This is a genomic window from Clostridium bowmanii (assembly GCF_018861315.1).
In the GTDB taxonomy this organism is placed as follows: domain Bacteria; phylum Bacillota; class Clostridia; order Clostridiales; family Clostridiaceae; genus Clostridium_AD; species Clostridium_AD bowmanii.
This window is the reverse complement of the sequence record NZ_JAHLDL010000018.1, coordinates 1-57,671: the sequence shown is the minus strand read 5'-3', so window position 1 is coordinate 57,671 and position 57,671 is coordinate 1. Positions and strand designations below refer to the sequence as shown.

General features: G+C 31.0%; 51 protein-coding genes, 1 tRNA gene and 2 riboswitches (1 of these 54 running past the window's edge). Of the genes, 41 read left to right on the top strand and 11 right to left on the bottom strand.

Going from position 1 to position 57,671, the window contains the following annotated elements; genetic code table 11:
- On the top strand, positions 1 to 643 hold the end of the coding sequence (locus KPL51_RS13250; protein WP_216162283.1) for an ATP-binding protein. Its footprint begins 2,753 nt before the window's first position; only the last 643 of its 3,396 coding nucleotides appear in the window; the start codon falls outside the window, past its left edge; it ends in the stop codon at positions 641 to 643.
- Positions 644 to 732: 89 nt separating this feature from the next.
- On the opposite strand, the gene KPL51_RS13245 is transcribed toward KPL51_RS13250, so the two are convergent.
- Both KPL51_RS13245 and KPL51_RS13240 read right to left on the bottom strand, forming a co-directional pair.
- A complete protein-coding gene (locus tag KPL51_RS13245; protein WP_216162280.1) occupies positions 733 to 1,350 on the bottom strand; it encodes a TlpA disulfide reductase family protein in 618 nt (205 codons plus the stop codon).
- A gap of 139 nt (positions 1,351 to 1,489) precedes the next feature.
- The gene (locus KPL51_RS13240; RefSeq protein WP_216162277.1) at positions 1,490 to 2,194 is read right to left on the bottom strand and encodes a cytochrome c biogenesis CcdA family protein; all 705 of its coding nucleotides are present in this window, start codon (positions 2,192 to 2,194) and stop codon (positions 1,490 to 1,492) included.
- 352 nt (positions 2,195 to 2,546) lie between these two features.
- On the opposite strand from KPL51_RS13240, the gene KPL51_RS13235 reads away from it, so the two are divergent.
- From KPL51_RS13235 to KPL51_RS13225, 3 genes are all read left to right on the top strand, one after another.
- Positions 2,547 to 3,470: a DUF2156 domain-containing protein gene (locus tag KPL51_RS13235; RefSeq protein WP_244998078.1), complete on the top strand. Its 924-nt coding sequence runs from the start codon at positions 2,547 to 2,549 to the stop codon at positions 3,468 to 3,470.
- 111 nt (positions 3,471 to 3,581) lie between these two features.
- Positions 3,582 to 4,130, top strand: a complete 549-nt coding sequence (locus KPL51_RS13230) for a GNAT family N-acetyltransferase (RefSeq protein WP_216162274.1) — start codon at positions 3,582 to 3,584, stop codon at positions 4,128 to 4,130.
- Positions 4,131 to 4,470: 340 nt separating this feature from the next.
- A complete protein-coding gene (locus KPL51_RS13225) occupies positions 4,471 to 5,319 on the top strand; it encodes a DMT family transporter (protein WP_216162271.1) in 849 nt (282 codons plus the stop codon).
- A gap of 233 nt (positions 5,320 to 5,552) precedes the next feature.
- Here the strand turns inward: KPL51_RS13225 and KPL51_RS13220 are convergent, their stop codons facing one another.
- Positions 5,553 to 5,801: a hypothetical protein gene (locus KPL51_RS13220; RefSeq protein WP_216162268.1), complete on the bottom strand. Its 249-nt coding sequence runs from the start codon at positions 5,799 to 5,801 to the stop codon at positions 5,553 to 5,555.
- A 322-nt stretch (positions 5,802 to 6,123) separates the two neighbouring features.
- Here KPL51_RS13220 and KPL51_RS13215 point away from each other — a divergent pair, with 322 nt between their 5' ends.
- Complete coding sequence (locus KPL51_RS13215; RefSeq protein ID WP_216162265.1) at positions 6,124 to 6,807, top strand: LiaF transmembrane domain-containing protein; 684 nt, start codon at positions 6,124 to 6,126, stop codon at positions 6,805 to 6,807.
- A 167-nt stretch (positions 6,808 to 6,974) separates the two neighbouring features.
- Here KPL51_RS13215 and KPL51_RS24055 read toward each other — a convergent pair whose 3' ends face one another.
- Both KPL51_RS24055 and KPL51_RS13210 read right to left on the bottom strand, forming a co-directional pair.
- Positions 6,975 to 7,106: a hypothetical protein gene (locus KPL51_RS24055; RefSeq protein ID WP_263628335.1), complete on the bottom strand. Its 132-nt coding sequence runs from the start codon at positions 7,104 to 7,106 to the stop codon at positions 6,975 to 6,977.
- Between the two features lie 133 nt (positions 7,107 to 7,239).
- Positions 7,240 to 7,662 (bottom strand): hypothetical protein, encoded by a 423-nt coding sequence (locus KPL51_RS13210; protein WP_216162262.1) that lies wholly within the window; start codon positions 7,660 to 7,662, stop codon positions 7,240 to 7,242.
- Between the two features lie 295 nt (positions 7,663 to 7,957).
- Between KPL51_RS13210 and KPL51_RS13205 the strand changes: the two genes are divergently transcribed.
- Together KPL51_RS13205 and KPL51_RS13200 are read left to right on the top strand one after the other, a co-directional pair.
- Positions 7,958 to 9,349, top strand: coding sequence for an amino acid permease (locus tag KPL51_RS13205; RefSeq protein WP_216162259.1), 1,392 nt, complete (start codon positions 7,958 to 7,960; stop codon positions 9,347 to 9,349).
- 174 nt (positions 9,350 to 9,523) lie between these two features.
- On the top strand, positions 9,524 to 9,811 hold the full coding sequence (locus tag KPL51_RS13200) for a hypothetical protein (RefSeq protein WP_216162256.1): 288 nt from the start codon (positions 9,524 to 9,526) through the stop codon (positions 9,809 to 9,811).
- 265 nt (positions 9,812 to 10,076) lie between these two features.
- Here KPL51_RS13200 and KPL51_RS13195 read toward each other — a convergent pair whose 3' ends face one another.
- Positions 10,077 to 11,180: an AI-2E family transporter gene (locus KPL51_RS13195; protein ID WP_216162250.1), complete on the bottom strand. Its 1,104-nt coding sequence runs from the start codon at positions 11,178 to 11,180 to the stop codon at positions 10,077 to 10,079.
- Between the two features lie 326 nt (positions 11,181 to 11,506).
- Between KPL51_RS13195 and KPL51_RS13190 the strand changes: the two genes are divergently transcribed.
- The 6 genes from KPL51_RS13190 to glpK all read left to right on the top strand — a co-directional run bounded on the left by KPL51_RS13190 (position 11,507) and on the right by glpK (position 20,363).
- On the top strand, positions 11,507 to 12,118 hold the full coding sequence (locus tag KPL51_RS13190) for a 50S ribosomal protein L25 (protein ID WP_216162247.1): 612 nt from the start codon (positions 11,507 to 11,509) through the stop codon (positions 12,116 to 12,118).
- A 561-nt stretch (positions 12,119 to 12,679) separates the two neighbouring features.
- Entirely contained in the window at positions 12,680 to 14,167 is a 1,488-nt protein-coding gene (locus tag KPL51_RS13185) for an MBOAT family O-acyltransferase (protein ID WP_216162244.1), read from the top strand.
- Between the two features lie 13 nt (positions 14,168 to 14,180).
- Positions 14,181 to 15,236: a hypothetical protein gene (locus tag KPL51_RS13180; protein ID WP_216162241.1), complete on the top strand. Its 1,056-nt coding sequence runs from the start codon at positions 14,181 to 14,183 to the stop codon at positions 15,234 to 15,236.
- A gap of 164 nt (positions 15,237 to 15,400) precedes the next feature.
- The gene (locus tag KPL51_RS13175) at positions 15,401 to 16,840 is read left to right on the top strand and encodes an MDR family MFS transporter (RefSeq protein WP_216162238.1); all 1,440 of its coding nucleotides are present in this window, start codon (positions 15,401 to 15,403) and stop codon (positions 16,838 to 16,840) included.
- Between the two features lie 737 nt (positions 16,841 to 17,577).
- A complete protein-coding gene (locus tag KPL51_RS13170) occupies positions 17,578 to 18,645 on the top strand; it encodes a GerMN domain-containing protein (protein WP_216162235.1) in 1,068 nt (355 codons plus the stop codon).
- A 227-nt stretch (positions 18,646 to 18,872) separates the two neighbouring features.
- Entirely contained in the window at positions 18,873 to 20,363 is a 1,491-nt protein-coding gene (gene glpK, locus KPL51_RS13165) for a glycerol kinase GlpK (protein WP_216162232.1), read from the top strand.
- Here the strand turns inward: glpK and KPL51_RS13160 are convergent.
- Together KPL51_RS13160 and KPL51_RS13155 are read right to left on the bottom strand one after the other, a co-directional pair.
- The gene (locus KPL51_RS13160; RefSeq protein ID WP_224854074.1) at positions 20,335 to 20,565 is read right to left on the bottom strand and encodes a hypothetical protein; all 231 of its coding nucleotides are present in this window, start codon (positions 20,563 to 20,565) and stop codon (positions 20,335 to 20,337) included. The genes glpK and KPL51_RS13160 overlap by 29 nt on opposite strands.
- Before the next feature lie 120 nt (positions 20,566 to 20,685).
- A complete protein-coding gene (locus KPL51_RS13155; protein ID WP_224854077.1) occupies positions 20,686 to 21,111 on the bottom strand; it encodes a hypothetical protein in 426 nt (141 codons plus the stop codon).
- Between the two features lie 211 nt (positions 21,112 to 21,322).
- Positions 21,323 to 21,434: riboswitch (TPP riboswitch) on the top strand.
- Positions 21,435 to 21,566: 132 nt separating this feature from the next.
- Here KPL51_RS13155 and thiW point away from each other — a divergent pair.
- The 7 genes from thiW to KPL51_RS13120 all read left to right on the top strand — a co-directional run bounded on the left by thiW (position 21,567) and on the right by KPL51_RS13120 (position 28,418).
- Positions 21,567 to 21,962, top strand: a complete 396-nt coding sequence (gene thiW / locus KPL51_RS13150; protein ID WP_216162229.1) for an energy coupling factor transporter S component ThiW — start codon at positions 21,567 to 21,569, stop codon at positions 21,960 to 21,962.
- Between the two features lie 28 nt (positions 21,963 to 21,990).
- The gene (thiD, locus tag KPL51_RS13145; protein WP_216162224.1) at positions 21,991 to 22,815 is read left to right on the top strand and encodes a bifunctional hydroxymethylpyrimidine kinase/phosphomethylpyrimidine kinase; all 825 of its coding nucleotides are present in this window, start codon (positions 21,991 to 21,993) and stop codon (positions 22,813 to 22,815) included.
- A complete protein-coding gene (cytX, locus tag KPL51_RS13140; protein WP_216162221.1) occupies positions 22,808 to 24,022 on the top strand; it encodes a putative hydroxymethylpyrimidine transporter CytX in 1,215 nt (404 codons plus the stop codon). Before thiD ends, cytX begins: the two co-directional genes overlap by 8 nt.
- Positions 24,001 to 24,837, top strand: coding sequence for a hydroxyethylthiazole kinase (gene thiM, locus KPL51_RS13135; RefSeq protein WP_216162218.1), 837 nt, complete (start codon positions 24,001 to 24,003; stop codon positions 24,835 to 24,837). Before cytX ends, thiM begins: the two co-directional genes overlap by 22 nt.
- Positions 24,827 to 25,453, top strand: coding sequence for a thiamine phosphate synthase (thiE, locus tag KPL51_RS13130; RefSeq protein ID WP_216162215.1), 627 nt, complete (start codon positions 24,827 to 24,829; stop codon positions 25,451 to 25,453). The genes thiM and thiE overlap by 11 nt, the downstream gene beginning before the upstream one ends.
- A gap of 260 nt (positions 25,454 to 25,713) precedes the next feature.
- Entirely contained in the window at positions 25,714 to 26,931 is a 1,218-nt protein-coding gene (locus KPL51_RS13125; RefSeq protein ID WP_216162212.1) for a 6-phosphofructokinase, read from the top strand.
- Between the two features lie 113 nt (positions 26,932 to 27,044).
- On the top strand, positions 27,045 to 28,418 hold the full coding sequence (locus tag KPL51_RS13120) for a C40 family peptidase (protein WP_216162209.1): 1,374 nt from the start codon (positions 27,045 to 27,047) through the stop codon (positions 28,416 to 28,418).
- Positions 28,419 to 28,475: 57 nt separating this feature from the next.
- Here KPL51_RS13120 and KPL51_RS13115 read toward each other — a convergent pair whose 3' ends face one another.
- Entirely contained in the window at positions 28,476 to 29,705 is a 1,230-nt protein-coding gene (locus KPL51_RS13115) for an alanyl-tRNA editing protein (protein WP_216162207.1), read from the bottom strand.
- Between the two features lie 258 nt (positions 29,706 to 29,963).
- Between KPL51_RS13115 and KPL51_RS13110 the strand changes: the two genes are divergently transcribed.
- The 19 genes from KPL51_RS13110 to KPL51_RS13020 all read left to right on the top strand — a co-directional run bounded on the left by KPL51_RS13110 (position 29,964) and on the right by KPL51_RS13020 (position 53,047).
- Positions 29,964 to 31,181 (top strand): NAD(P)/FAD-dependent oxidoreductase, encoded by a 1,218-nt coding sequence (locus KPL51_RS13110; RefSeq protein ID WP_216162203.1) that lies wholly within the window; start codon positions 29,964 to 29,966, stop codon positions 31,179 to 31,181.
- A 207-nt stretch (positions 31,182 to 31,388) separates the two neighbouring features.
- On the top strand, positions 31,389 to 31,805 hold the full coding sequence (locus tag KPL51_RS13105) for a MaoC family dehydratase (protein ID WP_216162200.1): 417 nt from the start codon (positions 31,389 to 31,391) through the stop codon (positions 31,803 to 31,805).
- 297 nt (positions 31,806 to 32,102) lie between these two features.
- Entirely contained in the window at positions 32,103 to 33,791 is a 1,689-nt protein-coding gene (locus KPL51_RS13100) for a sigma-54 interaction domain-containing protein (RefSeq protein ID WP_216162197.1), read from the top strand.
- A 435-nt stretch (positions 33,792 to 34,226) separates the two neighbouring features.
- A complete protein-coding gene (locus KPL51_RS13095) occupies positions 34,227 to 35,783 on the top strand; it encodes an acyl CoA:acetate/3-ketoacid CoA transferase (protein WP_216162194.1) in 1,557 nt (518 codons plus the stop codon).
- A gap of 64 nt (positions 35,784 to 35,847) precedes the next feature.
- On the top strand, positions 35,848 to 37,224 hold the full coding sequence (locus tag KPL51_RS13090) for a GntP family permease (RefSeq protein WP_216162191.1): 1,377 nt from the start codon (positions 35,848 to 35,850) through the stop codon (positions 37,222 to 37,224).
- Positions 37,225 to 37,447: 223 nt separating this feature from the next.
- Positions 37,448 to 37,876, top strand: coding sequence for a bis(5'-nucleosyl)-tetraphosphatase (locus KPL51_RS13085; protein ID WP_216162188.1), 429 nt, complete (start codon positions 37,448 to 37,450; stop codon positions 37,874 to 37,876).
- Positions 37,877 to 37,999: 123 nt separating this feature from the next.
- Entirely contained in the window at positions 38,000 to 39,922 is a 1,923-nt protein-coding gene (locus KPL51_RS13080; RefSeq protein WP_216162185.1) for a PrkA family serine protein kinase, read from the top strand.
- Positions 39,923 to 39,926: 4 nt separating this feature from the next.
- Positions 39,927 to 41,102: a sporulation protein YhbH gene (gene yhbH / locus KPL51_RS13075; protein WP_216162182.1), complete on the top strand. Its 1,176-nt coding sequence runs from the start codon at positions 39,927 to 39,929 to the stop codon at positions 41,100 to 41,102.
- A gap of 7 nt (positions 41,103 to 41,109) precedes the next feature.
- A complete protein-coding gene (locus KPL51_RS13070; protein WP_216162360.1) occupies positions 41,110 to 42,477 on the top strand; it encodes a SpoVR family protein in 1,368 nt (455 codons plus the stop codon).
- 218 nt (positions 42,478 to 42,695) lie between these two features.
- Positions 42,696 to 44,471 carry a penicillin-binding transpeptidase domain-containing protein gene (locus KPL51_RS13065; protein ID WP_216162179.1) on the top strand — a complete coding sequence of 592 codons (1,776 nt, stop codon included), beginning with the start codon at positions 42,696 to 42,698 and terminating at the stop codon, positions 44,469 to 44,471.
- Between the two features lie 148 nt (positions 44,472 to 44,619).
- Positions 44,620 to 45,642, top strand: coding sequence for a CPBP family intramembrane glutamic endopeptidase (locus KPL51_RS13060; protein ID WP_216162176.1), 1,023 nt, complete (start codon positions 44,620 to 44,622; stop codon positions 45,640 to 45,642).
- Between the two features lie 115 nt (positions 45,643 to 45,757).
- Positions 45,758 to 45,856: riboswitch (purine riboswitch) on the top strand.
- A gap of 96 nt (positions 45,857 to 45,952) precedes the next feature.
- Complete coding sequence (gene add / locus KPL51_RS13055; RefSeq protein WP_216162173.1) at positions 45,953 to 46,954, top strand: adenosine deaminase; 1,002 nt, start codon at positions 45,953 to 45,955, stop codon at positions 46,952 to 46,954.
- A 382-nt stretch (positions 46,955 to 47,336) separates the two neighbouring features.
- Entirely contained in the window at positions 47,337 to 48,473 is a 1,137-nt protein-coding gene (locus KPL51_RS23535; RefSeq protein ID WP_216162170.1) for a (Fe-S)-binding protein, read from the top strand.
- Between the two features lie 296 nt (positions 48,474 to 48,769).
- Complete coding sequence (locus KPL51_RS13045) at positions 48,770 to 48,934, top strand: hypothetical protein (protein ID WP_216162167.1); 165 nt, start codon at positions 48,770 to 48,772, stop codon at positions 48,932 to 48,934.
- A 106-nt stretch (positions 48,935 to 49,040) separates the two neighbouring features.
- Entirely contained in the window at positions 49,041 to 49,502 is a 462-nt protein-coding gene (locus KPL51_RS13040; RefSeq protein ID WP_312888634.1) for a rhomboid family intramembrane serine protease, read from the top strand.
- Between the two features lie 190 nt (positions 49,503 to 49,692).
- Positions 49,693 to 50,259 (top strand): HD domain-containing protein, encoded by a 567-nt coding sequence (locus KPL51_RS13035; protein ID WP_216162358.1) that lies wholly within the window; start codon positions 49,693 to 49,695, stop codon positions 50,257 to 50,259.
- A 101-nt stretch (positions 50,260 to 50,360) separates the two neighbouring features.
- Positions 50,361 to 51,395, top strand: a complete 1,035-nt coding sequence (locus KPL51_RS13030; RefSeq protein WP_216162163.1) for an aldose 1-epimerase — start codon at positions 50,361 to 50,363, stop codon at positions 51,393 to 51,395.
- A 236-nt stretch (positions 51,396 to 51,631) separates the two neighbouring features.
- Positions 51,632 to 52,099: a YbaK/EbsC family protein gene (locus tag KPL51_RS13025; protein ID WP_216162161.1), complete on the top strand. Its 468-nt coding sequence runs from the start codon at positions 51,632 to 51,634 to the stop codon at positions 52,097 to 52,099.
- 645 nt (positions 52,100 to 52,744) lie between these two features.
- A complete protein-coding gene (locus KPL51_RS13020; RefSeq protein WP_216162159.1) occupies positions 52,745 to 53,047 on the top strand; it encodes a hypothetical protein in 303 nt (100 codons plus the stop codon).
- A 54-nt stretch (positions 53,048 to 53,101) separates the two neighbouring features.
- Here KPL51_RS13020 and KPL51_RS13015 read toward each other — a convergent pair.
- A tRNA-Ala gene (locus KPL51_RS13015) sits at positions 53,102 to 53,177 on the bottom strand.
- A 353-nt stretch (positions 53,178 to 53,530) separates the two neighbouring features.
- Here KPL51_RS13015 and clpB point away from each other — a divergent pair.
- The gene (clpB, locus tag KPL51_RS13010; protein WP_216162157.1) at positions 53,531 to 56,128 is read left to right on the top strand and encodes an ATP-dependent chaperone ClpB; all 2,598 of its coding nucleotides are present in this window, start codon (positions 53,531 to 53,533) and stop codon (positions 56,126 to 56,128) included.
- A 70-nt stretch (positions 56,129 to 56,198) separates the two neighbouring features.
- Here the strand turns inward: clpB and KPL51_RS13005 are convergent, their stop codons facing one another.
- A complete protein-coding gene (locus tag KPL51_RS13005; protein WP_216162155.1) occupies positions 56,199 to 57,020 on the bottom strand; it encodes an alpha/beta fold hydrolase in 822 nt (273 codons plus the stop codon).
- Positions 57,021 to 57,314: 294 nt separating this feature from the next.
- On the opposite strand from KPL51_RS13005, the gene KPL51_RS13000 reads away from it, so the two are divergent.
- Entirely contained in the window at positions 57,315 to 57,554 is a 240-nt protein-coding gene (locus KPL51_RS13000; RefSeq protein WP_216162153.1) for an Ada metal-binding domain-containing protein, read from the top strand.
- Positions 57,555 to 57,671 lie beyond the last annotated feature (117 nt).

The window sequence follows — 57,671 nt, the reverse complement described above, 5'->3', positions numbered from 1 at the left end:
TCAAAATTCACTAAGGTTACTCAGACTTATAAATAATATAATAGACACAACTAAAATAGAAGCAGATTATATAAGTCTTCAACTAAAAAATGGAGATATAGTCTATGTTGTAGAGGAAATATCACAATCTGTTGCAGAGTATATAAAAAATCATGGCATATCCCTTATTTTTGATACTGATGTTGAAGAAAAAACAATTGCTTTTGATGAAGAAAAAATTGAAAGAATTATGTTGAATTTACTATCAAATGCAGTTAAATTTACGAAGGAAGATGGAAGCATTTTTGTTAATGTTTATGATAAGGGCGATTTTGTTGAAATATCCATAAAGGATACAGGTATAGGAATTGCAAAAGACAAGCTGAAATTTATTTTTGAACGTTTTGCGCAAATTGATAAATCTACATCAAGGCAGAATGAAGGCAGTGGAATAGGGCTTGCTTTAGTAAAATCTCTTGTTGAAATGCATGATGGTGAAATTCATGTATTAAGTGAAGAAGGAAAGGGAAGTGAATTTATTATAACACTACCAGTTAGAAAAGTAGAAACCACGCAAGAAGAAAATAACCTTAAAAATAAAGAAGTATATGAAACAAACTATGAAGAAAATTTATCAATAGAATTCTCTGATATATATAAATAGTTTTATTGCATTTTTAAATTAAGATAAGTAAAAACCCCACTGAAAATTAATGATAATTTTCAGTGGGGTTTTGTACAGCTTTTGTTAATTTATAATTTGCTAATGTTAACTTTCATTTGTTCTAGGGTCATGCCACCTCTTGTAGAGGAGACAATATTACCGGCCTTATCAATAAAGAAGGAGGTTGGAATTGCAGCAATATTATATTGAGCTGCTATACTCTGATTTGAATCCAATAAAACAGTAAAGTTATATTTATTCTTTTCCATAAAAGATTTGGCAGTGGAATTGTCTTCGCCAATATTTACAGCCAATATAACTAAATCAGTGTCCTTAGTTTCCACCTGTAATTTTTCAATATCAGGCATTTCGGCTTTACAAGGAGGACACCAACTTGCCCAAAAGTTTAGAAATACTTTTTTTCCTTTAAAATCACTAAGAGAAACTTCTTTACCATTCAGATCTTTTAGTTTGAAATTCAAGGCTGGAATCTTATCAGCCTCAGAACTTTTAGCAGTGGAAGAGGCAGTGCCTGTAGTGGCATTTTCAGTGGTGGAACTTGCACTTGGTTTTGTATTATTAGTTGTGAGATTTTCTTTGGTAGTTGTGTTTAAATCTTTACCTTTGCTTTTGTTATAATTAGTTACAGTATAAATACTTATGCCAAATACTAAAACAAATACTAAGGGCCAAATTATTTTTTTCATGATTAATCCTCCCATTAAATTATTAATTGTATTATCACCTATACAAGTGATAACATTCGCTTATGAAATGTATTAAATCATCTCCTGCGGAGCTGCAATTTTAACGACTTCAGAAGGAAACTCTCCTTGTGAAATGTCGTTAAAAGTTGAAAAAATTCAAATACCTACTTAAAATATTAACTTTGTTTGTGAAAATCAAAATACCCATTGTCACTAATAGTATTCCACTGATAGTGGATATTACAGGCAAATATTTTGAAATTGTGTGCTTGTGCTTTGTAAAGCTACCGATAGCCAGGGCGGTTAGTATAAAAGGAACAGCAAGGCCTAATGAATATACTGAAAGAAGAAGGACCCCTTTATCTATGGTTTCAAAACTGCTAGCATATGTAAGAATAGAGGATAAAATAGGTCCTATGCAAGGTGTCCAACCTGCGGCGAAAGCTATTCCCATAAGTATAGAGCCAAACTTGCCACCACCTTTATTAAAAGAAAAAAATCTTTTTTCTCTATAAAGTAGTTTGATTTTTAATAAACCAAGTGTGTGAAGACCGAATACTATCATTAACGAACCACTGATTTTTCTAAAGATGTTTTGATTTTTAATCAAAAGTTTGCCTAGGGTTGTAATAGAAGCACCCATCAAAATGAAAATAATAGAAAATCCAATGACAAAACCGAAAGATTTATATAATATATTTAACTTAGCTTTTTTATCATCTAATTCATTAATGGCTGTTCCAGTTAAATAACTAATGTAGGCTGGAACTAGTGGTAAAACACATGGGGACAAAAAAGAAAGTAGTCCTGCTGAAAAAGCTAATATAAGACTAATATTGTTCAACTATAAGTCACCTCCTAGGATATTAATAAAATAAGGGTATTTAACCCATCCTTAAATTGATATAGTGAAATTATATCATAGCATCATATCATATTATATGAATAATATGATAATATATTAATAAAATATATTAGAACTAAACAAACGTGAAATCCAGTATATATTTTTCTGAAATCGGTTAATATAAACATAGAAAAAAATTAAGAAGTGTTATAACTTAATGGTATCTATTTTGTAACTATGATTCTTATAAGTATCTACTTGCAAAAAACAAACAAACAGTATAAAATAGTAAATGAATGTAAAAATATGATAATATTTATGGTATATTTTAAGGGGAAAGGTTGAGATTATGATTTTTAAAAGGCTTACAATAGAAGACAAGAATACATTGGAGGAGTTTATATATCCGTATAAATTCCTAAGTTGTGAATATTCTTTTACAACTTTATATATATGGAGAGAGGCTTGTGATATTTGTTTTAATATTTATAAAGGAACTCTAATAATAAAGAAAAAAGACTTTGAAGGAAGATACTATTTTATGCAACCTTTGGGTTACAACAAAGAAAATCTTAAAGAAATAATAGATGCACTAATGGCGTACAAGACAGAAAACAATATGGATTACTTATTCAAGGATCTTGATGAAGTGTTTATGGAAGAAATAAGCGACATATATGATGATGTTAAGGATATTTGTATAAAAGAAGATAGAGATAATTTTGATTATTTATATGAAGCTGAAAAGCTTATAAAGCTTTCAGGTAAGAAGCTCCATGGTAAAAAGAATCATTATAATTCTTTTATAAAAAATTATAATTATGAAGTTAAGGACATTAAAGGTACAGAAATAATCAATGATGTTATAATTGCAGCAGAAAATTGGTATGAAGGCAATGATGATGACGATGATATGCTTTATTATGAATTACAGGGAATAAAAGATGTTCTAAAAAACATACAAATTATAAATATTAAGGGCATAGCTGTTTATGTAGATGGAAAAATAGTGGCATTTAGTTTAGGAGAAAAATTAAATGATAATTTGGCAGTAATTCATATTGAAAAGGGAGATATGGGTTATAGTGGTGTGTACAGTTTTATTAACAAAACATTTATTGATAGATGTTTTAGTGATGTTAAGATAATTAATAGAGAACAAGACTTAGGGATTGATGGTCTTAGAAAATCTAAGTTATCTTATCACCCATATAAATTAGAGAAGAAATATATTTTTAGTTTTTCTAAATGTTTAGTTGGTGATGTGTTATAAATAGATTAGCGTATACGCTAGTCTATTTTTATAGGATAAAGTATTTTAACTACACTTCAGCACCATAGGTGATTATTTAATATTAAATAAAACTAGAGGGAAGGTAATAAAATGAGAAATCTTTTGATGGGAGAAGAAATAAAACTTACTTCTATAAACCAGCAAGATGTTTTGGAATTGCAAAAGTGGTTTACCGATGTAGCCTTTATGCGTTATTACGATATAGTAAGTGCAATTCCTAAAAATTTGGAAGAGGTACAGGAGTCACTTAGTGAAGTAAGAAAATCTAATACAGCTTATATTTTTGCTATTAAAAATCTTAAACAAGAAGAATTTATTGGAGTTACAGGATTTGAGGATATATCTTGGACTAATGGAACTGCTATAATATACATAGGTATTGGTGGAGAAAAACATAGGGGTAAAGGTTATGGAATGGAAGCTCTTAAATTAACTATGGAGTTCGGATTTCAAGAACTAAATTTCCATAAAATACAGCTTACTGTTCTTCAGTACAATGAACCTGCTATAAAGCTATATGAAAAATTGGGATTTAAAAGAGAAGGAGTTTATAGAGAATTTATTCATAGAGATGGAATTCGATATGATATGTATTTATATGGAATATTGAGGCCGGAATGGGAAGCCTTTACCATTTAAAAAATAATAAGTCAAAAGATTTTTTGTGAAAAAATTAAAAACACAGTAGAGCAAGTATAAAATCTACTGTGTTTTTCTCTCCTTTACTAAATCTTCGTTATTATGGTGTCCTTAAGAGTTATAATTATACTAAATATTAAGCTATTTAATAAATATTGTTAAAAGTGGTTATTAAATCTTATAAAAACCTTAAATAATTTAAAACTATAAATCTTTGAAGGAATTTCAATCTATTTGTAGAATGTATTTTATAATAAGTATAATTATTATAAAATTAAATTATTGAATATCTTAAATGGCAGAGTTCAAAGAAAAATAAAGCAAAGAAGGGTGTGTGTTTATGAATACAAAGAATAAAAATCTTACACAAATTCACTTTGCGGTTTTCTTGTTTGGAATAGCCGGATTATTTGGAAAGTTGCTTTCATTGCCACCTATGATAATTGTACTAGGCAGAGTTTTCTTTTCAAGTATTTTTTTATTGATCATTATGCTTTTTCTTAAGAAAGATATAAAATTAAAAAAGAAAAAAGACTATCTTTACCTAGGAATAATGGGATTTATATTAGCAATTCACTGGAGTGCTTTTTTTAAGTCCATCCAGGTGTCAACGGTGGCAATAGGGCTTCTGATATTTTCTACGTTTCCTGTTTTTGTTACTTTTCTTGAACCTTATTTTTTTAAAGAGAAAATTAAAACAAAAGATATTGTAATTGCGATTATTACACTAATGGGAGTAGCGCTTGTAGTGCCAAAGTTTAAGTTAGGTAATAATTTAACGGAAGGGGTCTTGTGGGGAATATTGTCTAGTTTTACTTACGCAGTCCTTTCAATGCTTAATAGAAAATATGTGAAAGAATATTCAAGTATAGTTATTGCTTTTTATGAACAATTTGTGGCTACACTTGTGTTAATTCCTTTTCTATTTTTAATAAGACCCGTATTTAAACCTATGGATATAATATTACTTGTTGTATTAGGTGTTGTTTTTACTGCTATATCTCACACATTATTTATTAATGGTCTGAAAAATGTTAAAACACAAACAGCGGGTATTATTTCTAGTTTGGAACCAGTATATGGAATCATTTTTGCCTTGCTTGTAATTGGAGAGATACCAACCACAAGAGAAATTTTAGGTGGCATTATTATTTTAGGCACTGCTTTTTATTCAACTATAAAATCATAATAAGTTATTAATTAAATTTCCATCATTTCTGGATTTAACCTCAGTGGTTAGACTTAGACAGTATCCACTAAAAAACATGTCTTGATAACCGCTGCTTAAAGAATAAAACTTTTAAAAAATCAGCAACAGGGATTGGAAGATAAACTTTCAATCCCTGTTGCTGAAAAATTAAGAAATATATGTGTTATTAATGGACTCTGCAAGAATAGCTAGTCTTTTGAACTAAGTCTTTTTTATGAGAATTTTTTATCTTCTGGACTTTCACTTAAAGGGTCTTCACTATTAATATTAGGCATGTTAGCTGAATACATGTTAGGATTAATAGGCAAATTAATTATGCCAGGCATATACATGTTAGGGTTGCTAGACATACTAATCATGTTAGACATATTAGATAAACTGAATATATCCTCGTTTAGTATATCCTCTTCAGAGCGTGTATCTTCGGGTTCTTCTGTGTCTTTAAAAATTTTCTCATTCATAAATATTCTCCTTCCCAATATATGGACTATGCTTAATATATGATTAGGGTGATGATGTTTTTTTTGCTGTCATCATATATCTCCTTTATTAGAATTTATAGTGCCCATTAGATATTTTACTTATACTAAAATTGCATTCTGATATTAGCTTTCCTAATTTATTTGTAATTATGGACTTTCAACGAATAATTTTAAAATAGTAAAAAAAACCATATAATGGTATAATAAATTACATATAATAAAAAGTATATAAAATTCAAGGGGGCTTAATAGTCTTTAATCGCCCTTAAGAAATTGTAAAAAATAGAAGGGGGAAATTACTATGAAAGGTAAATTTTATTTGGGTATCATTTTTATACTATTGGGCATCGGATCATTATTTAACCAATTAGGACTTTGGAACTTAGGTCATATAATATCAATGTGGTGGCCACTTATACTAATAGGTGCAGGAGTAAGTCAGTTAAGTACAAAACCTGTGTCTAAAACTTCAGGAGTCACACTTATAGTGATTGGTGCACTATTTCAAATGCGAGAACTTAATGTTATTACAGTTAGTCTGGTAAGATTTTTTTGGCCTGCTATAATTATAGCTATTGGTGTGTCAATGTTAGTACCTAAAACTTTAAAAAAGGAAAATTATGAATTTAACAAAAGTAAAGTTGACGAAGATGTGGTAGATAATTTATCACTTTTTTCAGGTGTAAAAACAAGAAATATTTCTAAAAACTTTAGGGGTGGCAGTCTTGTTGCTATTTTTGGAGGAATTGATTTGGATCTTCGAGATGCTTTTATATTAAACGAAGGAGCAAGACTTGATGTTACAGCAGCCTTTGGTGGAGTAAATATAATAGTTCCAGCAGAATGGAAGGTTGAAGTAAATGGTATTCCTGTTTTTGGAGGATGGTCTAATAAGACTAAAGGTAAAAATTATGTTAATCCAGATGCGCCAGTTTTAACGATACATTGTTTTGCAGCTTTTGGGGGAGTAGATATAAAAAATTGAGTAAATCATTAAGGTTCGGCATGTAGGATGTTCTGATAGTAGAGCATTTGTTAACAGGCTCTAAGCTTATTCCATGAAAAATCCCCTAACGCACTTATTCGATATCCTGTCTCAGAAGTGCTAGAAGGCCGTCCTGGACTTCTTACGGGTACTTTTCATTGCATAAGCTAAGAGCCTAAATCCGAATATTGCTCTTCTTTAATTTCTTCTTTAGGTAATTTTAAAATTTGTTGTATTGTCCACTCATAATCTTTGGTTGTATTAAAATCTCGGTATATTCCGTTTAGTACATATTTCATATCTTCAATATCTCCTGATAATTTATATGATCTATTTGCCATCTTCATTGCTTTGTAGATGTCTTTACCTATATATTTTCCTGTGTTTTTAATATCATAGCGTACTCCTATTTTGTATATTCGGGTTAGTACCTTAAGAACTATCTGAAAGAATAATATATACATTCCCTATATAATACTCGTTTTTTTGTTCTATAGGTCTTTGCCCAATAGCCTTCGCCTCAGCATAATCTTTTGCAAGCATTAAATAAAACATACTATATTTCTTTGCTATAAAATTCATTTCCTTATTTGTAGATTTTAAACCATCATCTATTAGTTTTTTGCTTTTATCATGTTCTCCTAAGGCAATATGAATATCTATAAGTCTTTTATAGGATTTGAGATATGATTCATTGGTAGGGTAATTTTTATAAATTTCTTCATAATATTTAAGTGCGTTATTAACTATTTCAAAAGTAACCATTTTATTGCTATAGCTACTTCCAAATTGTGTTATTACATACATGCCTAAAACATCCTCATGTGGAGCAATTTGATTTGCAATTTTAAACATTGTATCTGCTATTTTATTAGAAAATGGAATCAGATTTATATAACACTTATATAAAATTTTTGAATAATTATCTCGTTTTTACAGTGAAAATATGCTATATTAATATATATTTAAATAATTATATAAATACTTGATTTTACATTACTTCAATAATTACACAATAAACATAGAATGTATGACTAAGGAATATATATAATTAAATACCATTGTTTATAGCTTGTAGTTTATATGGACAATCATATAAGCTGTAAACTATAGTAAAAGATTTTGTGCACAATAATAAGGAGGGCATATTATGAGTAAAATCAATGATGTTAATGATTCGGGAAATGTGAAGTTAAAGAGGGAGCTTGGTCTAGCCGCCGCAACTGCTATAGTTGTAGGAAACTGTATAGGTTCAGGTATTTTTACTTCTGCGGCATCTCTAGCGGCCGCATCAAATCCTAAAACTGCTATGCTTGCTTGGATAATTACAGCTATTGGATCACTTCTAATTGCATTAAGTTTTGCTAGTCTTGGAACTGCTATGCCAAGAACAGGGGGGCCGATTGTATATACTAGAGCTGCTTTTGGTAATTTTGCAGGGTTCCTAATTGCTTGGACCTATTGGATAGGTGCTTGGGTAGGAAATGCCGCTATTATAACTGCTTTTATGCTTTATTTCACTTACTTTTTTCCAGGGGCAACAACTCCATTATTGGCATTTTTAATTACTTCAGCAGTGTTATGGTTTTTCACAATTGTAAATATTCTTGGTGTTAAAGGAGCAGGAATGGTTAGTATTGTAACAACAGTACTAAAAATAAGTGCTTTAGTGGTATTTGTAGTAATTGCAGGCATGCATTTTAACCCTGATATGCTTAGTACAGTTTCTAGTGCTGAGGTTTCAGGAATGGGTACCTTACCAGCAGCAATTGCAATTGCATTGTGGGCTTTTGTAGGTATTGAAAGTGCAACGGTTCCAGCAGGAGAAATTAAAGATCCAGAAAAAAACATTAGAAAAAGTACAATTTATGGCACACTAATCGCAGCAGCCGTATATTTAATTGTTTCAATAGTTGCCATGGGTGTTCTAGATCAAGCTACTTTAGCCGGTTCAAAAGCACCTCTTGCAGATATAATTAACGCAGCAACTGGTGGGACTTGGGGTGGAAACTTTATAGCAATAGGTGCTATAATATCCACTTTAGGAGCTACTTCAGGATGGGTATTAACAACTGCTAGAAGTGCATTTGGAGCTGCTCAGGACAAATTGTTTCCAGAAGTATTTGGGAGAGTACATCCAAAATATAAGACCCCTGTTATTTCACTTGTAATAAGTGGTGTTGCAGCGAATATACTTCTTATACTAAACTATGTAGGCTCATTAAATGCAGCCTTTAACTTTATGCTATTGCTTGCTACATTGGCATTTTTGCCTGCTTATGCTTTTTCGGCAGCAGCAGATATAGTGCTTTTAAAGAAACATTCAATAGATTTTAATATTTGGAATTTTTTAAAGAATTCTTTTGTAGCATTGCTTGCTTTTGCATATTCTATATATGCAATTTATGGAACGGGCTCGCAGGTGGTAATGTATGGGTTTATACTTATGTTGGTAGGTATTCCAGTTTACTTATACATGATGCTTCAAAATAATAAGATAGACAAAAATGTTGATGAGTTAAGAAAAAAAATGTTGAGCTAGATATCTTATAGGGTTCTGTTTTAAATAGTAATTAAAGAAAATGCCATTGTAATTTCGAAATTACAATGGCATTTTTATGTTATAATTGGGAACCTGTATTGGTAACTATTAACCTTGGTGTGAGTTCAATTTTTGTGTTATACTTTAATAAGACTAGAATTAGGAGGCAAAATAATGGCAAATATATTGATGTTTTCAAAAAAACAATTAGATAAAACACTAAAAAATTTCGCGAAGAAGGAAAGCTTGGGGTCTAATGACACAGCTGAGTGGATAAGACTCATAAATGATTTTGTATATGAATTTGGGTTAAAGTCTGAAGTTAACGAAGAAGATAAACTTTCTATAACTACTAATAAGGAAGAGCAAGTTGTGATTGAAAAAATGATGTATGCATTAGAAGGAACAAAAACTTCTTTGACTTACATTTTTGATGGTAATATTACATATATGGAAGAGTAGACATGGAAAAATATTTACTGAAATTTTGTTTATAAATTTTCATTTGTTAACAAATGTTTTTATGCGCAAAAAAAGTATATATTACGTATAATGCATTGAAGCGAGCTTTAGAACTTCTTATTTTATTTTTAATTGATATGCGTTAAGAAAAATATATGTTTCAGCGAGGCAGCGAGTTTATATTTTTTAGCAGATTAATTAAAAATAAAATTAGTAGTTCTTAGCGAAGTGAATGTATTAATAGTAATATATACTTTTTTCTTTTTTATTTAATTTGTTTGTTTTCAGTTTTTTTATCCATAAATTCTTCTAATAATATCTTTATTAAGGCTATAGTTGGAACTCCAAGTAACATTCCTAAAATCCCGAAAAGTCCTCCACCCAGAACAATTCCGAGTATTATAAGAAGTGGACTAATACCAACCTTATCTCCAATAATCTTTGGTTGTATGAACCATCCATCGATGTTACTTAAGGTTACAACAAATAGTATTAACTCTACAGACTTTATGGGACTAAAGAATAATGTTATTATAGTAGCTGGCACCATTCCCATGATGTTTCCAAAGTAAGGAATCATATTTGTTACCCCTATTACTAAACTAAAGGGTAGTGCATAAGGAATTTTTAATAGCATAAATCCAATGAAAGTAATGGTAGCAAAAATGATAGAATCTATTATTTTTCCGATAAAATATTTTTTAAAAGTAGTATTAACTATTTTGGCGAAATTAATTAACTTATGAGCATGTGTATCATTTAAGATGGAATAAATGAACTTTTTGAAATTAAATATAATGGATTCTTTATCAATTAAGTAGTAAATTGAAATAACTATTCCAGACATTAATTTTAAAAATAAAGAACTAAAGCCCATGAGGTAATCAATTATAATTTGTAAACCTGGTGCAAAATATGTGGATATGTCTTTATTGAAAGTAGTAAGGTAGTCTTTTAAATAAGAGGCAATATCGAATTTGTTTAATAGTTTATTTTCAGATAGAATATTAGTAGACCATTTATACGATTTATCTGCAAATTCAGGAATATTATCAAATAAGTCCACTGCACTTTTAATAAGATTAGGAGTGACCAAAAATATTATTGTGAATATTAGACCTATAAATAATGTGTAAATTATGCCTATGCAATAAATTCTTTTTATTTTTGTTTCCTTTTCAATATATACCATAAGTGGATTAAGTAAATAAGCTATAAAAAATCCCCAAATAAAATAAGTAAGTAAAGAAGAAATTTTATTAAATATTGAACCTATATTTTCAATGTTATTTACTATTCTAAAAAGAACAAAGGTGATTATAATCATAGGGATAAGCTGTATATAGGGTATTTTTTTATATGGAATCAATGTAATTCCTCCAATCAATATATATATATCTATGATTATATCAGTTAAAAAGAATTAATTGAAGTGTTTTTTAGGCTACTGGTATATTTGTATTACAAAACTCATAAAATAATGAATAACTTCTGTTTGCAAATATGTGCTATAATAGAAGTATGTTTTAATTACTAATGTTACCTTTTGAGTAATAAAGTTGATTTTTCATTTATTTATAAACGAATATAATATAGTATGAAAATTATTATTGGTAACATATGTATGCAAAAGAGTAAGCAAAAGGGCTTTATAAGCCAAAGAATGGCTTTATAAGCCAAGAGGAGTGTATTATTATGGAAAAAGTTATTTTAAATGCATTTGAAAGAGTTCCAGGAAAGAAAAAATTTAACGAAGAAGGTTTTATTGCAGGTATAATTTATGGCGATGTTGAAGAACCAATATCTGTAAAGTTTGAATTAGTACCTCTAAAAAAGATTCTTGGAAAACATGGTTCTAATGCGAAAGTATGGGTTAAATACGGAGAAGACAAGAAATTTGGATTTGTAAAAGAAATTCAAAGACATCCTGTATCAGCAAAAATTAACCATATAGACATACAAATTGTTTCTACAGATCATGAAATAAAATTACAATTACCTATTATTTTTAAGGGTGAAGAGAATGTTTTAGACAATCTACTTCAATTGCAAGTTCATAAATCTGAAATAGATGTTTTTGGAAACATGGCTTTAATGCCTGATTCAGTAAGTGTTGATATATCAGATAAAAAACTTGGAGATACAGTTACACTAAAAGATTTTGATTTAGATGAAAAAATAAAAGTCACTGATGAAGAAGATCAAATATACGCAGCTATAATTCCAATTAAAGAAGTAGTTGAAGAAGAGGAAGAAGCAGTTGTTGAAGAACCTATTGTTGCTACTGAACCTGTAGTTGAGGCTTAATTAGATTATTTTATCTAATATCATATAGCATATACAACATAAAGCTTATAAGAGTGTTGATGAGAACTGTGTTTTCATCAACACTCTTATTTTTGCGCTCTCTTGTAAATTAATCAATGAAACAAGTTGCTACAACTACGAAAGAACAAGAGGCAGGAATTAAAAATGTATCAAAAACTGTAGAATAATTAGAAGAACGGGTAATTGTATTAGATAAAATAGCAGGCAAATTTACAGTATAAAAAAATCAGTCAAAGGTTATGTTCATAATTCATTATCATATGTGACATGAAATTGTCACATATAAAGTTTATTATAATAATATAGGAACCCCCTATAAGCCCCTTGTAAAATAGATGTTAAAGGTTAGCACTGGCTTAAAGTTAGTGTTATTTTTTTAGCTTAAAATAATTTAATTATATTTAAATTTTAATTTTACTTAATAATTGTAAGCATAATATACTTGTAGTTATAATACATTTATTGCTATAATAGTGAAGTTAATATAATTTGTAGGATTATGTCTATAAACATCACTAACAAAAGAAAGAAGGTAAATGGATGCAGTTTACATCAATAACTTTTTTAATATTTTTTCTAGCTATCGCTACTATATATTTTGCAATTCCAAATAAATTTCGATGGCTCTGGTTGTTAATATGTAGTTATTGCTTTTATATGAGTGTGAACCCTAAATATGCAATATTTATAGTAATATCTACTATTATTACGTATTTAAGTGGATTATTAATAGAAAATGCAAATAAGCTAAGTAATGAAAAAAAATCAAGGCAACTTAAGAAATTCTGGGTTTTTGCCTGTCTTTCTAGTAATTTAGGCATTTTACTTTTATTTAAATATTATAACTTTTTTAACACCAGTTTAACACGAGTACTAAATATATTTAGTATATCATTTCATATGCCATATTTTAGATATTTATTACCCTTAGGAATATCCTTCTATACTCTTCAAGCCATAAGTTATCTTGTAGATGTTTATAGAAAAGATGTTGAAGCAGAGAAAAACATTGGAAAATTTGCACTGTTTTTATCATTCTTTCCTACCGTGGTATCTGGACCTATTGAAAAATCCAAGAATATGATACATCAGTTTGATGAAAAACATACTTTTGATTATGATAGAGTTAAAAATGGTCTTTTGTTGATGTTATGGGGTGCTTTTGTAAAACTAGTAGTAGCAGATAGATTAGCAGTACTTGTTAATACTGTTTATAGTAACCCTAACGATTATAAAGGGTTAGCCACAGTAATAGCCACTGTATTTTTCACTTTTCAAATTTACTGTGATTTCATGTCCTATTCAGATATAGCAAGAGGGGCAGCTCAGATTTTAGGCTTTAAAGTAACTAATAATTTTAAACAACCTTACTTGTCCAAATCAATAAAACAATTTTGGAGTCGTTGGCACATTTCACTTACTAGTTGGTTTAAGGATTATTTATATTTTCCACTAGGTGGGAACAGGCGTGGCAAATTAAGAACTTATTATAATATTATGATTGTATTTTTAGTAAGTGGTTTATGGCACGGAGCTACCACAAATTTTATTATATGGGGCGGGCTTCATGGATTTTATCAAATTTCAGCCTATCTTCTTAAACCGATAAAAGAAAAGGCAATAAGAACTTTTAAAATTAAAACAGAAGTATTTAGCTGCAAATTAGGTCAAATGATAATTACATTTATGCTTGTTAATTTTGCATGGATATTTTTTAGAGCTACTTCATTTTTAGGTGCTATAACAATAATTAAAAACTCTTTTTATTTTAACCCTTGGATGCTTACAAATGGTTCTATATTTAAATTAGGATTAGATTTAAAGGACTTTTTAATTGTAATTATTGGTTTAGTTTTAATTATAATAGTAGATATTATGCAAAGAAGAATAAGTTTAAGAGATCAACTATCGAGACAAAATATAATGTTTAGATGGGTTATATACTTAGTTGTAGTTCTAGTTATCTTAGTCTTTGGAATGTATGGACCAGGATATAGTATGCAACAGTTTATATATTCACAATTTTAGGAGGACACTTTCCATGGTTAAAAAAGCTTTTTTAAAAGGGTGTAGTTTTGCTATTACATTGCTAGTAATTATTATGGCTCTTAATTCCATTTTTATCATAAAATCAAACCATCGTGAGAAGTTATTACAGGGCATATATGGTAATACAGAAGACCAATTGGATGTTGTATTATTAGGGTCTAGCCATATGAATAGTGGAATAAGTCCTAATATATTATGGAATCAATATGGCATAACCAGCTTTAATTATGCTACTGGCGGTCAACCAATAGATGTGACCTATTATATACTGAAGGATGTTATAAAATATCATAAAAATCCAATTGTTGTAGTAGATCTATATTATTTAGGCTTAACTGACGAGTATGGGGCTGAGGGATATGTAAGAAATGTTTTGGATAACGTAAAGTTTTCATTTAATAAACTAGATGCTATTATTAACTGCACACCCAGAAACCAATGGCTTAACTATATATTTCCAATTTTCAAATATCATGACCGTTGGAAGGAGTTAACAAAAAATGATTTTGAGTTTGATCCAACAAATGCTTATTATGAAAAAGGATTTGATGCTGGAATTGTTGAGTATGGAAAAGAAAACACTTCAGATACGTTAGCGACAGGAACGGTGGACCTTTTACCAAAGCCTGAAGAATATCTGAATAAAATTATTGCCCTATCCAAAAAAGAAGGTTTCAAATTAATTTTCACCTCTACTCCTCATGATTATAATAGTACGGCTACATCAGATCATTGGGAGACAGAACCTGCTAAGATGTTTAATAAGGTAGCAGAAATTTCAAAAAATAATAACATCCCCTTCATTAACTATAACAAAATGACAGATGAACTTGGGTTTGATTTTAAAACAGACATGTTTAATACAGGTCATCTAAATATTTCTGGTTCTAGAAAAGTAAGTTCCAGTTTAGGAGGATTTTTAAAAGAAAACTATACCATAACTGATCATCGTACTGATACAGAATTTAAAAAATGGGAATCTGATTACCAGAGATATTTAAAAGCACAACAAACACTTATTGATAATGAAGAAAATAAATCTAAATAATACATTTTATACGCAAAAAAAGTATATATAGTAATATATACTTTTTTTCTTTTTATTTACAGTGCAAATTTTATGGATTAATGATAAAATAGTATTTGTCGTTAATTTTTTGCAGGCATTAAATAGAAATGATAATCATTACATTAAAGGAAGGGACACAAAGGATGGAATCGAAAAAAACAAGTATAGTCATTGCATTAATGGTATCAATGTTTCTTGCAGCTGTAGAGGGAACAGTTATAACTACCGCCATACCCACTATAGTTAAAGAATTAAATGGATTTCAGCTAATAAGTTGGGTTTTTGCAGCTTATTTATTGACATCGGCTATTTCAACACCGATATATGGAAAATTATCTGATTTATATGGAAGAAAAAATATTCTTTCTATTGGAATAATAATTTTTTTGATAGGGAGTTGTCTTTGTGGAATATCGCAAAGTATGTACCAGCTTATAGCTTTCCGTGCAGTTCAAGGACTGGGAGCAGGAGCAATATTCACAGTTACCTATACGATAATAGGTGATATTTTTACATTGGAGGAAAGACCAAAGATTCAAGGATGGTTAAGCACAGTATGGGGAATAGCGAGTTTAACTGGACCTTTTTTAGGCGGATTTTTAATAGAAAATCTTTCATGGAATTGGATCTTCTTTATAAATGTACCTTTTGGGATAATATCCATAGTGCTTTTACAAAAGAATCTAATTGAAACTTTTGAAAGAAAGAAACATAGCATAGATTATGTAGGGAGTTTGTTATTTTCACTTGCAATTATAACTTTTTTACTAGGAATTTTATCTGGTGGAAGAAATAATATTTTAATAGCTTTAATGGTTACAATTGTAATATTAATCCTATTTTATTTTGTGGAAAAAAGTGCAGAGGAGCCTATTATACCTTTTGAGATTTTTACAAAAGCTAGCACTATAGTAAATGGTATAACCTTTTTAGCAGCAGGAATCTTAATAGGAGTGGAGGTTTACTTACCTATATATATGCAAAACATTTTAGGATTTGGTGCTACAGTTTCCGGAGTGTCTATGGCACCGATGTCTATGGCATGGCTTCTATCTTCATTTATTTTGTCAAAAGCCATTCCTAAATATGGGGAGAGAATAGTAATTGGGATATCCACTCTCATTTTGCTTATTAGTTGTGGATTTCTATCAACTTTGAGCATTGAATCCCCACTAATATCGGTTATAGCTTATGGGTTTATTATGGGATTAGGTTTTGGTGGAGCTTTTACTACATTAACAATAGTAATACAGGAATCTGTGGGACATAGCAAAAGGGGAGCAGCTACAGCTGCGAATTCTCTGTTGCGTACACTAGGACAAACTATAGGTGTAAGCATTTTTGGAAGTATATTAAATACCAATATAGTTAAATATTTTAATGATTTAGGAATAAAGGGTATACAACCAGACAATTTGTATTCTCAGTCAACTTTAAGTAGTGGAGTGAGTCTCCATCAGATAAAGTTATCTGTAAATTCAGGTCTTCATGAGGTGTTTATGGCATTTATCATAATTGCTTTAGCATCCCTTGCACTTTCTTTCATATTTAATGCAAATTTAAAAAACAGTATCTTAGAATAATAAAGCCTCCTCAAAAGGGGGTGATTTTTTTTGACCATTTCCCCATATAGATGTTATAACAAGTCTTGTTGTGGCAGCTGTAAATATATGAAACCTAATAATTGTCAGAATAATTCACTAACTATTCATAATGTTAATTAGTAATAGCTATTGACAAATTTCAAGAAGGCTTGTATACTAAAGTTACACAAAGAAGAAAGCTTTCCATTCAGAGTGTGTATCAAAATATTAAAAAACAATAAAATAATCTTAAAAAAGAAAGGGTGTGGCCCAAAAATTAATAATATTAAAAAAACTTTTATTTTAAATGAAAGCGGGGTGGTTACACCAAGTATAAGAAACTAAATTGGTTTGTATATTGAGAAGAATTGCATCAAATATTGTATCAAAATTGCTGAATCAGCGGAAGTAAGAAAAAATTAAAAGTTACCCGTACCAATTAAACCTTAAGAGTTTAAAAACAACAATATTAAAAACAATATTATTTATGAGCGGGAAATTGTTAGGAGAAAGTTATTGAAAGAAGATTTTATTAGGAAATAGAAGCTAACCCCATCGGGATTAATATATGGGTAATTAGCTTCTATTTTTTTGTGCTCTTTTTTTGGTGTATGTTGTGAAATAGAGAAAGTTAAGGCTAAACTTATATGGTAAAAAATTTGTTTTAAAAGTGATATTGGAATAAAAGTTTAGAAGATGTATAATAATATTAAAATAAGCCTAAAGGAGGAAAGAAAATGAAGAAGCTTGTGCTAATTACTAGCTTGATCCTTTCACTTGTATTACTAAGCAGTTGCTCAGACAAGAAGGCTGTGGTTCCTGTGCCTAGTGAAGTGAAAACAGTTCCAATTGTAACTCAGGTGGCACCTACCATTAAGGATTATTTTTCTTTTAGTGAAAACTCTGAATATGTGTATGAGGGTAAGGGAAATGAATATGCATCTTATAATGTTTTTGTAGATTATTTAACTGGAAATCGCGTTCAACTAAGATCTAATAATGGTGGTACAGAAACTGTTAAGGTGTTAGAGAATAAAGATGGAAAGTTGACAATGCTTTTAGCTAAATCTGAATGTTATTATAGAGAAAATTTAACCCAAAACCCTAGCAATAATGAAGAAATCTTATTGAAAGAACCATTAATAAAAGGAACCACTTGGACACTCTATGACAATAGAAAACGATATATATCAAATGTGGATGTAGAAGTTACAACACCTTTGGGCAAATATAAAACACTTGAGGTTACTACAGAGAATAAAGAAGGTAAGAATTTAGACTATTATGCACCAAATGTTGGGTTAGTTAAAACAGCATTTGTTATAAAAGATGCTGATGAGATTACTTCTGTTTTAAGCAAAGTAGAAAAAGAGAGTCCATTAACTCAAAAAGTAAAATTTTATTATCCTAATGCAATTGATGAAAAACTATATTTTGTAAATAAGGAACTTTCTTTTAAAACAAACGATATAACAAAGATTATTTTTGAAAAGGCTTTTAAAGATTTACCTAAAGGGGACTTTGGAAAAGTACTTGGCCCTAATGTTAAAATAAAAAGTCTTTATTTAAATAAGGATAATACGGTTTATGTGGATTTCACAAAGGAATTGGTTAGTGAAATGAATGCAGGCTCCGGATATGAAGGCATGATTCTGCAGTGTATTACAAATACTCTTGGCGCGTATTATGGTGTAGATAAAGTATACATTACTATAGAAGGCATGCCTTACTCTTCAGGACATATTATGATGAAAAAAGGTGAGTACTTTACTGCAAATTATAAAAATAGTGTGGAATTAAAATAAAACGGACTATGATAGTGAATAAATGAGCTTGTTTTATTTAGTCAAAGGAAACCATTTACATTGCAAAAGGTTTAATAATCAGTTATACTTAATTCAGTAATAAATAATAAAAGGCAAAGAATATGAGCCGCGTTATTATAAAGTGTTATGCTTTATTTTGATGGGCTTTTTTTATGTATTAAATTGTAAACGGTTCAATAGGACTAATTAAAAAGGAGTTTTTCACAATGGCTAAATATATAATGGCACTAGATCAAGGGACAACAAGTTCAAGATGTATTCTATTCGATAAAAAGGGGCTTATTGTAACCTCTGCACAAAAGGAATTTACTCAGATTTTTCCGAAAGCAGCTTGGGTAGAACATGATCCAATGGAGATATGGTCAAGCCAAATTAGTGTTGCAACGGAAGCGATGGCTAAAGTTAATGCTACGGCATCTGATATAGCAGCAATAGGAATTACAAATCAAAGAGAAACAACTGTGGTTTGGGATAAAAGAACCGGAGTTCCAGTATATAATGCAATTGTTTGGCAATGTAGAAGAACTGCTGAAACTTGTGATGAATTAACAGAAATAGGCTTTGATAAAGTAATTAGAGCTAAAACGGGACTTATTTTAGATGCTTATTTTTCTGGAACAAAGATAAAATGGATATTAGATAATGTAGAAGGTGCTAGGGAAGAGGCAGAAGCAGGCAACTTATTGTTTGGTAACGTAGATACATGGTTAATTTGGAATTTAACAAAAGCAAAAACATATGTAACTGACTATTCGAATGCTTCAAGAACAATGCTATTCAACATTCATGAATTAAAATGGGATGAAGAAATTTTAGAAACATTGAACATACCAAAATCTATGCTTCCAGAAGTTAAACCTTCAAGTTGTGTTTATGGGCACACAGATGCGACCCTATTTGGAGGAGAAATCCCAATTGCTGGAGCGGCTGGAGACCAACAAGCAGCATTGTTTGGACAAACTTGCTATGCGCCAGGAACGGCTAAGAACACATATGGTACAGGATGTTTCATGCTTATGAATACAGGAGACAAGGCGATAGAATCCACACAAGGGTTACTTACTACAATTGCTTGGGGAATAGATGGAAAAGTAGAGTATGCACTTGAAGGTAGTGTATTTATAGCAGGAGCTGCCATACAATGGTTAAGAGATGAGCTTAGAATGATTGATAATGCTGCTGATTGTGAAGAATATGCAAAAGCAGTAGAAGATACAAATGGAGTATATGTGGTTCCGGCTTTTGTTGGACTTGGAGCTCCTTATTGGGATCCTTATGCAAGAGGAACAATAGTAGGTCTTACAAGAGGAGCAAAAAAAGAACACTTGATAAGAGCCACTTTAGAAGCGCTTGCTTACCAAACTCATGATGTGTTAAAAGCAATGCAAGAGGATTCTGGGATTAGACTTACAGAACTTAAAGTAGATGGAGGAGCTTGCATGAATAATTTCTTAATGCAGTTTCAATCTGATATTTTAAATGTTCGGGTAGATAGACCCGTAGTTACTGAAACTACAGCACTTGGCGCAGCTTATCTTGCAGGGCTAGCAGTTGGATATTGGAAGAGCTGCGATGAAGTAGCAGAGCATTGGGCAATATCAAGGAGTTTTACACCTAGTATGACAGAGGAACATAGAAAAGAATTACTTCATGGATGGCATATAGCTGTTAAGAGGTCAGGTATAAAACTTGAATAGAGGGGAATAAAAAATACCCACAAGAATTGTCGTAAGTTTTGACATTCTTGCGGGTATAAGAACCTTTTCCTTTTTTGATCTTTTGAATTCCTGTGCCCCTTCCAATTTCACTGGAATTAAATTTTCTTCTGTTTAAATTCAGTTTGTTCATATCAATTGTGAAGGACATACCTTTAACTAATTGTTTTTTTGACTTTTTCATTTAAATCACCCTTTCATTTTGTGTTTACTCTATAATATGATAGATGGTACCCAAAAAGCAATAGTTTTTTTGTAATGTAAGCATAAAATTAAGGCAGAATTATCTCTGCCTTAATTTTATTTATTTATTATTGCCTTTATTTGCTACTGACTCAGCATTTAATTTTTTTGTTTCTTCTAAAGTTTTACTATTAGAGCTACTACTTAGATTATCCATGTTAGCCGTACTATTCATGCCATAGTTGGAAACATTACTATTACCTGAATTGGAAGCTGATTGATTATTCAATTTCTTTGTTTCTTCCAAAGTATTACTATTAGTGCTACTACTTAGATTATCCATGTTAGCTGCACTATTCATACCATAGTTGGAAACATTACTATTACCTGAATTGGAAGCTGATTGATTATTTAATTGTTTTGTCTCTTCTAAACTAGTAGCATTACTAGAACTACTAGTCATACCGGAGTTTGAAACACCGCTATTTCCTTTATTTGCTACTGATTGAGAGTTTAATTTTTTTGTTTCTTCTAAATTATTGTTCATAAACATTCTCCCTTCAAATATATTATTTACACTGTATGTATTCAGTGCCATTTATAGCTTAACCATAATGTTATATAATATAGATGGTAATATTAGGTCATCTGTTAAATCCTAATTTTATTATGATAGCATTTAAGAGTATAATCTAAGATTAATTATTTGTTTATAATAATTTGTTGTGTTATTATTAGTAGATGAAATAAAAATGAATAACCAAACACAGGGGAGTTGGATAAGCCAACTGAGAACAAGAACTGTAATTCTTTGACCCTAATAACCTGAACTGGATAATGCCAGCGTAGGAAGTTGTTTAATGGTGTATTATATATGTATATATTTTATATAGCATGGTAATTTAAACACAAATCCTAGAGATTTGTGTTTTTTTTGTTTAACATCTAAAAAAACTACACTACAGAGTGGATATTATCAGTTTATTCTTTTTTAATTTTATTATGAGAGGACAAACGATAAATGTTTTAGCTGCTGTGCTTTTAGGCCCTGGATATGCTGTGGCTATAGCCTTCTGTATATCACTACTTAGAAACATATTAGGTACAGGTTCTTTTTTGGCCTTCCCAGGAAGCATGATTGGAGCACTTTTAGCTGGAATCTTGTATAAGAAAACCAAATATAATCTGCTGGCAGTAGCTGGAGAAATATTTGGGACAGGAATTTTAGGGGGGATATTAGCATTTCCAATAGCTAACTTTATAATGGGTAAAAAAGTTGGCGCACTATTCTTTGCAACTCCATTTTTAATAAGTACGCTTGGAGGAAGTCTAATCACATTTTTTATTGTTAAAGTTTTAGATTTAAAAAAATTAATTAATATAAATAAAGAAGCTTAAAATAGATAAGAATTAGGAGGAAATACATATGAAAAAAGTTTTAACAATAGCGGGTTCTGACAGTTGTGGAGGCGCAGGCATACAAGCAGATTTGAAAAGCTTTAGCGCCAATGGAGTTTATGGGATGAGTGTTATTACAGCGATAACTGCGCAGAATACCATGGGAGTTTTTGCAGTACAAGATTTGGAGGTGGAAATTATAAAGGCGCAAATTGATGCTATATTTACAGACATAGTTGTAGATGCAGTTAAAATTGGTATGGTGTCTGTGATTTCAACTATTGATGCCATAAGTGAGAAGTTAGAACAATACAAGCCGAAAAACATAGTACTTGATCCTGTAATGATCTCTAAAAGTGGTTATTCACTGTTAAAGCCAGAGTCAAAAACTGCCTTGATTAAAAAACTAATTCCATTAGCATCACTTATTACACCTAATGTTCCGGAGGCCGAAGAAATTCTACGTGAAGTGGGCTCAGACATTACTAGCATTGAAACAGTAGAAGATATGGAAACTGCTGTAAAAGAAATGTACAAGCTGGGCTGTAAAAGTGTGCTCTTAAAGGGAGGACATATGCAGGGAGATGCTATAGATGTATTTTATGACGGAATAGAAATTATACATTTTAAATCTGAAAGAATAAATACGAAAAATACTCATGGAACGGGATGTACACTATCATCTGCCATAGCCGCAAATTTGGCACGGGGTTTTAGTATGAAGGATGCAATAAAAAATTCGAAAGAGTACATAACAATTGCTATAAAGCATTCCTTAGATATAGGGCAAGGCGTAGGTCCTACCAATCATTTCTATGAATTATATAAAAAAGCAGGAATAGCGAATGATTAATGAAAATGAAAAATTAGGCTTTTGGACCTTCTTATTTTTATGGTTTGGAGCTGCGGTTTCTGCTGCTGAAATATTGACAGGAGGATTAATTGCACCCTTAGGCTTCAAAATAGGGATAATAGTAATTTTAATTGGACATTTAATTGGAACCGGAATATTGATACTAGGAGGCATTATAGGTACTAGGGAAAAGGTGCCAGCAATGACTTCAACCAATATTTCTTTTGGAGTATATAGTACATATTTATTTTCACTTTTAAATATACTTCAACTGCTTGGGTGGACTGCAATTATGATAAAGGTAGCAGCGAATTCTGTAAACTTGATTTCCCAAAGTCTATGGAAATTCGATAATGTTTCAGTTTTTATATTGCTTATTGGAGTACTTACCATGTTGTGGCTTTACTTTGGAAATGCGGGTATGAAAAAATTAAATATCACAGCTGTAACTTTACTTTTTATACTTACATTAGTACTTGGAACTATTATTTTTAAGGATAAGACATTATTACTAAAAGCAAGTAGTAAGGGAGTTTCATTTGGGGGAGCATTAGAACTTAGTGTAATTATGCCTCTTTCTTGGCTACCACTAATTGCAGATTATACTAGATTTGCAAAAAGTGAAAAGGGAGGAGCTTATGGAATTTTTATAGGTTACTTTTTAGGAAGTTCATGGATGTTTATTATTGGCCTCGGGGCTGCAATAGTTTCAAATAATTCAGATCCTTCAGCAATGATGCTTGCTGTAAATTTGGGATTTGCAGCTCTTGGAATAGTTGTGTTATCAACAGTAACCACAACATTTTTAGACGTGTATTCAGCAGGAGTTTCATTCTTAAACATTATGCCAAAACTTAGTGAAAAAAAGGTTGGTATTGTTATGACTATTCTTGGAACACTAGCTGCTATAATTTTTCCAATGGGAAATTACGAGAGTTTTTTATATGCAATAGGCTCATTATTTGCACCATTATTTGCAATTTTAATTACTGATTATTTTATAATAAAGAAAAATACAAAAGTGCAATCTAGTGTTCTTATAAACTTTGGAGCAATCCTTGTATGGATTATGGGAATAGTAATTTACTATAGCTTTATAAAACTTGATTTGATACTTGGAGCTACAGTACCAGTTATGATAATTACAGGATTTATATACGCAATAAGTTGGAGGGTGACGTGTAAATGGAAATTAATAAAAAAATAATAAAATTATTAAACAATGTAAAAGAAAAAGGCCCCTTGGTTCATCATATAACAAATTATGTTACAGTTAATGATTGTGCTAATATTACTCTTGCTATAGGTGGGTCACCAGTTATGGCAGATGACATTAATGAAGTCAGTGACATGGTATCTCTCTCATCGGCACTTGTTATAAATATAGGAACTTTAAACACTACAAGTATACAGTCCATGCTTCTGGCAGGAAAAACAGCTAATAAATTTAATATCCCTGTTATTCTAGATCCTGTTGGGGCAGGTGCTACGACTTATAGAACTAATACAGCTAAAAAGATCATAAGTGAAGTGAAACTCTCCGTTATCAGAGGAAACTTATCAGAAATAAAAACACTATATGGTATAGAAGCTAAAACAAAAGGTGTAGATGCCTGCGTAAGTGCTTCCGTAGATGGTAATGAATTTACTCAGGTAAAAGAAATGGCAAAGGCACTTGCAACTAAATTTAATACAGTGGTAGCTATAACTGGTGCGGTGGACATAATAACAGATGGAGAAAATCTTTACACCGCATCAAATGGGCATAAGATAATGGCTAAGGTTACAGGTACAGGATGTATGTGTACATCACTTATTGGTTGTTGTTTAGGTGCAGGAGATAACAATCTTCTAGCAGCATTGTCAGGAGTTGTTTCTATGGGGATTGCAGGAGAAATAGCCTATGAAGGCTTAGATAAAAATAGGGGTGGCACAGGAACACTAAAAGTAAAAATTATAGATGCTATTTATAATTTGACAGAAACTGAAATAATGAAAAGGAGCAAAATAAATGAGAAGTAATATAGATTACAGCCTATACCTTGTTACAGATAGAGATGTACTAGTGGATACAGATATATATACTGATGTTGAGGAGGCAATAAAAGGTGGGGTTACCTTAGTGCAGATTAGAGAAAAAAACATGGGTACTCTAGAATTTTATAATTTTGCACTAAAATTAAAGATAATTACTGATAAATATAAAGTTCCAATGATAATTAACGATAGACTTGATATTGCCCAGGCAATAGGTGCAGCAGGGGTTCACCTGGGGCAAAGGGATATGCCAGCAGATATAGCAAGACGCATATTAGGCGATAATAAAATAATAGGTGTTTCTACTGAAACATTAAAACAAGCACAAAAGGCAGAGAGGCAAGGAGCAGATTATGTAGGGGTGGGAGCTATGTTCCATACAACTACTAAAGATGATGCTAGTGCAGTGACAATAAACTGTTTGAAAGAAATAAAAGAAGGTATTTCTATCCCTGTAGTTGCTATTGGTGGAATTAGCGAAAAGAATGTATCACTATTAAGGCCAGCTAATATTGATGGTATAGCAGTAATCTCGGCTATTCTTGGTAAAAAATCAGTAAAAATAGCAGCAGAAAAACTAGGCATTTTAATTAAATTATAGAATGAATATTTAGAAAATTTAAAAAACTACTTGTAATTTATGGTAAAACAAATTATAATCTATTTAGAATTAAATTTAATAATTAGTGATTTATTTATAAGCAATTTAAACACATTAATGTGAGTTAGCCCAGTATGATTAATAATCAAATTGGGCTTTTTTTATAAAGTTTTATGAAGTAATAAAATAGAGAGTAGATACAACAATATTATAGCAAACTTAATTCAAAGGAATCATAAAATTATAAGGAGTGTGAAAATATGATAATTGAAGGTAAAGTTTTAATTGCACAAGGTGGGGGACCAACTGCTGTTATTAATCAATCTCTAGTGGGTGCGGTGCTAGAAGCAAGAAAATTTTCACAAGTAACAAAAGTATATGGTGCTATAAATGGAGTTAATGGAATAGTTAATGAAAATTTCCATGATTTAAGCCGTGAGACAACTCATAATCTAGAGCAGGTCGCTATGACTCCATCCTCAGCACTTTTATCTACAAGGGACAAGCCGGATGAAGAATATTGTAAGGAAATATTTAGAGTGCTAAAAGCTCATGAAATAAGATATTTCTTTTATATTGGTGGAAATGATTCATCAGATGCAGTTAGAATAGTACATCAGCAAGCTAAAATTGCAAATTACGAACTTCGCGCAATTCATATACCTAAAACTATAGACAATGATCTTATGATTAATGACCATACTCCTGGATATGGATCTGCAGCTAAATATATAACAAATGCATTTATTGGAATCAATCTTGATAACAGAGCCTTACCAGGGGTATATATAGGGGTAGTGATGGGACGTAATGCAGGGTTCTTAGCAGGAGCAGCAGCACTTGCTAAAAAATACGAAGATGATGGCCCACATTTAATATATGTGCCTGAAAGAGTTTTTAAAATAGATCAATTTTTAGTTGATGTAAAAAATGTTTATGATAAATATGGAAGATGTGTAATAGCTGTTTCAGAAGGTATTGTAGATGAAAAAGGTAAACCAATTATTTCAAGTCTTATGGAAAAAGTAGAAAAAGATGAACATGGAAATATACAATTATCAGGATCAGGAGCATTAGGTGACCTTTTAGGTAACTACATTAAACATAATCTAAATATTAAAAGAGTTAGAACGGATACCTTCGGCTATTCTCAAAGATGTTTTATGGGCTGTGTGTCGGATGTAGATAGAAATGAGGCCAGAGAAGTAGGAGAAAAAGCGGCGCAGTTTGCACTTTGGGATAATGTTGATGGTTCAATCACTATTCATAGAACAGGTCATTATTCAGTAGATTATAGACTTACTGAGTTAGAACTTGTAGCAGGCAAGACAAAGGTAATGCCAGATAATTTTATAAATAGTGCATGCAATAATGTAACTGAAGCCTTCTTAAATTATGCTAGGCCGCTACTCGGTTCCGACATGCATTATGCACATAGACTTAGAGCATCTAAAGTAGAAAAAATTCTGAACAAATAGGGATTGAAAATCAGAAGGTTTAATAATAATAATAATAATAATAATAATAATAATAATAATAATAATAATAATAATAATAGGGATATATTTTAACGAGGGGAATGATATTTATAATGATTAATAAAGGTATTTTATCCTCAAAGCAATTATGGAACCAAAACTCAGATAAGTTCACTCTTTCAAATATTCCAGAATTAAAGGAAGAAATGCTTTTCTCGAAAAACTGGATAAGACTAAGTGGGATGAATGATGTTATTATGGATGCTCAGCATATTGAAGCATATAATAAAAAAAGCACAAAAGATGTAACGTCTATTGTGGATTTAGAAAATTACAGTGAATCACTTAGTAAAGAAAAATTAATTGATAAGCTAAATACCATTAGTTGTTTACCAAAATATGAAAGGTACCATGAAGACGGGAAATTAGTAAGTGTAGAATATTATAATAAGTTAATACAAAATTGTAATGTCCACGGATTAATGGACAAAAATCATATTGAATATGGAATAACTTTTAGAAAGACGGTGATGAGGACATTTCCAACCTATGATACAGTATTTACAATTGGAGATAATTATGAATTTGATAGATTTCAAGAGACAGCTGTTTATCCTGTTGAACCACTTGTAATCCTTCATAAAAGTGTGGACAATAAATGGTATTTGGCACAGATGTACAACTACTTAGCTTGGATACCTGAAAAAGATGTGGCAATCTGTAATAAACAAGAACTTTTTGATTATCTTAAAACTCAAGATTTTATAGTAACAATAGGAAAAAGGGTGTTCACGAATTATAATCCATTAAATGAACAATTATCAGAAGTAAAATTAGATATGGGTATTAGAATACCACTTGCCAATGTTAATGAAATAGAAGAAGATATTTTTGGCCAAAATCCAACGGGTAACTATGTGGTTAAACTTCCAACAAAAAATAATAGTGGTGAGGTTGAATTTAAGCTAGCTTTAATTGCTAGGAATGAGGAGGTTTCAATAGGATACTTACCCTATACCAGAGAGAATATTTTAGTTAATGCTTTTAAATTCTTAGGTGAAAGATATGGATGGGGTGGAATGTTCAATGCCAGAGATTGCGCAAGTCTTATAATGGATGTCTTTAGAACTATGGGTATTAATATTCCTAGAAATGCAGGCGAGCAGGGCGAACTTGCAGTTGGTAATTTCTATGAAATGCCAGAACTTATGGTTATAGAAAATAGAGAAAAATTACTGGATAAATTGAAACCTGGAACACCGGTTTATATGAGTGGACACGCAATGATTTATTTAGGCAGGTTAAATGGACAACATTACATTATACATGATTTTTCTGGTTTTTATAAACCTCAGGAAGATGGAACCACAAAATATTATAAAGTAAGGGAGGTAATGGTTTCTCCTTTAAATATTGAATTGTCAGAGGATGGTAAAACATATATTGAAGGATTATACGGAGCTAGGGATTTTGTTCTTGTGGAATAGGAAGTTTAAACAGATTAAAATAAATAACAAGTCAAAATACTACTGTATTTTGACTTGTTATTTATTTTTTAAAACTTTAGAAATGGAAATTATATGATCTTTAACCTTGTTGTAAGCATAATCTATTGAGGAATCTAAATTATTATTATTCTTTCCTCCACCTTGGGCAGACAGGGCACTTCCACCACCTTTTCCATCTATAAGGGTTATTGCATCTTTAAGAAGAGAATTCATGCTAAGCATATTTAAACCCTTTGAGCACATGAATAGAAGATTAGCCTTATCAACAGATTTCACTCCAAATAAAACTATAACCTTTGGTGAGGATACTAATTTTGTTGCTAAGATATTAGTGTATTTTAAATCACCATTATCATATATGTATTTTAACACTCTAATATCTTCTATTTTTGTAGCTGTGGATAGCATATTTTGAACTTCGTACTCCGCAACGGCTGCCTTTAATGTCCTCTTTTCAGTTAGGGCTTTATTAAGCTCACCAGAAAGGCGGTCTACCTCGGATAAAAGGGTAGTACTATTGCAGGATAAAAGTTTAGACATTTTATCTATGGATTCATGTTTTGAAATATAATCAGAAACTGCCCTTGAACCACATAAAAATTCGATTCTTATGCCAGTTTTATATTTTTCGAATTTTATTATCTTAATTAATTGTACCTCAATAGTAGAACTTGGATGCAATCCACAGCAAGGGTTTATATCAATATCACCTATCTTAACTATTCTAACTTTTTCACCAACTTTTACTGGGATTTTTCTTTGTGTTAACTTTTTTAATTCAGAATTGCTTGGGTAAAGTGTTTCTACCTTAATATTGTCTAAAACTATTTTGTTAGCATTCCTTTCAGCAATTTTAATTTTATCATTGTCAATAATTTTATGGAGATCAATAGTTGTAGAATCTTTTCCAAGGTGAAAACCAATGGTATTTGCATTAGTTAAATCAGCAATGCAAGCAGAAAGTATATGTTGACCTAGGTGTTGCTGCATATAGTCGTATCTAAGGTCAAAGTTTATGCTACATTTAACCCTGTGAATTTTCAGAGGTTTTACTGCCACTACATGATATGTTTTTTCACCTTTTTCATATACATATGTTACGCAAGCTCCATTTATAAAGCCAGTATCACAGGGCTGACCACCACCTTCAGGGTAAAAACAAGTTTTATCCAGCTCAATATGATACTCTTTTTCACTTTCAAATACATCTATGATTTCAGCTGTAAATTCTTTTTCATATGGATTTTCATAATATAATTTTTCCAAAGTTAAGCATCTCCTTTTACTAACTATACAAAATGAGTTCATAATATATAATAAGCACATTCTATATTGTATCATAAAAATATTATGGAACAGAAATATATTTTTGATGAGATATTATTGCTTTAAAAGGTATTGTAGGTATACATGAGTATTAATTGTGAAACACTATGGTTAATTCTATAAAGGAAGAATAGTTTAAAATTATATTAACAAAAAATTAGCATAGTTAATTAATAAGAATTAGGAAGTTGGGATAAAATGAGTTTGCAATATGTTCAAGGTAAACCAATGTTTACAAACACAGATAAAGTACCTAAGCAGTATAATTATTTAACAAAAAATATAGAAACAGATGTGATAATAGTAGGTGGGGGAGTTACGGGGAGTATTTTAGGATACTACTTTTCTAAACATAATATAAATACTGTGATTTTAGAAAAAAATAGGATAGCTCATTGTAGCACAGCTGTTACCACATCCTTACTTCAATATGAACTAGATGATAAACTTAATAATTTAATTGAAGCTACAACTATGAAAGATGCTATAAGATCATATAGGTTGGGTATTGAAGCATTAAGTGAGATAGATAACTTTATAAAGGAGTATGAAAATAGTTGTGATTACAGTGTTAAAGACACCTTGTTATACACTTCTAAAAAAATAGAAATAAAAGAAATATATGAAGAATATAGGCTGAGAAGTGAAAATGGATTTGATGTAGCTTTTATAGATGAAGAAAACAATCCCTTTAGTTTTGATGTAAAAGCAGGCGTTTATTGTAATAATGGTGGAGCACAATTTGATCCCTATAAATATACTCACCAGTTATTAGGAGTAGCTTGTGAAAATGGCCTTAGAGTTTATGAAAACACAGAAGTTTTAAAAGTGAATTATGATAACAATGGGGTGATGGTAGAAACTTCCTATGGCTACAGTGTACGTGGTAAGATAATTATAGTAGCTACTGGATATAATACAGAATTATTTACTAAAAGAAATTTTGGCACTAAAACTACTACCTTTAATATAGCCACAAAACCAATTAATAATTTTTCAGGGTGGCATAATAGAGTACTTATTAGAGATAACGGTGATCCTTATAATTATTTGAGAACTACCGGAGATAACAGAATAATAATGGGTGGGGAAGATATAAATTTTGTCCCAGATATATTTAATGAAAAAGCTGCAATGGAAAAATACAATATTTTGGAGCAAAGATTGAAATCCATGTTTAAAGATATTCCAGATATAGAAGTAGAATATAAATATTGTGGCGCCTTTGCATCAACTAAAGATAATTTGGGGTTTTTAGGACCAGATCCAGATAATAGTAAGTTGTGGTATTGCTTAGGCTATGGAGCTAACGGTATATTGTTTGCTATACTAGGCGGAAAGATGCTAAGCAATTTATATTTAGGTATACCTAATGAAGATTTGAAATTATTTAAAATAGACAGATTCTATAATTGAAATGCACAAGCTCATTTTTATAGTGAGCTTGTTTTTTTATTGTGTGAACTGTTGTGCAATAATGTGAGAGGTAATTATGAGGACAGTTAATAAATATATATAAATAAAAGTATATTTAACTTTAAATTGCTTTGAATGGCATAAAAATTGCTATGAAAAATAGTAAAAGATTTTATTATTATTCAAAATAATAAGGAGGAAATATAAATGAAAGGTTTAACTATTAAAGAAATAAATTTGGGCGACAAAGAGTCTTTTGAAAAAACTATAAGTGAATCCGATGTATATCTTTATGCAGGCATAACTGGTGATTTAAATCCAGCTCATATAAATCAAAGAGAGGCAGAAACCACAATGTTTAAAGGAAGAATAGCTCATGGCATGTTAACAGCAGGATTTATATCCGCAGTACTAGGCATGAAATTGCCAGGACCAGGCACTATTTATCTAGGTCAAGAGCTTAAATTTACAGCGCCAGTTAGATTTGGAGATACAATAAAGGCTGAAGTTGAAGTTATAGAAATGTTCGACGCAAAAAACATTATAAAATTAAATACAATATGCACTAATCAAGATGGTGTTGTGGTTCTTAAAGGAATTGCAACTGTTATGCCTCCAAAATAGAATTAAAGTGAACATATCAGGAGAAATTCGTCACATTACGGAAATGAAAGAAACAAAAATATTAAATCTAAAGGATAATAATTTAAATAAACATATAAAAGACTTTGTAATAGTGCAAGGTCTTTTATATGTTTATTTAAATTAAAAACAGCAATTAACTTAATATATAAAGTTTACAAAAGTTTATATGTGTATTAATATATGTATATAGAATATATTTGTAAACATTTACATAAATGTAATATAACTAGTAATATTGATATATTAATTAGAAAAGAATACTTTAGGAGGTTTATGATGAATTTTGTTAAAAGTAACGTAAACAATTTTGTAGAAGCTATTGAGCAACCAATAATGGCTTTAGACATAGATTGTAATATTTTTTCTATTAATAAATTGGCCCAAGAGTTCTTCGAAAAAACATTTGAAGAATATGATTTGGAAAAAATCAGAGATGTATTTCTTCAAAGTGAACTTCCTCAAATAATAAAAACTTGTAAGACTACAAAAGAAATTGATTTACAGCTTCTGGGGAAAAAAATAAATTTAAAGATTTCACCAATACAAATTGATGTAAGTGTAAAGGGAGCACTAATTATATTTTCTCGCTTAAAAGAGGATGATTTAGATAAAATACATCTGGAAATTTTGGACACAATGTTAAACACAGTAAATGAATGGGTTGTGGTTGTAAATGAAAAAGGAATAATAACAATGATGAGTAAAGCATATAAAGAGTTTATAAACATGGAAGATGTTGAAGGAAAGCATGTTACTGAAGTTATTGAGAATACAAGGATGCATATAGTTGTACAAACTGGTATTCCAGAGATAGGCGAAATACAAGAAATTCGTGGCAATAGAATGGTAGCTATGAGGATTCCTATAATTAAAGAAGGAAAAGTTGTAGGCGCAGTAGGTAAGGTTATGTTTAAAGACATGAGTAATTTTCATTCTATAAGCAAAAAATTGGTCAATCTTGAAAGAGAAATTGAATACTATAAAAATGAACTTGGAAAAGAAAGGAGAGCAAAGTATTCATTTGAAGATATTATAGGTAGCTCACAGGAAATTCATAAAGTAAAAACAATGGCTGCAAGAGTAGCTAAAACAGATTCAAATGTTTTAATATATGGCGAGAGTGGTACAGGAAAGGAGCTCTTTGCCCATGCTATTCATAGTGCAAGTAAAAGAGCCGCTGCGCCCTTTATAAAAGTTAATTGTGCAGCAATACCTGCTCAATTACTAGAATCCGAATTGTTTGGATATGAGGAGGGTGCTTTTACTGGAGCTAAAAAAGGTGGTAAAAAAGGCAAATTTGAACTAGCAAACAATGGGACTATATTGCTGGATGAGATAGGCTATATGCCTATGGACATGCAGGTAAAGCTTTTAAGAGTTATTCAAGAAAAGGAAATTGAAAGAGTAGGAGGGAATGTGGTTAAAAACATTGATTTTAGAATAATAGCTTCTACTAATAAAAACTTAGAAGAAAGCATAAAACATTTAGAATTTAGAGAGGATCTATTCTATAGACTTGACGTAATGAAGATAACAATTCCTCCTCTAAGGGAAAGAAGAGAAGACATAATTGATCTGTCTAATTTTCTAATGAAAAAGGTTGCCAGTAAGCTAGGGATCTATGCAGAAGGAATTTCTAAAGATGCAATGAATTATTTGCACAATTACAATTGGCCTGGCAATATAAGAGAACTCGAGAATGTAATTGAAAGGGCTCTAAATTTAATGGACTCAGAATTATCTATAACTACTGAGCAATTGCCAGATAGAATATCTAAAAACGAGAAAAAATATTTTGATAGAGGAACTAGTGATTTAAAGGAAATTATTGAGGTAGTTGAAAAAGAAATTATCGCAGAAAAATTAAAAATCAATAGTGGAAATAAAAATAAGACAGCCAAGCAATTAGGAATTAGCAGGGTAGGATTATATAAAAAGATAGAAAAATACAATTTAGATAGTTAAATATTTTATCACTTAAATTTTTTTTAGTTAACTTTGGGGTGAGTAATAAGATACTTATAATTTTTAAAGCTATGTATAGCAAATTAAAAGTTATAAGTATCTTTTTGTTATAAATAAAGTACAAATTTTTATGAAATCTATTTAGGAATATAATTTAAAGCATTTGTATAGAAAATGTATATGTAAAAATAATGTACATGCCATAAAATTTGTAATAGGAGCACTTTATGGAAAAATAATGGAAAGTGTATATATAATGAACATTTAGAATTGTTAGATTTGAGAAATACGAGAAATTTTAATAAGATTGAGTAGCATTTTCCTCTTTTATTAACATTTAATAAAAAAATTGTATGTTGGCATGTAATTTGCTAATAACTATTATAAGGATATTGAATTCATTCAGCAGTAAAATTTTTATTAGGAGGGTAGAACATGAGTTCAAAGATTAAAACACCAAAAGAAGCTATAGCAATGATAAAAGACAAGGATACAGTAGCTTTCGGAGGATTTATAGGAAATGGTCACCCAGAAGAGATATCTAGAGCGTTAGAGGACAATTTTATTGAGACAAGAAAACCTGAAGGATTAACTTTAGTATATGCAGCTGGCCAAGGAGATGGAAAAACCAAGGGCTTAAATCATCTAGGTCATGAAGGCTTAGTTTCAAAAATAATTGGGGGTCATTGGGGACTTGCGCCAAAACTTGCAAAACTAGCTCTTGAAAATAAAATTGAGGCCTATAATCTTCCTCAAGGAGTAATATCTCACCTCTATAGAGATATTGCAGCAGGCAAACCTGGAACCATAACTCATGTTGGTTTAAAAACTTTTGTAGATCCAAGAATCGACGGAGGCAAGTTAAACGATTTCACTGTGAAAGATATAGTTAAAGTTATTGAAATTGACAATAAAGAATACTTGTTTTATAAGGCATTTCCTATAAATGTGGCAATTATTAGAGCTACTTATGCAGACGAGAGTGGAAATGCAACTATGGAAAAAGAAGCGGTAACATTGGATGGGCTGTCAATGGCACAAGCAGCTAAAAACTCTGGAGGGATTGTAATACTTCAGGTTGAAAAGGTTGTAGCAAATGGGTCTCTTGATCCAAGAAAGGTTAAGATTCCAGGAATACTTGTGGATGCTATTGTAATAGGAAAACCAGAAAATCATATGCAAACTTTTATTGAACAGTATAACCCATCCTATAATGGAGAAATAAGAATGACAGTGAATAATATCGAAAGTTCAGAACTAGACGAAAGAAAAATAATATCTAGAAGAGCAGCCATGGAACTTACTGCCAATGCTATTACTAACCTTGGAATAGGAATGCCTGAGGGAATATCAATAGTAGCAAATGAAGAAGGCCTTGGACATGAAATGAAACTTACTTTGGAATCAGGTCCTATAGGTGGAATTCCAGCAGGTGGGTTAAGTTTTGGGGCTGCAATAAATCCTGAAAGCATAATAGATCAAAGTAACCAATTCGATTTTTATGATGGAGGAGGCCTTGATGTAGCATTTTTGGGACTTGCTCAATGTGATGAAAATGGAAATATAAATGTAAGTAAATTTGGGCCTAAGATTGCAGGCTGTGGTGGGTTTATAAATATTACCCAAAATTCTAAAAAAGTTGTTTTCTGTGGCACATTTACAGCAGGTGGCTTAGATGTTGAGATTAAAAATGGAAGATTAAATATTTTACAGGAAGGTAAATCTAATAAATTTATTAAAACTGTTGAGCAAATCACCTTTAGTGGAGAATATGCTATAGATGTAGCTCAACCGGTACTATATATTACTGAAAGAGCTGTTTTTAAGCTCAGTGATAAAGGCATAGTTCTTATTGAAATTGCACCAGGAATTGATCTTGAAAAAGACATTATAGCACATATGGGTTTCAAACCAATAATTTCAGAAAACTTAACTTTTATGGATGAAAGAATTTTTGGAGAGAAAAAGATGGAATTGAAATTTATATCTTAGTTTTTCTAGTTATCGTGTTTTATAAATCAATATAAAATAAATCAAATAAAGGGGAGGAAATATTATGTTAGGGGTTATAGGTATTATTATTTCTTTAGGACTTTTAATGTACTTGGCCTACAGAGGGATTTCTGTTCTTATTTTAGCACCAGTCTTAGCACTACTAGCTCTTTTATTCCAGGGCGGACAAACACATCTTTTAGCTACCTATACTGAAGTTTTTATGGTGAATTTTGCAGCATATGCTAAGCAATATTTCCCGATATTCATATTAGGTGCAATATTTGGTAAGGTAATGGATGATTCAGGGGCGGCTAAAGCCATAGCCCATGCCATTAGTAAAAAACTTGGAAAAAGTAAAGCAATATTATCAGTAGTTTTATCTTGTGCAATACTTACCTATGGTGGAGTTTCATTATTCGTAGTTGCCTTTGCTGTATATCCTATTGCAGCAGCATTATTTAGAGAGGCGGATATTCCTAAAAGACTTATACCTGGTTCTATAGCACTAGGTGCTTTTACATTTACGATGACTGCACTCCCAGGAACACCACAAATACAAAATGCTATTCCAATGCCTTTCTTTGGAACGACTGCATATGCAGCACCAGTAATAGGTATTATTGGAGGATCAATAATGTTTGGTCTTGGTATGCTATGGCTTCAAAGAAGAGCAAAGCAAGCTTTAGCTGCAGGTGAAGGATATGGTAATCATCCAGACGAATTAATTAAGGAATTTGATTTATCTAAATTACCTAAGTTTTACTTAGCGATAACTCCAATAATTATAGTATTAGTTGGTAATTATCTTTTAGGCAGATTTGTGTTTGCTACAATGGATGGAGCATTTTTAAAAGATTTCGGAACTACTCTAGCAAAAGTACAAGGTATATGGAGTTTAATTGCCTCCTTAGTTATTGCTATAGTGGCTAGTGTAATTATATTCTGGAAAAACTTTGAAAATATTACTACTACAGTTAATAAAGGTGCTATTGGATCCTTACTTGCAATTGCAAATACAGCATCAGAAGTTGGTTATGGAAATGTTATTAAAACCCTAGCAGCATTCTCTATAATTCAAGCAGGTATACTTGCAATACCAGGAACACCACTTATTTCATTAGCAGCATCTACTACTATTCTTGCAGGAATAACAGGATCAGCATCTGGTGGTTTGAGTATTGCACTAGGGTCGCTTGGTGAAATTTACATGGCAAAAGCTCAAGCTTTGGGAATTAGTCCACAAGTATTTCATAGAATAGCTGCCATGGCTTGTGGAGGACTTGATTCACTTCCACATAATGGAGCAGTAATAACATTACTAGGTATAACAGGTATGACTCATAAGCAATCTTATATAGATATAGGAATGTGTACAGTTGTAATTCCACTTATAGCTACAGCCGTGTCTATTGTATTTGCAGCTATGGGAGTCGTATAAAGAGTTAAGAATTTCAGGTGATGATTTAACCCAGTATAAATATAAACTTTATACTGGGTTATTATATTTAAGTTTGAAATATATGGTATAATTTGATTAAAGTTTTCGACCTAACTCATGGCTTCTACCATGAGTTAGGTCATCTAACATACGTTAATATATATTTATAAGAGTTTGGATTTAATGGCAGGAGTAGATTTTATTTAAAATTGGGGGGTCTATTATGAATTTTGAAAAATCTTGTGGCGCTGTAATTTACAGAAGTATAGATGAAAACATAGAGTTTTTAATAGTTAGTCATAGAAACGATGGACATTGGGGTTTTCCTAAGGGGCATGTTGAAAAAAATGAAAGTGAAGAACAAACAGCTAGAAGAGAGGTATTTGAAGAGACCGGGCTTAGGGTTAATCTAATTCATGGATTTAGGGTGCCTGTAGAATATTTAATAAAGCAAGAGACAATGAAGGAAGTTGTATATTTTTTAGCGCAGGTGCAAGATGAGACTGTTAATATTGAAGTAGATGAAATAGTTGATTACAAATGGTCCAGCTTTCAAAATACGAAACAAATAATATCTTATGAAAGCAGCAAGGTAGTTTTGGAAAGTGCTTTGCAAATTATTACTAAAATGCACAAAAGCCCAATGAAATAAATTAATATTTCATTGGGCTTTTTTATTTTTATTTATCTTTTTTATTTTCATTATTAATCATGTTGAAGGGTTGTCCTCGCATATAGTTAATAATAAAAATAATTATATCTTAGGAGGTAGCAAATGGAATTTAAGAAGATGATAAAGAATGATAGAGAAGCTAAAATTAAAAACAAATTTGAAGGAAGCTTTTTGGAGTATTTAGATATAATTAAAACAAATCCTGATAAGGCTAAACTGTCTCATAAGAGGATGTATGACACAATAATAAAGGATGGCTTTGAAATTCTAAAGCCTGAAGAAAACCCAAGAACAAGAAAAATATATGGTAATGATGTTATAAAGAGGTATGAATTTTTTAAAGAAGACTTTTTTGGAATTGATAAAGTACTCATGAAAATTGTAAGTTACTTTTATTCTGCATCTATGAAGGGAGAAGAATCTAGGCAAGTATTGTATTTAGCTGGTCCTGTAGGAGCTGGTAAGTCATCACTAGTGGAGGCGTTGAAGAAAGCTTTTGAAAATACAGAGCCAGTATATGTTTTAAAAGGATGCCCTATGAATGAAGAACCATTGCATTTAGTACCTAAACATCTCAGAAAAGATTTTGAAAAAATGTTAGGTGTAGAAATTGAAGGGGATCTTTGCCCTGAGTGCAAGTATAGGTTACTTCATGAATTTAATGGAGAATATGAAAATTTCCCTGTTACAACCACTTCATTTTCAATAAGATCAAGAAAAGGTATAGGGGTCGTGCCACCAGTAGACCCTAATAATCAAGATACTTCAATTTTAACAGGCTCCGTTGATATATCTAAAATGGATATGTACTCAGAGGATGATCCAAGAGTCTTTTCTCTTAATGGAGCATTTAATGTTGGAAATCGTGGCCTAGTAGAATTTATAGAAGTATTTAAAAATGATGTTGAATATCTTCATACCATAATAACGGCAACTCAAGAGAAATCAATACCTTCACCAGGAAAGGGTTCTATGATTTACTTTGATGGTATAATTATTGCCCACTCTAATGAAGCGGAATGGAATAGATTTAAGTCAGATCATACAAATGAAGCTATTTTAGACAGAATTGTAAAGGTGGAAGTTCCTTATTGTCTTGAGCTAAATGAGGAAGTTAAGATTTACGAAAAAATACTTAAAAAGAGTAACTTTAAGCCTCATATAGCACCTCATACCATTGAAACTGCATCAATGTTTGCATTGCTTTCAAGATTCAAACCTTCAAATAAGGTAGACCCTATAACAAAGCTTAAGATTTATAATGGTGAAGAAATAGTAGAAAAGGGAACTACCAAGAAAATGGATATTAGTGAACTTAGGGAAGAAGCAGGTCTTGATGAAGGAATGCATGGGATTTCCACAAGGTTTATTGTAAAGGCTATTGATAATGCTATTTCAAATTCAGATTTTGATTGCATAAATCCACTTAGCATTATGGAAAGTATAATTAAATCCGTTAGGGAAATGGACGTTGCAGAGGATGAAAAGAAAAAGTATATGGGCTTTGTTCAGGATAGTATTAGAAAAGAATATAACAAAATATTGGAAAAGGAAGTAACTAAGGCTTTTATACACAGCTACAAAGAGCAAGCAGAGAGTTTATTTAATAACTATATTGATAATGCAGAAGCCTTTGTAAACAAGGCAAAATTAAAGGATAAAGCTACTGGTGAGGAGCTGATTGCAGATGAATCATTTATGCGATCAATAGAAGAGCAAATTGGAATATCTGAGAGTTCTTCAAAGGGGTTCAGAAGTGATGTTACATCTTATATGTTTTATGTGGTTAGAAATGGTGGAAAAATCAAATATGAGTCTTATGAGCCTTTAAAAGAAGCAATTGAAAAGAAACTAACAAGCTCCGTTAAAGAACTTTCAAGAATTATAACTAGATCTAGAGTTCGCGATAAGGACCAAGATGAAAAATATAGTGTAATGGTGGAACAAATGAAGGCAAATGGATATTGCGATCACTGTTGTGACGTAGTACTTAAATATGCGGCTAATAATTTATGGAAGGACTAATCCTATGGCAATTTTTAGAGATTATAACGTAACACCCATAGATCATGATAGGGCTGTGGAGGATAGGAGACGGCATCGTCAGCTTGTTGAAAAATCTATTAAAGAAAACTTAGGAGATATATTGTCAGAAGAAAGTATCATTGGTCAGAGTGTGGATAAAAAAATCAAGATACCAATAAGAGGACTTAAGGAATATGAATTTATTTTTGGTAAAAATAAAAGCGGTGTGGGAAGTGGCGATGGAACAGAAAAAGTAGGTCAAGTAATAGGAAAAGAAAAAGCAAAAGGGGAAGGCAAGGGTGGTGCAGGTGATGATGAAGGAGAGGATATTTATGAAACTGAGATAACACTCGAAGATGCACTCAATTACCTGCTAGAAGATTTAGAACTTCCTGATATGGATAAGAAAAAATTCTCAGAGGTTTTAACAGAAAATGGTATTAAAAGAGCAGGATATCAAAAACATGGGATTAACCCACGTCTTGCTAAAAAAAGAACGGTAGCTGAGAAAATTAAAAGACAACAGGCTAAAAGAAGAGCTTTAATGGAAGTAGCAGAAGGAGGGGAAGAAATTACAAGATTGCCCTTCAAAAATGAGGATTTGAGATATCATAAAGTAAAGAAAGTATTAAAGAGAGAATCAAACGCAGTAATTTTATGTGTAATGGATGTATCAGGGTCAATGGATACCACAAAAAAATATTTGGCTCGTTCCTTCTTCTTTGTGCTATCTCAATTTCTTAAATCAAAGTATTCAAATGTAGAGGTTGGTTTTGTTGCACATACAACAGTGGCCAAAGAGGTAAATGAAATTGATTTTTTCCATAAAGTTGAATCAGGAGGTACCTATATATCTAGTGGACTTAATAAAGCTTTAGAAATAATTGAAAAAAGATATAACCCTGAGTATTGGAATGTATATGTTTTCTACGTTAGTGATGGGGATAATTGGAAAGAAGATAATGAAAAAGCCATAGAAGCTGCAAAAAATATTTGCAAGGTAAGTAATTTATTTGGTTATGCTGAGCTTTTGAATAGCTACTATTCTTCTTCTTCTTCTATGAAAAATGTATTTGAAAAGGGAGTAACTAATAAAAATTTTATCTCTGTAGACATAAAGGAAAAACAGGATTTATGGAAAGGTCTTAAATACATGCTAAAAAAAGATGGAGAGAGGTGACATGGATTTGGATTATTCCTTAAAGGACTTAGAAGATTGGAATGAAAAAATAGAGAAAATAGTAAAAAAGATAGGACTTGATTTCTATCCCCAAGAATTTGAAATAATAGGGTATAAGGATATGCTCGGTTATGAATCTTATATTGGAATGCCATCTAGGTATCCCCACTGGAGCTTTGGAAAGTCTTATGAAAAAAATAGTACTGTGTATAAATATAATTTAACTGGACTACCTTATGAGATGGTTATAAATTCAGATCCGTGTATTGCGTATTTAATGAAGGAAAACACACTTTTATTGCAAATACTTACTATAGCCCATGTTTACGGTCATAATGATTTCTTTAAAAACAACAGACTTTTTGTGGATGGAACTAGAGCATCATCTACCGTGGAGATGTTTAAATTTCATGCAGATATGGTAAGAAGTTATATAAATGATCCAAGTATAGGTTATGAGAAGGTAGAGAGAATATTAGATGCAGCTCATGCCATAAAGCTTCAGACCTCTAGGGTTATTGGAGAAAAGAGAATACAAGCGGAGGTCCTAAAACAAAGACTTTTAGAAGATTATAAAAACAGTAATGAGGTTCATAGTAACTTGGATGCATATGTGAAACTAGCATTTCCTGATTTAAACAAAATACCTTTGCAGCCAGAGGATGATATTCTATACTTTATAATAAAATATGGAGATATGGAGGAATGGGAAAAAAGTTTACTAGAATTTGTAAGGAAAGAAACTGCTTATTTTCTGCCCCAAATTGAAACAAAAATAATGAATGAAGGCTGGGCTAGCTTTTGGCATTATAATATATTAAAAGAGCTTAAGTTGCCAGATGAGCTTTATTTAGAATTCATTAAAAGGCATAATGATGTTATAGCACCTGGGTATGGTTCTATAAATCCATATTTTATAGGCTTCAAGATATTTGAAGATATTTTGAAAAGATACGGCATGGCTAAAATATTTGAGGTTAGGGCCATTGAACGGGATGAATCCTTTTTAAGAAAGTATCTAACCGAAGAACTGTGCGCAGAACTTAATTTATTTGAATATGCTGCAAGGGATGGAAATTATGTAATTAGTGAAGTGGCTGATGATAGTGGCTTTAAAAATATTAGAAACACTTTAGCTAGTTCTTGCGGCATAGGAACTGTACCACTTATTCGGGTAACTGAAATGTCCAAAAAGGACAAAACCTTAAACTTAGAGCATGTTTTTGATGGAAGAGAACTAAATATTACTTATGCAGAAGCAACATTAAAGTATATATATGAGTTGTGGGGCCATACTGTAACTTTAAAAACAACACAACTTGGAAAAGAAGTTAGACTAGAATGTGAAAATAAAAAAATATCCGTAAAAAGATAATAAAACTATCTCAATTTATAGTGAAATGAAAATCACAATATAGATTGAGATATTTTATTGTAAATTTTTACAAAACAATATAAATAGTGGAAATATATCCGTATATATAGTATGATGTTCTTATGATTTAAATTTTGTCATACAACATGCCACTTGCTACGTAGGTGGCACCATGTTAAACTAAACGAATGTCAGAAGAAATCGTATAAGACGGGTTGGTGAGTAAACTGAAAAGAAAAAAAGTGAAAAGTAAAAGAATTTTTATTTTAGGTTTATTATTTTCGGTAGTATTTATTGCTATTGTGAGTAGATTGGGTTACGTAATGATAGTTGATGGGTCTGATTATAAGCAACTAGCATTAAATCAGTGGACTAAAACTATAAAAATGGCCCCAAAGAGGGGTACGATTTTGAGCAAAAATGGTTCGGAATTAGCATTAAGTACAGATGTTTACAAAGTTGATGTTGATCTGAATGTATTGAAAATATATTTAACGAATAAAAAAATACCGCAAAAGCAAGTGGTTGCGCAGTTATCAGAGAAATTAAATATTGAAACAAGTGAAGTTCAAAAAAAATTAAATAGCAAAGATAGTAAAGGCAATCTACTTCAATTCGTATTTTTGAAAAGAAAAGTTGGAAAAGCGGCAGTAGATGATATTAAAGCTTTGAAATATAATGGCATAATAATTTCAAATGATGTGGACAGGGTTTATTCAAATGATAACTTTTTATCCCAGGTTATTGGACATAGCAATTCAGAGGGAAATGGAATAAGCGGGGTAGAACAAAGTTACAATAATGAATTAGCGGGTGTTCCTGGGGTTAAGGTGGCACAAGTAGATAGGAATAATAATGAGTTGCCTTATACGGAAGCAACTACGGTTAAACCTGTAGACGGAAAGAATTTAACATTAACAATAGATGAGCGAATTCAAGAACTAGCTGAAACAGTAGCTAAACAAACCTTAGCTGAAAATGGTGCAAAATCTGTAAGTATAACAATTATGGATCCTCAAAATGGTGAAATTTTGGCTATGGCAAATGCACCAGGTTATAATCCTAATAAGCCTTATGAAATAGGGAAAACAGATGGTGAAACACAGGAAATATGGAAGAATAGGGCTGTAAGTAACATGTTTGAGCCAGGATCTATTTTTAAGGTTATAACAGCTGCTGCTGCACTTAAAAATAATTTGGTAACAGAGCAGGACAGATTTGTAAGTGATGGAAGTATTAGAGTTGGAAATACAACCTTGTATAATGATAATAAAGAGGATTATGGTGTGGAAACTTTTTCAGATATTATTAGAAATTCGGATAATGTTGCATTTGTTAAATTGGGACAAAAGATTGGAAAGGAAAATCTTTATAAGTTTATAAAAGATGCTGGCTTTGGGCAGAAAACTGGTATAGATTTGCCTGGTGAAAGTACTGGATTAATAAAAGATTTTAAAAGTATTGGACCTGTTGATTTTGCAACTATGGCCTATGGACAAGGTATTGCAGTTACTCAAACTCAGTATATTTCTGCTTTCAATGCAATAGCTAATGGGGGGACGTGGATAAGACCCCATGTTATGAAGGACATTTCTCATATGGTAAGTGGTAAAAAAATTGTGGACAAACAGTATGGAAATCTTGACAAAAGAAATATAATTAGCAATGAAAATGCAGCACAACTAAGAACTTATTTAGAAAGTGTTGTTAAAGAAGGAACTGCGGTGGATACCTATATAAAGGGTTACCACATAGCTGGAAAGACAGGGACTGCAAATGTGGTTAATAATACCACAGGGGGTTACGAGTCTGGAAAGTATATAGCATCTTTTGCTGGGATGGCTCCTGCAAGTAACCCAAAGGTAACATTGATAGTTACTGTAGAAGAACCAAACTCAGAGAAATATTATGCCGCTCAGACCGCGGTACCGGCAGCACGTAAACTATTTTCTGGGCTGTTCACAATACTTAATATACCTCCAGATACAAAATGAAAAATGCAAAATGCAACCTGAAGCATTTGATTATTGTAGGCGATTGCTTATAATATATATTTTAGTACTAGCATTTATTGCAGTAAAGTTTGTATTTGTAGAGCATGTGTTACTTAGAAGATAATTTTATATATGAAGGAGAAAGTTCATGAAAAATAAAATGATATTATTAGCTAATAGTTTATTGTTGCTGGCATTGCTATTATTTGTTTCAATGCCCTATATAGCAGCTATATTATTTAGATTAAAAACCCCTATCAGCGGGAATATTTCACTTCTGCTTTCTGGAGGGACTAGTATTATAACACTGGGAGGTATTGCACTATTATATTGCAGAATTACTAAAAGAAGATTTACTAAGGTGATGGTAATAAAGAAAATTTCTATAAAACAAGTTATGTTAGTTATGATGTTAGCAATTGGTACTTATATCTTTGCAGTAGGTATTAATTCACTGAGCATGAAGTTATTTCCAATTGCAATAAAAGATAGTATGGCAATGTCAAGTTTACTAAACGGTAGCTCAACATTATTAGGGCTATTTGTGGTAATTTTGGTGCCAGCATTTTTTGAGGAAGTATTTTTTAGAGGAATTTTTTTAGATGCGTATGAAGGCATAAATAAAAAAATGAAGTACTTTATTATAATAGCTATCTTTGCAACTTTTCACGGCAACGTAATGCAAATTATTTATGTGTTATTCTTGGGACTTATTCTACTTAAGGTAAGGGAATATACAGGTTCATTATTAGGAAGTATGACACTTCATGCAGCAAATAATGCAATATCCTTTATCTTAAGTAAAGTGGCATTGAATTACATGAAGCTTGTGGATACTGGAATAGACAATGGGGTAATTGATTCAGCAAAAACAGCTGCCACAGCTGAGGCTATGAATGTTACTCTAACTGTTGCTTTACTTAGAGCCTCAATATTTTTTTTGATTGGAGGCGCCGTATTATTTATATACCTAAGAAAATTGAAAGAATATAAAGAGGAAAAAGAAGATTTAGAATATATTCAAGAAGAAAATGTTGGAAGCTTAGAATACAATGAAGGAGAACAATGTATAGTAAGTGATGAAAAAAACATTAATGCAAATAAAGTAAAATATGTACCTTTAGCTATATATTTTGTTGCTATGACTGTACTGGTTGTTTTAAGGTATTAAGATTCAAGGGAGATTAGTGACTTGACTATTTTTTTTTTTATGATAAAATAAAATAACATAAAATTTAACTAAAGTTGGTTATATTAACGATGACTTATGAATAGTAATTATAATAATAAAAAAGATGATTTAAATTCGTATAACCCCAATAATAAGGTTTGGGGGTTTCTACCAGGAACCTAAATTCCTGATTACGAAGAAAATACACCTATGTGTATCTTCTTTGTGGTCAGGATTTTTTGTTTTAAAATTATTATCAAGGTAAATAATAACCTTTAGTGTGATTAAATGATTATAAGAGGAGGACAATATGAAATTTGAAAATTTACCGAAAATTGAATTGCATTGTCATTTGGATGGAAGTGTAAGACCTGGGACAATAATTGATATAGCAAAAGATGAGAATATAAGTATTCCCTACTATGACATTGAAAATATTAAAAAAGAACTTACTGCCCCAGCAGAATGTAAGTCTCTTGATGAGTATCTAAGAAGATTTGAAATTCCCATTTTAATAATGCAATCAAAAGAAAGTTTGAAAAGAATTACCTTTGAACTTCTTGAAGATTGTGCAAAAGAAAATGTGAAATATATTGAAGTTAGATTTGCACCGCTACTCCACTTAAAAAACGGGTTAAGTATTTCTGATGTAATAGAGAGTGTAATAGCTGGGATTAGAGATGCAGAAGAGAAATATGATATAAAAGGTAACGTAATACTATCATGTATGAGATTTATGTCTGCGGATAGAGCAATTGAGGTTGTGGAGGCTGGTGTAAAATATTTGTCTAAAGGTGTGGTTGCAATAGATTTATGTGGTTCTGAAGGAGAAGAATTTTGCGGTAAATTCATAGAACCCATAACACTAGCTAGAGGATATGGCTATAGAGTGACTATTCATGCAGGTGAAACAGGAATAGGTAAAAATGTGCTGGAAGCAGTGGAGCTTTTAGGGGCAGAAAGAATTGGACATGGAGTATTTATTAAGGACTGCTTGGAAGCCTATAACATTGTGAAAGATAAAGGAATTACTCTTGAAATGTGTCCAACAAGTAATATTCAAACTAAAGCAATTGATACTTTTAAAAACCACCCAATTTATAATTTTTATAATAATGGCATAAAGGTGACAGTTAATACAGATAATAGAACTGTATCAAACACAAATATGACTAAAGAATGCGAAATATTATTAAGAGAATTTAATATTACTTTTGAGGAGTATAAACAAATTTACCTTAATAGTGTTGATGCAGCATTTGTTGATTTAAAGACAAAGGAATGGCTTAGAAAATATATTTATCAATATTAGCGAGGTGCAAAGAAGAATAGATGATACCTATAGATAATCAACTATCTATAGGTATCATCTATTTTCAAAAGAGAAGTGTATGTTATATAATTATTCATAGAAATACATAGTGTTTTATAATTTGTGGATAAAAATGGTAATCAATAAATTGATAATTTGTAAAAGTGTAATTATTAAAGAAAGTATAGGGGGAATTAAATTAAATAAAAGAACAAAAAAGGTGGTGTTTGGGCTTTTAACCCTATTTGCTGTAAGCATATTAATGGTATTACTTAAAAATATATACAATGAAAAAAGTAAACAATAAGTTGTAATATAAGATAGGATTGTTTTTGAAGTTATGAGACAATCCTTTTTTAATAAATATAAAGGGTGATTAGTTGTGGATAGTATTAAGCTATCAAAAGAAATGTTAGAAAGAGCAAATATAATATATAGTGAATGTATTGGTTGCAAGAAATGTATGAAAAATTGTATAATGTTAGATAGCTATTGTGCTTCACCTAAAGAGCTTTTTGGTGGTATAATAAAGTCATGTGAAATAGATATAAAAATACCTTATTCTTGCAACCTTTGTAATTTGTGTAGCGAGGTATGTCCTAAAAACATTGACCAGAAGGATTTATTTTTAGAATTACGAAGATATGCATTTAAAAATAATAAAAAAGCTATAAAACCATTAGGTTATAAGGTGGTAAAATTTCATCAGGAAAACAGCTTTTCAAAATTATTCTCCACCACTATGAAAAAAACAGAGAGTGTTAGTAATATTGCATTTATTCCAGGATGTAGTTTGATGTCATACAGTCCTGAAATTGTTATGAAAACTTACGAATATCTTCAAAGTGTTGTGCCAGGTATAAAAATTATATTGAAATGTTGTGCAAGTCCAACTCATACTATTGGAGATCAGCAGGGTTTTAAAGTATATTATTCTCAGCTTGAAAGTGAGATAGAAAAATTAAAAGTAACTGAAATAATTACAGCTTGCCCCAATTGTTTTATAAGCATAAAAAAGAATAGCCCTAATTTGAAAATTACTACTGTTTGGGAGAAAATCATAGAAAAAGGTATACCAAAAGGTTTGTTAAATAAATATAGTAAAGTAGATGTTAAATTTACTCTCCATGATCCATGCCCAACAAGATATGAAGACAATGTACATGATGCAGTCAGGAGAATTATAAAAAAGATGGGGATTACAATTGATGAATTTGAATTTTCTAAAAGACAAACGGTGTGTTGTGGTGCAGGTGCTATGGTGGGAGTAACTAATAGTAAGCTTTCAACAGCGCATATGAATAAAAGAGCAGGAGAGGCTACATCGGAACACATTTTAACTTACTGCCAAACTTGCGCTGAGTCATTGTCAATAGGAGAAAAAAATGCTGTGCATTTATTGGATTTGATGTTTAATGAAGAAATGTGCTCAACTTTTATTTTTAAACAAGAAAAAAATAAATTTGCTACAAAATGGATAAATAGATATAATGGGAAAAGAAAAATTGAAAAACTTTAATGAAGTTGAAGGTTTAACATGGTTTATTACACTAAATGTTAATAACTTTTAGTAGGATTTATAGAGTAGAAAGGTTTAGTATAGATGTTAGATATTATTAATAACTAATATATTTTCAATGATAATAGCAATAACTGCAATTCAGAGAATGGTACAGGCTAAAAAAATTCTCGAATAAGAAATTTGTCGAAAAATAGAGGGAATATGGATTCGTTATAGAATATAATATATAAGGTAAATGAATATTATTAATAATAAAGAAAATAAAAAGTATGAAAAAATAAATAGGAAGGAAGGTGAACAAAATAGATTATAAGAAATTAAAAAAAGATTTGTTGGATAAGGTCAGTGAATTAGGGATTAAGTCACCAGTTGCACCATCAGAAAGTACAAGTGAGACAGACCTTCTTAAATTCGCAAAAGAATATGATTTAAATATTTCAGATTATATAAATGATTAATAAATTAAAGAAAATACAATATAATTCACCAGTGATATTAACTTTTACTTTTTTAGCTCTTATTAGCTATTTGCTATGTTACTTAACAAATGGTGTTTTGACCCGATTGCTTTTTTCAAATTATAGAACATCCTTTTTGGATCCCATGCAATATGTTAGGCTTTTTTCTTACATATTAGGTCATGCTAATTGGGCTCATTTTTCAGGAAACTTTATAATTATTTTAATAACTGGACCCCTGCTAGAAGAAAAATATGGTTCAAAAGTTTTAGTACAGTTAATACTAATAACAGCTTTTGTTACTGGCATAATACACATAGTTTTCTCTGGAAGTGCTCTTTTGGGTGCTAGTGGCATTGTGTATATGTTTATTATTCTAAGCTCCTTTACAAATACTGAGAAGGGTAAAATCCCACTAACTTTAATTATCGTGTTTTTTGTATTTGTTGGTAGAGAAATCTTTGGGGGTGCTTTTACGCAAGATAATATCTCTCAACTTGCCCATATTATTGGTGGATGTTGTGGGGCATTATTTGCTTTTAAAATTAAACATTGTGAAAATATATAAAAAGCTAACAGCCCTACTGAAGTTTAGGACTGTTAGCTTTTTATTCTGGGCCTATTTGTTTAAGTGTTTTGTATTTGGTTAGTTTAAAAGTGATAATAATCTGATTTGGAATAATTTAGTATAAACAATGAAAAAAGGTAAATTTAGTGATATACTATATTAAAAAATCATAGGAGGAAGGGTGATAAACATGTGTGATAGAGAAAGAGCAGAAAAACTTTTACATAAACATTTAAAGAATGATAAATTAGTAATTCATTGTTATGCTGTTGAGGCTGTAATGAGAGCTTTAGCTGAAAAATTAGAACCTGAAAACATAAAAGAGTGGGGAATAACAGGTCTATTGCATGACATAGATGAAACCACCATTGATTGGCTTAAAAATCCAGAACTTCATGGGCCTACTGCTGTAGAGATATTAAAAGCAGAAGACTTTGGGAATGAACGTATGTACCATTCAATTTGTGCACATAACCAGCTAAATGGAACTAAAATAGTTAGCAAAATGGATGCTGCAGCTTATGCAGGTGATCCTATAACTGGATTTATTACTGCCATTGCACTTGCATATCCTGATAAAAAACTTGTTAATGTAAAAGTTAAATCTATAGTTAAAAGAATGAAGGATACAAGGTTCGCTGCTAGTGCAAATAGAGAAGCTATGTATTCTATTGTAAATCTAGGAATTCCCTTTGAAGAATTTGCAGAACTTTCTTTAAATGCCATGCTTAAAATTACTGATAAGCTTGGCTTGTAAAGTCATAAAAATACTATACACAAAGAAATATGGCATTTGAACTTTTAAGTTCGGATGCCTCATTGCTTAGGGTAAAATAAATAAAATCGGAGATAACAAATATGACAAATGGCAGAAATAAAATTGCTGCAACAATACAAGAAGAATCATGGAAAGGGTATAAATCTATACGTTTTTCAGCAGGTGGTTATGAAGCATTGATGATAACAGATATGGGAGCTAATATCATAGAATTAAAGGACTCTATAAGAGGTTTAAGCTTACTTAGAACTCCTGTGGATGAAATAGGCCTTAAAGTTTTTAAGGCTGCACCTCAAGTTTATGGCCTGCCAGTATTGTTTCCACCAAATAGAATAGAAGATGGCAGCTTTAAAATGGAGGACAAAGTATATAAATTTCCAATAAATGAGCCGAAACACAATAATTATATCCATGGTTTTATTAAAAATGAGAAATGGAAGATAGCCAGAAGTGAAATTATTCGGGGAGAAAGTGTTGAAATAGAGGCTGTTTTTGATTTTAATGAAGAGCATGAGTTTTATAAGTACTTCCCTCATGCATTTCAGTTTAAATTGGTTTATAATCTTTCAAGTAATGGGTTAAAGCAGAAAGCGAGTATTATTAATTTGAGTAGTGAAAAAATGCCAATGGGAATAGGATTTCACTCCGCATTTAATATACCTTTTCACCCAGAAAGTATGGAAGAAGATTATAGGCTAATAATATCAATAGACAAGAGATGGGAACAAGACTGGCGCAATTTACCTACAGGAAAAATTTTAGATTTAACTATAGATGAAAAACAATATGTGTGTAAAGGCATAAATCCATTAGAGCATAGCCTAGAATCTCATTATACAACAAAAGATATGAATATAAATGGTAAAGTATTTCACGGAGCAATAATTGAGGATACCTCTAAAAAACTAAGATTAATTTATGAAATGGGAAATGATTATAAGCATATGGTAATATGGAATGATAAGGGCGATAAAAATTATGTATGCGTAGAACCTCAAACCTGTGCAATAAATGCTGTAAATATAAATTTAGAAAATAGCATAACCGGATTTAAAACCTTACTTACCAATGAGACTTGGAGTGAGCAATGCAAAATATATGTAGAGGATATGTAGAGAGACTTATAATATATTTTAGAATATAATTATCCACTAAAACAATTGGTAATTTGAAAACATATATTCCCTTATAGAATATGTGCTTTTTTATAAATAGTAGGCGATATTGTCAAATTATTGTGAATTGTCCACTAATGACAATGAATATAGTCTATAATAGATTAAACATATGATTTTAAAGTTAAGATAGGTTTAATTTAAAATTAAGCATTAAAGTGAAAGGATGATAAATAATGGCTATAGACAAAGTACATGAGTATTTTAAAAAATGGGGTGTAGATAAAGATATTCTAGAATTTGAAACATCTAGTGCTACTGTTGAACTCGCAGCTGAAACCCTAGGTGTTGAGCCTGCAAGAATTGCTAAGACCATTTGTTTTAAAAATGGAGAAAGTGCTATGTTAATAGTTACAGCAGGAGATGTAAAAACAGATAATAGGAAATTCAAGGATGAATTTGGTTTTAAGGCAAAGATGTTGACACCAGATGAAACTTTGGAATTTACAGGTCATGCAGTAGGTGGAGTTTGCCCCTTTGGACTCGAAAACGACATACCCGTATTTTTAGATGAATCTCTTAAAAGATTTGAAACGGTGTATCCTGCTTGCGGAAGTAGTAATTCAGCTATTAAATTAACATGCCAGGAGCTACATAAATATTCTATGAATAAAAAATGGATTAACGTTTGTAAGGGTTGGTAATTACCATAATATAGAGCATTTATATATATTTTATACTGTGGCGAACTGTGCCCTCTTATATTTAATTAGAAAATATGCTATAATATAAACTATAGACATGTATAATTAAACAATAATAGCATTAAGAGGTCAACTGCCAACTACCCTAAAGGGTAGTGGCTTGTAGGAGCAATCCAAACAAGTCGGTTGAATAGCCTAAGTCTTAACAGACTACGTTAACTAAGAATATATAGGTACTTCAAGATACTTCTCTAGTCTTGAACACTACGTTCTAATTTTAAACATCTCTGATGGTAGGAGAAGTGAGTTAGATATTCAAAACCTTAATTAACATTGGCGAAGAGAACCTACGAGTTTAGTAATTCTCGAATAGATTATTTGTATCTATTACAAAGATTACTATTAAAAACTAAGCCGAAGCTTACATCCACTACCCTAAAGGGATAGCGGTTTTATGCTTAAATTTATAAAACACTTTTGGATTCTTTAATGGGAAAAATAAGGTTTCAGATTTATGTTCTGGGCCTTTTTATCTTTGGGAGGGAATTGCGGACATGTGTAATAATTGTGTAACGATGGATAAAATAAACAGGGAACTTGTATTTTGTATGTTGCCTGACGGGGTAAGAAAGAAGGAAAATAAAGATGATAAAGCTCCAGGAAATATATAAAATTTGTAAATGTTGTGAAAAGCAAGATAGAAAAAATGGAATTGTGAAACTGATAGAAAAAGGCTACAGTGAAAACACTGCAACAAAATATTATAATATTTGGAGGAGGCATTATATGGATTCTAGTAGTGAGGATTTAATGCTTTCAGGTATTTATATAAAGACTAGTAAAGAAACAAAACTTTTAGAAGAGTGTACATTTGTGGAACGTCAAAGATATTTGGAAGCTTTAAGTAAAGAGCAACTTGTTAGAATAGCACAAGCAGTGCTTAAATAATTATATAAAGTAAGAACTGTTAAAAATAAGCAATTTTGCAAGAGTAAATAAAAATGGTGGAGATAGGGGGAGTCGAACCCCCGACCTTCTACATGCGAAGCAGACGCGCTCCCAACTGCGCTATACCCCCATATCTAATTTTGTTAAATCTATCACTTTGAATTATACCACCTTTTAGGATTATTCTCCACATTAATCATTAATTAAAATAATTTTCTAAATTTAAGGATAGAGTATAAATAAATAATTTAAGAATATAAAATAATACTGAATATATCCAATTATTTTAAGTGAAAATGCAAATATATAGCTAATTTAATGATATAATAGTAGTTAGAAAACTTAATGTTAAGCACCCATAAATAAAACTTTTATGCTGTTAAAACGGTAAATAGGTTTCTAACTTATTTATATGGGTGCTTTTTGTGTATCTTAAAATAAAATTGTGTAATAATTAAATAAAGTAAAGGAAGTGCTGTTTACATGGATATAGAAAAATTAACAATAAAGGTTCAACAATCATTAAACGATGCTCAATTAATAGCTGTAAAAAATAATCATCAGCAAATAGATACAATACATTTATTTGCAGCACTTATAGCTCAAGAAGATGGGCTCATTCCTAATATATTTAGTAAAATGGGAGTGAATATAAGGCAACTTAATGAGGATATCAAAAAGGCCTTAGAACGTATGCCGAGAGTTACAGGAAGTGGTGCAGATACTGGGTCTGTTTATGCAACTAGAAGGTTTGAAGAAGTATTTGTGAAAGCAGAAGATGAAGCTAAAAAATTTAAGGATTCTTTTATAAGTGTAGAACATGTAATGCTTGGTCTTATGGATGTAAGTACTAAAGAAATTGCAGAGATTTTAAAAAAATTTAATATAACCAAAGAAGAATTTTTAAATGCACTTTCAAAAGTTAGGGGAAATCAGAGGGTGGAAAATGTAGATCCAGAAGGTACCTATGAGGCTTTGGTTAAATATGGTTCAAATCTTGTGGAACAAGCTAAAAAACATAAGCTAGATCCTGTTATAGGAAGAGATGATGAAATCAGAAGAGTCATAAGGATACTTTCTAGAAGAACTAAAAATAATCCTGTCCTTATAGGAGAACCTGGAGTAGGTAAAACTGCAATAGTGGAGGGACTTGCCCAAAGAATTGTAAAGGGAGATGTGCCAGAAGGACTAAAAAATAAAATAGTATTCTCTTTAGATATGGGAGCTCTTATTGCTGGAGCCAAATTTAAAGGTGAATTTGAAGAAAGACTTAAAGCAGTGCTTAAAGAAGTAGAAACTAGTGAAGGTAAAATAATTTTATTTATAGATGAAATTCATAATATAGTGGGAGCAGGTAAATCAGAGGGATCTATGGATGCAGGTAACATGATAAAGCCACTACTTGCCAGAGGAAGTCTTCATTGTATTGGGGCAACTACTTTTGATGAATATAGAAAATACTTAGAGAAAGATAAGGCATTAGAGAGAAGATTTCAGCCAGTAACTATTGATGAGCCTACTGTGGAAGATTCTGTGTCCATACTTAGAGGTCTTAAAGAGAAATTCGAAATATATCACGGTATAAGAATTCATGATTCAGCCATAGTAGCCGCAGCAAAACTTTCAGATAGATATATAACCGGAAGATTTCTTCCAGATAAGGCAATAGATCTTATAGATGAGGCTTGTGCTATGATAAGAACTGAAATAGATAGTATGCCTACTGAGATGGATATGACAAAACGTAAGATATTTCAACTTGAAATTGAGAAAAAAGCACTGTCAAAAGAAAATGACGATGCTTCAAAGAAAAGGCTTGATGTCCTGGAGAAAGAGTTAAGCAATTTAAAAGATAAAGATAATGAAATGACAGCAAAATATGAAAAAGAAAAATCTAAAATAGTTGAAATTAGAAATTTAAAACAAAAATTAGACTCGGCACGAGGGGAAATAGAAAAATCAGAAAGGGAATACGATTTAACTAAAGTGGCAGAGCTTAAATATGGGGTAATTCCAAAGCTAGAAGCTGAGATTAAAGAGAAAGAAGAAAGCATACATGAAAATAATGAAACTGCTATGCTTAAAGAAGAAGTAACAGAAAAAGAAATTTCACAGATAGTATCAAAATGGACCGGAATACCTGTGACAAATTTGGTAGAAGGAGAAAGGAAAAAGCTCCTAAGACTTGAAGAAGTACTATCAGAAAGGGTAATAGGACAAAAGGAAGCAGTTACTGCAGTTTCAAATGCTGTTATTCGCGCAAGAGCAGGAATGAAGGATCCAAGAAGACCTATTGGTTCATTTATATTCCTTGGACCTACAGGTGTTGGAAAAACTGAACTTGCAAAAACACTAGCTAAAACACTATTTGATAGTAAAGATAATATAATAAGAATAGACATGTCAGAATATATGGAAAAATATTCTGTGTCAAGACTTATAGGAGCTCCACCTGGTTATGTAGGATATGAAGAGGGAGGTCAACTTACTGAAGCTGTGAGGAGAAAACCCTACAGTGTTGTATTATTTGATGAAATAGAAAAAGCTCATGAAGATGTATTTAATATATTCCTTCAGATATTAGATGATGGAAGGTTAACGGATAATCAAGGTAAGATTGTGAATTTTAAAAACTGCATAATAATTATGACTTCAAATATTGGAAGTGACTATCTCCTAGAAAACAAAGAAAGTGGAAGTATTCAGCAAAATATTCGTGATAGGGTTATGAGTGAACTTAAGAGTAAATTTAAGCCTGAATTTTTAAATAGATTAGATGATGTTATACTATTTAAACCACTAGATACTAAAGAAATAAAAGGAATAGTTGATATATTCCTTGAAGAAATTAAAAATAGGCTTAAAGACAAAAATATAACAATGAAAGTAACTGACTATGCTAAAGAACTTATGGCTAGCGAAGGTTATGATCCAATTTATGGTGCACGTCCACTAAAGAGATACATTGAAAATGCCTTAGAAACAAATATTGCAAAGAAAATTATTAGGGGAGACATAGTCGATGGATCTACTATTGGGGTAGATGCCAAGGATCAGCAAATTATAATAGAAAAGATTTAATAATTGAGGTTAGTGGCAATAAAATATCTAGAAGCTTGTAAATACGTGGTCAATATAAAAGAAGCTGAGCTTATAGATCAACTTCTTTTATAGCTTTAAATACAAGTTTTCCTGCTTTAATAGGCCTCTCTAGTAGAAATAGGTGTCCATAATCCTCTAGAGAAATAAAAGTTCGTTGTTTGAAAAACTTAATTGTTTTTAAAATTTCCTTTTCACTAAAGAAAAAATCATTTTCTCCTAGAAATGCAATAATATTCTTGTTATTTTTTACCATTAATTCATTTTTAGAAATTTCATTCATGCTATCGCACTGCAAAAAATCTGCATAGCAAGGTGTGGGCAAAGCAAATAACCATTTTGGGTTTAGATATTTAATATACCAAGGTGTTTTGTTTGTACAATTTTTCTCCATTAGTGATTTTGTATTAAAGGTATTAGTTTCTTTATTATATAAACCTTTAATAACTTCGTTGTCGTGCTTGGTGATTCTGGCACTAGCAATTAACACACAAAGACCTACATTTTCATCTAATAAGTTCCTATTAACAATATTTAACAATGTCATTCCCCCAAGTGAATAACCAAGTAATGTAATTTTACTCGTGCAATGATTTTCTTTTATTAACTGTTTAATTACAGTTACCTGAAAATCAACCAATTCATTTCCGTCTGTTAATGGTTCGCCTTCAGTTAATGAATTTCCAAGACCATGCCCAGGGGTATTGATTATAATTACTTCGGTTTTTTTAAATTGTTTTGCAAATATAAAATAGACGGATGCATAGGTGCTTGCACCAGTTAGGATTATTACAGTATTGTAATGAGGTTTAAACTGCTCCTTTTTTAGGCAAATAACCTTTTTATTATTAATTATTAATTCAATCTTCTTCATTTAATCTTTATTGAGAAAGTGATGTACGAAATACTCAATAAAACTCACCTCTTTTGTTTTATGATTTTTTATAATGATTTAATTGTATCATTATTATTAATAGGAATGTGGTTTCTAGAGTTTATATTTCGCGTTATTACATTATAGAGTTTATAATATAATAGAAACTGGATTAGAATAGATAATTAGAATGAAAGATAATAATGAAAAATTATTAATATTATTATTTAAATAAATTCTGAAATGAAGCGAGGATACCATGGAAAATGTAGACAACGCATTGAAATATGATATATGTGTAACAAAGATTCAGAATATAAGAGATTATTCTACTGCGTAGTTAAAGCAATAGGAATATATTGCATTCCATCCTGTAGCGCTAAAAAATCTAATAAAGAGAATGTTGAGTTTTATGATATAACTATAAAAGCAGAGGATTGTAAAGTCTGTTTACCGATCTTGTGCGAAAAGCCCACTCCTTTAGGTGTGGGATGGATAGCATTGCACGTTAGCACAATCATTATATTTATATAGACTAAATATAATGTATAAAATAATTGAAAACATACACAAATAGTACTATAATAAATTCATGGAAAATAAATATAGGAGAACACAAACGACAGTAAGTTTAATCAACTATCATTTTGT

Coding starts and splice junctions, on each gene's coding strand:
- KPL51_RS13030 (WP_216162163.1), top strand. CDS start 50,361: ATGACAAATGGCAGAAATAAAATTGCTGCAACAATACAAGAAGAATCA.
- KPL51_RS13200 (WP_216162256.1), top strand. CDS start 9,524: ATGGCAAATATATTGATGTTTTCAAAAAAACAATTAGATAAAACACTA.
- cytX (WP_216162221.1), top strand. CDS start 22,808: ATGATTAATGAAAATGAAAAATTAGGCTTTTGGACCTTCTTATTTTTA.
- thiW (WP_216162229.1), top strand. CDS start 21,567: ATGAGAGGACAAACGATAAATGTTTTAGCTGCTGTGCTTTTAGGCCCT.
- KPL51_RS13035 (WP_216162358.1), top strand. CDS start 49,693: ATGTGTGATAGAGAAAGAGCAGAAAAACTTTTACATAAACATTTAAAG.
- KPL51_RS13170 (WP_216162235.1), top strand. CDS start 17,578: ATGAAGAAGCTTGTGCTAATTACTAGCTTGATCCTTTCACTTGTATTA.
- KPL51_RS13025 (WP_216162161.1), top strand. CDS start 51,632: ATGGCTATAGACAAAGTACATGAGTATTTTAAAAAATGGGGTGTAGAT.
- KPL51_RS13210 (WP_216162262.1), bottom strand. CDS start 7,662: ATGTTTAAAATTGCAAATCAAATTGCTCCACATGAGGATGTTTTAGGC.
- thiD (WP_216162224.1), top strand. CDS start 21,991: ATGAAAAAAGTTTTAACAATAGCGGGTTCTGACAGTTGTGGAGGCGCA.
- KPL51_RS13160 (WP_224854074.1), bottom strand. CDS start 20,565: ATGAAAAAGTCAAAAAAACAATTAGTTAAAGGTATGTCCTTCACAATT.
- KPL51_RS13185 (WP_216162244.1), top strand. CDS start 12,680: ATGCAGTTTACATCAATAACTTTTTTAATATTTTTTCTAGCTATCGCT.
- KPL51_RS13080 (WP_216162185.1), top strand. CDS start 38,000: ATGGAATTTAAGAAGATGATAAAGAATGATAGAGAAGCTAAAATTAAA.
- KPL51_RS13220 (WP_216162268.1), bottom strand. CDS start 5,801: ATGAATGAGAAAATTTTTAAAGACACAGAAGAACCCGAAGATACACGC.
- KPL51_RS13235 (WP_244998078.1), top strand. CDS start 2,547: ATGATTTTTAAAAGGCTTACAATAGAAGACAAGAATACATTGGAGGAG.
- add (WP_216162173.1), top strand. CDS start 45,953: ATGAAATTTGAAAATTTACCGAAAATTGAATTGCATTGTCATTTGGAT.
- thiM (WP_216162218.1), top strand. CDS start 24,001: ATGGAAATTAATAAAAAAATAATAAAATTATTAAACAATGTAAAAGAA.
- KPL51_RS13190 (WP_216162247.1), top strand. CDS start 11,507: ATGGAAAAAGTTATTTTAAATGCATTTGAAAGAGTTCCAGGAAAGAAA.
- KPL51_RS13105 (WP_216162200.1), top strand. CDS start 31,389: ATGAAAGGTTTAACTATTAAAGAAATAAATTTGGGCGACAAAGAGTCT.
- KPL51_RS13100 (WP_216162197.1), top strand. CDS start 32,103: ATGAATTTTGTTAAAAGTAACGTAAACAATTTTGTAGAAGCTATTGAG.
- KPL51_RS13095 (WP_216162194.1), top strand. CDS start 34,227: ATGAGTTCAAAGATTAAAACACCAAAAGAAGCTATAGCAATGATAAAA.
- KPL51_RS13180 (WP_216162241.1), top strand. CDS start 14,181: ATGGTTAAAAAAGCTTTTTTAAAAGGGTGTAGTTTTGCTATTACATTG.
- KPL51_RS13020 (WP_216162159.1), top strand. CDS start 52,745: ATGATAAAGCTCCAGGAAATATATAAAATTTGTAAATGTTGTGAAAAG.
- KPL51_RS13120 (WP_216162209.1), top strand. CDS start 27,045: ATGATTAATAAAGGTATTTTATCCTCAAAGCAATTATGGAACCAAAAC.
- KPL51_RS13215 (WP_216162265.1), top strand. CDS start 6,124: ATGAAAGGTAAATTTTATTTGGGTATCATTTTTATACTATTGGGCATC.
- KPL51_RS13000 (WP_216162153.1), top strand. CDS start 57,315: ATGTGTAACAAAGATTCAGAATATAAGAGATTATTCTACTGCGTAGTT.
- clpB (WP_216162157.1), top strand. CDS start 53,531: ATGGATATAGAAAAATTAACAATAAAGGTTCAACAATCATTAAACGAT.
- KPL51_RS13125 (WP_216162212.1), top strand. CDS start 25,714: ATGATAATTGAAGGTAAAGTTTTAATTGCACAAGGTGGGGGACCAACT.
- KPL51_RS24055 (WP_263628335.1), bottom strand. CDS start 7,106: ATGAAATATGTACTAAACGGAATATACCGAGATTTTAATACAACCAAA.
- KPL51_RS13175 (WP_216162238.1), top strand. CDS start 15,401: ATGGAATCGAAAAAAACAAGTATAGTCATTGCATTAATGGTATCAATG.
- yhbH (WP_216162182.1), top strand. CDS start 39,927: ATGGCAATTTTTAGAGATTATAACGTAACACCCATAGATCATGATAGG.
- KPL51_RS13110 (WP_216162203.1), top strand. CDS start 29,964: ATGAGTTTGCAATATGTTCAAGGTAAACCAATGTTTACAAACACAGAT.
- KPL51_RS13005 (WP_216162155.1), bottom strand. CDS start 57,020: ATGAAGAAGATTGAATTAATAATTAATAATAAAAAGGTTATTTGCCTA.
- thiE (WP_216162215.1), top strand. CDS start 24,827: ATGAGAAGTAATATAGATTACAGCCTATACCTTGTTACAGATAGAGAT.
- KPL51_RS13155 (WP_224854077.1), bottom strand. CDS start 21,111: ATGAACAATAATTTAGAAGAAACAAAAAAATTAAACTCTCAATCAGTA.
- KPL51_RS13090 (WP_216162191.1), top strand. CDS start 35,848: ATGTTAGGGGTTATAGGTATTATTATTTCTTTAGGACTTTTAATGTAC.
- KPL51_RS13230 (WP_216162274.1), top strand. CDS start 3,582: ATGAGAAATCTTTTGATGGGAGAAGAAATAAAACTTACTTCTATAAAC.
- KPL51_RS13205 (WP_216162259.1), top strand. CDS start 7,958: ATGAGTAAAATCAATGATGTTAATGATTCGGGAAATGTGAAGTTAAAG.
- KPL51_RS13060 (WP_216162176.1), top strand. CDS start 44,620: ATGAAAAATAAAATGATATTATTAGCTAATAGTTTATTGTTGCTGGCA.
- glpK (WP_216162232.1), top strand. CDS start 18,873: ATGGCTAAATATATAATGGCACTAGATCAAGGGACAACAAGTTCAAGA.
- KPL51_RS13085 (WP_216162188.1), top strand. CDS start 37,448: ATGAATTTTGAAAAATCTTGTGGCGCTGTAATTTACAGAAGTATAGAT.
- KPL51_RS13225 (WP_216162271.1), top strand. CDS start 4,471: ATGAATACAAAGAATAAAAATCTTACACAAATTCACTTTGCGGTTTTC.
- KPL51_RS13245 (WP_216162280.1), bottom strand. CDS start 1,350: ATGAAAAAAATAATTTGGCCCTTAGTATTTGTTTTAGTATTTGGCATA.